The 57671-nt window shown below is 41.5% G+C and carries 56 protein-coding genes (1 of these 56 running past the window's edge); 25 read left to right on the top strand and 31 right to left on the bottom strand.

Annotated elements, in window-relative coordinates:
- Positions 1-254, bottom strand: the 5' portion of a protein-coding gene (locus P8610_RS17095) for a hypothetical protein (RefSeq protein WP_394605497.1). Its footprint begins 61 nt before the window's first position; the window shows 254 of its 315 coding nt (coding positions 1-254); it begins with the start codon at positions 252-254; the stop codon falls past the left edge of the window.
- A gap of 463 nt (positions 255-717) precedes the next feature.
- On the opposite strand from P8610_RS17095, the gene P8610_RS17090 reads away from it, so the two are divergent.
- Positions 718-1455, top strand: coding sequence for a hypothetical protein (locus tag P8610_RS17090; RefSeq protein ID WP_394605495.1), 738 nt, complete (start codon positions 718-720; stop codon positions 1453-1455).
- Between the two features lie 65 nt (positions 1456-1520).
- Positions 1521-2711: a hypothetical protein gene (locus tag P8610_RS17085; protein WP_394605494.1), complete on the top strand. Its 1191-nt coding sequence runs from the start codon at positions 1521-1523 to the stop codon at positions 2709-2711.
- Positions 2712-2737: 26 nt separating this feature from the next.
- Here the strand turns inward: P8610_RS17085 and P8610_RS17080 are convergent, their stop codons facing one another.
- Complete coding sequence (locus tag P8610_RS17080) at positions 2738-4084, bottom strand: MFS transporter (protein WP_394605491.1); 1347 nt, start codon at positions 4082-4084, stop codon at positions 2738-2740.
- Between the two features lie 213 nt (positions 4085-4297).
- On the opposite strand from P8610_RS17080, the gene P8610_RS17075 reads away from it, so the two are divergent.
- Together P8610_RS17075 and P8610_RS17070 are read left to right on the top strand one after the other, a co-directional pair.
- Positions 4298-6697, top strand: a complete 2400-nt coding sequence (locus tag P8610_RS17075; protein ID WP_394605489.1) for a S8 family serine peptidase — start codon at positions 4298-4300, stop codon at positions 6695-6697.
- 247 nt (positions 6698-6944) lie between these two features.
- On the top strand, positions 6945-7568 hold the full coding sequence (locus P8610_RS17070) for an NAD(P)-dependent oxidoreductase (protein WP_394605486.1): 624 nt from the start codon (positions 6945-6947) through the stop codon (positions 7566-7568).
- On the opposite strand, the gene P8610_RS17065 is transcribed toward P8610_RS17070, so the two are convergent.
- The 3 genes from P8610_RS17065 to P8610_RS17055 form a co-directional block, all read right to left on the bottom strand.
- A complete protein-coding gene (locus P8610_RS17065; protein WP_394605484.1) occupies positions 7565-7867 on the bottom strand; it encodes a hypothetical protein in 303 nt (100 codons plus the stop codon). The two genes, P8610_RS17070 and P8610_RS17065, sit on opposite strands and share 4 nt — an antisense overlap.
- Positions 7868-7933: 66 nt before the next feature.
- Entirely contained in the window at positions 7934-8467 is a 534-nt protein-coding gene (locus P8610_RS17060; protein ID WP_066244499.1) for a DUF420 domain-containing protein, read from the bottom strand.
- Between the two features lie 437 nt (positions 8468-8904).
- Positions 8905-10608: a M3 family oligoendopeptidase gene (locus P8610_RS17055; protein WP_394605481.1), complete on the bottom strand. Its 1704-nt coding sequence runs from the start codon at positions 10606-10608 to the stop codon at positions 8905-8907.
- A gap of 130 nt (positions 10609-10738) precedes the next feature.
- Between P8610_RS17055 and P8610_RS17050 the strand changes: the two genes are divergently transcribed.
- From P8610_RS17050 to P8610_RS17035, 4 genes are all read left to right on the top strand, one after another.
- Positions 10739-11986: a PucR family transcriptional regulator gene (locus tag P8610_RS17050; RefSeq protein WP_394605478.1), complete on the top strand. Its 1248-nt coding sequence runs from the start codon at positions 10739-10741 to the stop codon at positions 11984-11986.
- A gap of 125 nt (positions 11987-12111) precedes the next feature.
- Positions 12112-13242 (top strand): alanine dehydrogenase, encoded by a 1131-nt coding sequence (gene ald, locus P8610_RS17045; RefSeq protein ID WP_394605475.1) that lies wholly within the window; start codon positions 12112-12114, stop codon positions 13240-13242.
- Positions 13243-13619: 377 nt separating this feature from the next.
- On the top strand, positions 13620-14981 hold the full coding sequence (locus tag P8610_RS17040; RefSeq protein ID WP_394605474.1) for an alkaline phosphatase: 1362 nt from the start codon (positions 13620-13622) through the stop codon (positions 14979-14981).
- A gap of 79 nt (positions 14982-15060) precedes the next feature.
- The gene (locus P8610_RS17035) at positions 15061-15732 is read left to right on the top strand and encodes a DUF4352 domain-containing protein (RefSeq protein ID WP_394605472.1); all 672 of its coding nucleotides are present in this window, start codon (positions 15061-15063) and stop codon (positions 15730-15732) included.
- Positions 15733-15881: 149 nt separating this feature from the next.
- Here the strand turns inward: P8610_RS17035 and opuFB are convergent, their stop codons facing one another.
- Positions 15882-17396 (bottom strand): osmoprotectant update ABC transporter permease/substrate-binding subunit OpuFB, encoded by a 1515-nt coding sequence (gene opuFB / locus P8610_RS17030; protein WP_394605470.1) that lies wholly within the window; start codon positions 17394-17396, stop codon positions 15882-15884.
- Positions 17389-18360: an ABC transporter ATP-binding protein gene (locus P8610_RS17025; protein ID WP_394605468.1), complete on the bottom strand. Its 972-nt coding sequence runs from the start codon at positions 18358-18360 to the stop codon at positions 17389-17391. The genes opuFB and P8610_RS17025 overlap by 8 nt, the downstream gene beginning before the upstream one ends.
- Positions 18361-18808: 448 nt before the next feature.
- On the opposite strand from P8610_RS17025, the gene P8610_RS17020 reads away from it, so the two are divergent.
- Positions 18809-19507 carry a queuosine precursor transporter gene (locus tag P8610_RS17020; RefSeq protein ID WP_394605467.1) on the top strand — a complete coding sequence of 233 codons (699 nt, stop codon included), beginning with the start codon at positions 18809-18811 and terminating at the stop codon, positions 19505-19507.
- A gap of 128 nt (positions 19508-19635) precedes the next feature.
- Here the strand turns inward: P8610_RS17020 and P8610_RS17015 are convergent, their stop codons facing one another.
- From P8610_RS17015 to P8610_RS17005, 3 genes are all read right to left on the bottom strand, one after another.
- A complete protein-coding gene (locus P8610_RS17015; RefSeq protein WP_394605465.1) occupies positions 19636-20223 on the bottom strand; it encodes a sugar O-acetyltransferase in 588 nt (195 codons plus the stop codon).
- A gap of 83 nt (positions 20224-20306) precedes the next feature.
- The gene (locus P8610_RS17010) at positions 20307-20807 is read right to left on the bottom strand and encodes a hypothetical protein (protein WP_394605464.1); all 501 of its coding nucleotides are present in this window, start codon (positions 20805-20807) and stop codon (positions 20307-20309) included.
- Positions 20808-20894: 87 nt separating this feature from the next.
- Entirely contained in the window at positions 20895-21392 is a 498-nt protein-coding gene (locus P8610_RS17005; RefSeq protein ID WP_394605462.1) for a Crp/Fnr family transcriptional regulator, read from the bottom strand.
- A gap of 284 nt (positions 21393-21676) precedes the next feature.
- Between P8610_RS17005 and P8610_RS17000 the strand changes: the two genes are divergently transcribed.
- Positions 21677-22621, top strand: a complete 945-nt coding sequence (locus P8610_RS17000; RefSeq protein WP_394605460.1) for an AEC family transporter — start codon at positions 21677-21679, stop codon at positions 22619-22621.
- Here P8610_RS17000 and P8610_RS16995 read toward each other — a convergent pair.
- The gene (locus P8610_RS16995) at positions 22598-23563 is read right to left on the bottom strand and encodes a YbgA family protein (protein ID WP_394605457.1); all 966 of its coding nucleotides are present in this window, start codon (positions 23561-23563) and stop codon (positions 22598-22600) included. The two genes, P8610_RS17000 and P8610_RS16995, sit on opposite strands and share 24 nt — an antisense overlap.
- 148 nt (positions 23564-23711) lie before the next feature.
- On the opposite strand from P8610_RS16995, the gene P8610_RS16990 reads away from it, so the two are divergent.
- On the top strand, positions 23712-24122 hold the full coding sequence (locus tag P8610_RS16990) for an NUDIX hydrolase (RefSeq protein ID WP_394605455.1): 411 nt from the start codon (positions 23712-23714) through the stop codon (positions 24120-24122).
- Here the strand turns inward: P8610_RS16990 and P8610_RS16985 are convergent, their stop codons facing one another.
- On the bottom strand, positions 24123-24995 hold the full coding sequence (locus P8610_RS16985) for a GNAT family N-acetyltransferase (RefSeq protein WP_394605453.1): 873 nt from the start codon (positions 24993-24995) through the stop codon (positions 24123-24125).
- Between the two features lie 159 nt (positions 24996-25154).
- Between P8610_RS16985 and trhA the strand changes: the two genes are divergently transcribed.
- A complete protein-coding gene (gene trhA, locus P8610_RS16980) occupies positions 25155-25793 on the top strand; it encodes a PAQR family membrane homeostasis protein TrhA (RefSeq protein ID WP_289493931.1) in 639 nt (212 codons plus the stop codon).
- Positions 25794-25881: 88 nt separating this feature from the next.
- On the top strand, positions 25882-26367 hold the full coding sequence (locus P8610_RS16975) for an 8-oxo-dGTP diphosphatase (RefSeq protein ID WP_394605450.1): 486 nt from the start codon (positions 25882-25884) through the stop codon (positions 26365-26367).
- 228 nt (positions 26368-26595) lie between these two features.
- Here P8610_RS16975 and P8610_RS16970 read toward each other — a convergent pair whose 3' ends face one another.
- The 5 genes from P8610_RS16970 to P8610_RS16950 form a co-directional block, all read right to left on the bottom strand.
- Positions 26596-27699, bottom strand: coding sequence for a M24 family metallopeptidase (locus P8610_RS16970; protein WP_394605447.1), 1104 nt, complete (start codon positions 27697-27699; stop codon positions 26596-26598).
- A 324-nt stretch (positions 27700-28023) separates the two neighbouring features.
- Positions 28024-29406: a glycine--tRNA ligase gene (locus tag P8610_RS16965; RefSeq protein WP_394605446.1), complete on the bottom strand. Its 1383-nt coding sequence runs from the start codon at positions 29404-29406 to the stop codon at positions 28024-28026.
- A gap of 342 nt (positions 29407-29748) precedes the next feature.
- On the bottom strand, positions 29749-30705 hold the full coding sequence (locus P8610_RS16960; protein ID WP_394605444.1) for an aminoimidazole riboside kinase: 957 nt from the start codon (positions 30703-30705) through the stop codon (positions 29749-29751).
- Positions 30706-30765: 60 nt separating this feature from the next.
- Positions 30766-31263 carry a PTS sugar transporter subunit IIA gene (locus P8610_RS16955; protein WP_289493927.1) on the bottom strand — a complete coding sequence of 166 codons (498 nt, stop codon included), beginning with the start codon at positions 31261-31263 and terminating at the stop codon, positions 30766-30768.
- 425 nt (positions 31264-31688) lie between these two features.
- The gene (locus P8610_RS16950) at positions 31689-34061 is read right to left on the bottom strand and encodes a M14 family zinc carboxypeptidase (protein WP_394605441.1); all 2373 of its coding nucleotides are present in this window, start codon (positions 34059-34061) and stop codon (positions 31689-31691) included.
- A gap of 710 nt (positions 34062-34771) precedes the next feature.
- Here P8610_RS16950 and P8610_RS16945 point away from each other — a divergent pair.
- The 3 genes from P8610_RS16945 (at position 34772) to P8610_RS16935 (ending at position 39154) form a co-directional block, all read left to right on the top strand.
- Positions 34772-36433 (top strand): PTS transporter subunit IIBC, encoded by a 1662-nt coding sequence (locus P8610_RS16945; RefSeq protein ID WP_394605439.1) that lies wholly within the window; start codon positions 34772-34774, stop codon positions 36431-36433.
- A gap of 3 nt (positions 36434-36436) precedes the next feature.
- Positions 36437-37228 (top strand): endonuclease/exonuclease/phosphatase family protein, encoded by a 792-nt coding sequence (locus tag P8610_RS16940; RefSeq protein WP_394605437.1) that lies wholly within the window; start codon positions 36437-36439, stop codon positions 37226-37228.
- A 261-nt stretch (positions 37229-37489) separates the two neighbouring features.
- Positions 37490-39154, top strand: coding sequence for a glycoside hydrolase family 13 protein (locus P8610_RS16935; protein ID WP_394605435.1), 1665 nt, complete (start codon positions 37490-37492; stop codon positions 39152-39154).
- 41 nt (positions 39155-39195) lie between these two features.
- Here the strand turns inward: P8610_RS16935 and P8610_RS16930 are convergent, their stop codons facing one another.
- The 5 genes from P8610_RS16930 to proC all read right to left on the bottom strand — a co-directional run bounded on the left by P8610_RS16930 (position 39196) and on the right by proC (position 44013).
- Positions 39196-39510, bottom strand: coding sequence for a hypothetical protein (locus P8610_RS16930; RefSeq protein WP_394605433.1), 315 nt, complete (start codon positions 39508-39510; stop codon positions 39196-39198).
- Positions 39511-39741: 231 nt separating this feature from the next.
- Entirely contained in the window at positions 39742-40827 is a 1086-nt protein-coding gene (locus tag P8610_RS16925) for a fatty acid desaturase family protein (RefSeq protein WP_394605432.1), read from the bottom strand.
- Between the two features lie 176 nt (positions 40828-41003).
- Positions 41004-42017, bottom strand: coding sequence for a hypothetical protein (locus P8610_RS16920; RefSeq protein WP_394605431.1), 1014 nt, complete (start codon positions 42015-42017; stop codon positions 41004-41006).
- A 70-nt stretch (positions 42018-42087) separates the two neighbouring features.
- Positions 42088-43203, bottom strand: a complete 1116-nt coding sequence (locus P8610_RS16915; protein WP_394605428.1) for a DEAD/DEAH box helicase — start codon at positions 43201-43203, stop codon at positions 42088-42090.
- Positions 43204-44013 carry a pyrroline-5-carboxylate reductase gene (proC, locus tag P8610_RS16910; protein ID WP_394605427.1) on the bottom strand — a complete coding sequence of 270 codons (810 nt, stop codon included), beginning with the start codon at positions 44011-44013 and terminating at the stop codon, positions 43204-43206. It lies immediately after the preceding gene.
- 113 nt (positions 44014-44126) lie between these two features.
- Between proC and P8610_RS16905 the strand changes: the two genes are divergently transcribed.
- From P8610_RS16905 to ade, 7 genes are all read left to right on the top strand, one after another.
- Positions 44127-44594, top strand: a complete 468-nt coding sequence (locus tag P8610_RS16905) for a hypothetical protein (RefSeq protein ID WP_394605426.1) — start codon at positions 44127-44129, stop codon at positions 44592-44594.
- A 22-nt stretch (positions 44595-44616) separates the two neighbouring features.
- Positions 44617-46011, top strand: a complete 1395-nt coding sequence (locus tag P8610_RS16900) for a dipeptidase (RefSeq protein ID WP_394605424.1) — start codon at positions 44617-44619, stop codon at positions 46009-46011.
- Between the two features lie 313 nt (positions 46012-46324).
- Positions 46325-46537, top strand: a complete 213-nt coding sequence (locus tag P8610_RS16895; RefSeq protein WP_394605421.1) for a hypothetical protein — start codon at positions 46325-46327, stop codon at positions 46535-46537.
- Between the two features lie 21 nt (positions 46538-46558).
- Positions 46559-47053, top strand: coding sequence for a hypothetical protein (locus P8610_RS16890; protein ID WP_394605419.1), 495 nt, complete (start codon positions 46559-46561; stop codon positions 47051-47053).
- A gap of 15 nt (positions 47054-47068) precedes the next feature.
- Positions 47069-47245, top strand: a complete 177-nt coding sequence (locus tag P8610_RS16885) for a hypothetical protein (protein WP_197468195.1) — start codon at positions 47069-47071, stop codon at positions 47243-47245.
- A complete protein-coding gene (locus P8610_RS16880; protein ID WP_066244407.1) occupies positions 47245-47436 on the top strand; it encodes a YwbE family protein in 192 nt (63 codons plus the stop codon). The genes P8610_RS16885 and P8610_RS16880 overlap by 1 nt, the downstream gene beginning before the upstream one ends.
- A 113-nt stretch (positions 47437-47549) precedes the next feature.
- On the top strand, positions 47550-49286 hold the full coding sequence (gene ade, locus P8610_RS16875) for an adenine deaminase (RefSeq protein ID WP_394605417.1): 1737 nt from the start codon (positions 47550-47552) through the stop codon (positions 49284-49286).
- A gap of 76 nt (positions 49287-49362) precedes the next feature.
- On the opposite strand, the gene P8610_RS16870 is transcribed toward ade, so the two are convergent.
- From P8610_RS16870 to P8610_RS16840, 7 genes are all read right to left on the bottom strand, one after another.
- Entirely contained in the window at positions 49363-49992 is a 630-nt protein-coding gene (locus P8610_RS16870) for a response regulator (protein ID WP_394605415.1), read from the bottom strand.
- A complete protein-coding gene (locus P8610_RS16865) occupies positions 49989-51029 on the bottom strand; it encodes a sensor histidine kinase (RefSeq protein ID WP_394605413.1) in 1041 nt (346 codons plus the stop codon). Before P8610_RS16865 ends, P8610_RS16870 begins: the two co-directional genes overlap by 4 nt.
- The gene (liaF, locus tag P8610_RS16860) at positions 51026-51751 is read right to left on the bottom strand and encodes a cell wall-active antibiotics response protein LiaF (RefSeq protein ID WP_394605411.1); all 726 of its coding nucleotides are present in this window, start codon (positions 51749-51751) and stop codon (positions 51026-51028) included. The genes P8610_RS16865 and liaF overlap by 4 nt, the downstream gene beginning before the upstream one ends.
- 96 nt (positions 51752-51847) lie before the next feature.
- On the bottom strand, positions 51848-52492 hold the full coding sequence (locus tag P8610_RS16855; RefSeq protein WP_394605410.1) for a PspA/IM30 family protein: 645 nt from the start codon (positions 52490-52492) through the stop codon (positions 51848-51850).
- 34 nt (positions 52493-52526) lie between these two features.
- Positions 52527-52874 (bottom strand): flagellar basal body rod protein, encoded by a 348-nt coding sequence (locus P8610_RS16850; RefSeq protein WP_394605409.1) that lies wholly within the window; start codon positions 52872-52874, stop codon positions 52527-52529.
- Between the two features lie 413 nt (positions 52875-53287).
- Complete coding sequence (locus P8610_RS16845; RefSeq protein ID WP_394605407.1) at positions 53288-53737, bottom strand: DUF3052 domain-containing protein; 450 nt, start codon at positions 53735-53737, stop codon at positions 53288-53290.
- 14 nt (positions 53738-53751) lie between these two features.
- Complete coding sequence (locus tag P8610_RS16840) at positions 53752-54234, bottom strand: NUDIX hydrolase (RefSeq protein ID WP_394605406.1); 483 nt, start codon at positions 54232-54234, stop codon at positions 53752-53754.
- Between the two features lie 115 nt (positions 54235-54349).
- On the opposite strand from P8610_RS16840, the gene P8610_RS16835 reads away from it, so the two are divergent.
- Positions 54350-54826, top strand: coding sequence for a glutathione peroxidase (locus tag P8610_RS16835; RefSeq protein WP_394605405.1), 477 nt, complete (start codon positions 54350-54352; stop codon positions 54824-54826).
- A gap of 115 nt (positions 54827-54941) precedes the next feature.
- On the opposite strand, the gene P8610_RS16830 is transcribed toward P8610_RS16835, so the two are convergent.
- Together P8610_RS16830 and P8610_RS16825 are read right to left on the bottom strand one after the other, a co-directional pair.
- Positions 54942-56312 carry a YjiH family protein gene (locus tag P8610_RS16830; RefSeq protein WP_289493902.1) on the bottom strand — a complete coding sequence of 457 codons (1371 nt, stop codon included), beginning with the start codon at positions 56310-56312 and terminating at the stop codon, positions 54942-54944.
- Between the two features lie 135 nt (positions 56313-56447).
- The gene (locus P8610_RS16825) at positions 56448-57143 is read right to left on the bottom strand and encodes a pseudouridine synthase (RefSeq protein WP_394605401.1); all 696 of its coding nucleotides are present in this window, start codon (positions 57141-57143) and stop codon (positions 56448-56450) included.
- A gap of 218 nt (positions 57144-57361) precedes the next feature.
- Here P8610_RS16825 and P8610_RS16820 point away from each other — a divergent pair.
- On the top strand, positions 57362-57671 hold a 310-nt coding region (locus tag P8610_RS16820), incomplete at its 3' end, for a GNAT family N-acetyltransferase (protein WP_394605399.1).

Below are 57671 nucleotides of genomic sequence, written 5' to 3'. Positions count from 1 at the left end.
ATATCGAGATACGTTAACATGACCATCATATCATCTTTGGAATGTCGCTTAAGTATATAGAATAAGTTCGGCTTTCTTCTTTTTATGAGCGTCATAATCTCAATGGTGGGCAATGTTCGGCCTGTTGGTTTAATACGTAAAAAAGAGCGGATGTATTGTGTGAAAGCGGGTATGGCGTCTACTGTATCTGGTTCATTGTCTAATAGCTCCTGAAGTTTCAATAATGAATCAATCAGTTCTTTGTTTCTTTCCACGAATTCGTCCCTCGTCCTTTCCGTTTATTCTCTTCACTCGTTAAAAGTTCTCCTGTTTAGGCATTTCAATTTATGTATCGGCATTTACTTTGAAAGTTTTTAAAAAATTTTTCAAATAAATTGTTTGGGGTCTGACCCCAAACAATTTATTTCCCGCTCTGTTTTCATTTTTTTCACCTGGGGAAATGCTCCATTTCCACTGCAAGAAAGTCAGCATTTTAAATTACTTCCTTCATTTTAACTCCTCACATAAAGCATCCCTTCTTACTATCTTTCTACAGCACCTTATGGCCCGTTTTATCTTTTAATTCTTACCACCTTGACAGTTCTTTTGAAGTATCTTCCATTTCACACATAAGTCATCCATACTGTTTCCTCGTTTTCATATTTACGCTTCTGTATATAAATGGTAAATTAAACCTGTCGACAAAGGGGTCCCGTATTACGGCAGGAGGTTTGGAATATGAAAAAACATCTAGTATCTAGTGTTTTAGCATTCTGTCTCGCAGCTTTTTCGGTACCAAGTGCTTTTGCTCAAATTCACAATTTTTCTTATAAAGATGAAATTCTGCAAATGCAGCCTGATTTAACCTCAAAAGAATTGCTTTCAACCGTTCAATCCATCGCCAAGAACACGGGTGATACAGAAGAAGCCCTGCTCAAACAAATTTACACCGAACTTAAGAACGACGAAACAAAAGGCAAAAATGAAAAACAGCTTAAAGGTGAATTTGGTACGATGGGCGGCAGCGGAGGGACAGTTTCTGTCGGTACCAGTACGAAAGGCAACTTTTATTACACGGCCTCACAGACTGCTTATATGAATCACGGGCATGTCGGCATGTATTACACGAGCAGCACGATTGTTGAATCGGTTCCTGATACAGGTGTTCGCACGATCTCCACTACGTTACGAAAAGTTGATCAAGGAGATGCACAGGTTAAATCTGTCACGACAAGTACAACAAACCGTAATAACGCAGCAAACTGGGCTTTTAGCCGCGTAGGAATCGACGATTATTCGTATAACTTTGTAACCAACCGAACGACTTCACATATTGGAGATAAGAACTGTTCGAAGTTAATTTGGTCAGCTTTTAAATTAAATGGAAATCTTGATCTGGATGTGGATGGCGGTCTAGGGGTTTATCCTAGAGATGTGAGGGATGCTCCCGATACAAAGCTAGTCCGGAATATATAATACTATAAGGCAATAAGGCCGTATCACTGCGACTTATTGCCTTTTTTCTCTGAAAGGTGATCACTTTGAAAAAACTATTAATTACATGCGTACTTATCATTTTAGTCGGCGGTTTCGTCTACAAGTTCTCTTTTGATAAAAGCATTGATGCTTCCTATTCCATCGAAAAAGAGAGCATAGAACAAGGTAACTTTTTAAAAGATAAGCAAGCTGTGATGTATTTTTCAACGACCGCTGACCAAGACATAGATAATAAAGGAGTAAGTTTAGCTGTTTTTATCAATGACAATGGTGAAGCAGATGCTTTTAAGATGAACGGTCTGGAACTTGGCAGTTTAACCATGGCTGATAACGAGGTCCTTTTAGTAGACAAAAACAAAATCCGTTTAATAGGAAACACATTTAAAGAGTTTAATATGGAGAAACCGCAATATACAGGGGAAAGAACGGGTTACCTGGAGAAGAAAAATCTATATTTTACTATTTTCAACACAGGCATAAGTGCTGACGGCGGGTATGATTCTAACGTAGTGTATGGGAACGAAGATGGATTCAATAGAGGAAACATTCCCTATTACATTTCTAGTTCTGGGAATGATCAAAATGATGTAGTTGTATTAACACATGATATCGAGAAGAATGAACACCATTTTAGAAAAGTAGATTTAGCAAATGATGACGTCAAAGTTCAAGATATCGTAAAGTTAAAAAATCCGAAGAACTTACTATTAAGCAGCTTTTCTCCTGTTCTTAGTGATGAGCAATTTTACTATGTTATTCTAAGGGAGATTGTTAACGAAACAAGTGAAGATATCGTCCTTTATCGCATCAATAAAAAGACTCTAATTCAAGACCAATTCACAATATCAACGTACAGAAACAACAAGAATTTAATTGCACACATTCCTTACAATATTAAAAACTCTGCGCACTTATTTAACGGCGTTCTCTATTATGCGAATGGTTTAGGTGAAGTATATGCCTTCAATACGGAAACCTCAAAGGTAAGAAGCTTGTTTTCGGTGAAAGATGCACCACAAGACGGTGTCAGGCATAACGAAGAACTATTCTTTAAAGATAATCTTCTATACGTTGTAAGACATAACGAAAAACTGAAAGAAAAATATTACATTGAGAGTTATTCCTTAACGAAAGCAAAGAAAATAGAAGATATTAAAATAAAAGGATTGAACGATATTTTGCGATCCGTCAGAGGCAAATCCATCTACTCTTATGATTTTAAGATGCTAAAATAACAAAAAAGGGGAGCCTAGGAATTGATTCATGTTCCGAGGCTCACCTTTCTTTTTATCTTCACTTGATAGATGACAATCGACACGACCACTAGAATCGTATAAAAAATAAACACATTTCGGTAGATCACATCTAGCGCAAAAGCTTTTTGTCCTTCAATTAACAGTCCTGCAACTGCTACACCTAGTGCTCCTCCAAAAAATTGAACAAGCTGGAGCATCCCCATACCTGAACCCACTTCATCTTTGCTTAAAATCCTGGAATTCTCATTCGCTAAACTTGATGTTAAGCTTGAAAATCCGATGCTTGTAAACATATAAAAGATTGCCGTCATGTAAAACGCTTTTGTTGCAAAAAGGGAGAACAATATGGCGGATAAAAGCAGCGATAAAAGCCCTGCGCGCATGACAGGAAGGTTTCCAAATCTGTCGATCCAGCGTCCCACATAAATAGCGGCAAACGCTGAGAGCATCGCACCTGGAAAAATAACAAAACCAATTGTAGCAGGCTCTTTTTGAAACAAGTTTGAAAGCATGACCGGCATAACAAACAAAAATGCAAAATGGGTCATAAATGCGATAAGACCGACAAGTAAGATTGAGACATATCTTGTGTTCTTAAATAAACTTACACGAATGAACGGATCTTCTTTTTTGTTTGAATACAGAACGAGTACGACAAAAAAGATTACGCTCAAGCTTAGTAAGTAAAATGAGAACGAAGAGAGATAGAGCAACAGCGAAGTAACTCCGCCACCCGTTAAAAGCGCGCCAACAAAGTCAAACGAGCCTTCGCTTTTCTGCTCAACAGGCAAGTAGATCTTAAACACAGGTAAAAGCAGCAGTACGAGACCTGTAACCACAAATAGAAAATTCCAGCCAAACAGCTGTGTAATTCCGCCTCCAATCACTGGACCTAAACCAAAACCAAGTGATGCGGCAGAGGAGATTAATGACATAGCACGCCCACGCCGTGATATCGGGATATAACGAGTTGCAAGCACCATTCCGAGCCCTGGAACAGCTCCTGCTCCCATCGCTTGAACCATTCGGCTGATCAGTACGAACTCAAAACTGTTGGAAAAATATCCGACGATTGAAGCAATTCCCAAAATGATAAGGCCCGTAATTAACAACCTTCCAATCGGTATAAAATCAGACAGCCTGCTGAATGTAATGGTCGATAAGGCAAACACGATCGAATAGCCTGAAACAATCCAAGAACCCGCGGTAGGGCTTAAATCAAATTGTGAAATTACACTTGGAAGAGCTACGTTAAACATCGTCGTGTTCATTACTACTAGCCACACCGTTAGACTCCAAAGCGGAATAATCCGATTTTCCTGGATCGATCCATAACGTTCTTCTTGAGCCATTTGTTCACCTACTTCCTCTAAAACAATATTCCTATCTTATCATGGGACTAAATCATCAACCTCATGTTTTGCTCAAAGTATTTTTAGGGACTAAATACACGCAACACTTTTCCAGTATAAGGACCAAATATCTGTTTTTACCATTTTATCAAGGTATTTCAAAATGTTAGCAGAAGATTACCTTTACATTAAAATTAAGGGGTGTACGCTTGAATGAAACACTTTTTGCGCAAGACTTCTAGTTTAACTTTAGCTTGTACGTTTATTTTCTCTGCTTTTTCTGGTGCGTCTGCTGCTCCATCTTCTAAGGATGCACAGCCAGAACTTGCACCGCTTTACGGGAAGTATAATTTAAACTCTTCCCATGTTACAAAAGTAATTGTTGAATTAAAAGAACCTTCTGTACTAGAAGCAAAAAAGAAAGGTCAAAAACAAACAAAATCAAACCTGAAATCAAAACGCGACGCTGTGGTAAAAGAGATCTCCACTCGCGCAAAATCATATAAAATCAACAACGAATACGACCATGTCTTTTCAGGTTTTTCATTAGAAATTCCAGCAAATGAAATCCCTGACTTGTTAGCGGTATCAGGCATTAAAGCCGTTTACCCCGATGTTGAATACCACACAACAGGAGAAGATGTGAGTGACGCATCATTTGATGAAGTAACCCCTCAAATGATGAACTCAGCTCCTTTTATTGGTGCAAACAAAGCGTGGGAATCAGGCTACACAGGTGAAGGTGTAACGGTCGCTGTTATTGATACTGGTGTCGACTACACACATCCTGACCTAGACCAGGCGTTCGGTGACTATAAAGGATATGACTTTGTAGACAAAGACAACGATCCTCAAGAAACACCTAAAGGCGACCCAAGAGGTGCTGAAACAACGCACGGCACGCACGTAGCGGGTACAGTTGCGGCGGATGGCGGAATTAAGGGTGTAGCACCTGATGCAACGCTTTTAGCGTATCGAGTGTTAGGGCCTGGAGGAAGCGGGACGACTGAAAACGTTATTGCCGGAGTCGAAAAAGCGGTTGAAGACGGCGCTGACGTTATGAATCTATCACTCGGAAACTCGTTAAACAATCCGGACTGGGCTACAAGCATCGCACTTGATCAAGCCATGTCTGACGGCGTTGTAGCAGTAACCTCCAACGGAAACAGCGGACCAAACAACTGGACAGTCGGTTCACCTGGAACATCTAGAGAAGCGATTTCTGTCGGGGCTACGCAGCTTCCGTTTAACGTTTTTACAGCTACAACTACCTCATCTGATGGTACTTCTTATGCTTCGTCCGCTGTTCAAGGGTTTCCTTCAGATGAAGCATTGCTTGCTTTAAATGGAAAAGACTTCGAATTAATAGATGTAGGATTTGGAGCTCCCGCTGATTTTGCAGGAAAAGATTTAGAAGGTAAAATCGCACTGATCAGCCGCGGTGCAGGAATTCCATTTGTAGATAAAGCGACAGAAGCTAAAAAAGCAGGTGCAGTTGGTGCGGTTCTATATAATAATGCTGCAGGAAGCATGCCTCTGATTCCTGGCATGGCTGTTCCGACAATTATGTTAAGTCAAGCTGACGGACAAGCGCTTCTTGCAAAGTCAGATGACGTAACCGTACGCTTTGGTATTCAATCTGCTGGTGCTGTCGGCGAATTAATGGCAGACTTCTCATCTCGCGGACCTGTTATGGATACATGGATGATTAAGCCTGATGTATCAGCACCTGGGGTAAACATCGTAAGTACAGTTCCGACTCATGATCCAGCGAATCCGCATGGTTACGGAGCAAAGCAAGGGACAAGCATGGCGTCCCCTCACGTGGCAGGTGCGGCAGCCCTCTTACTCGAAGCACATCCAGACTGGGGTGTTGACGATGTGAAAGCTGCGCTCATGAATACAGCCGAAGACCTCTATAACGCAAAAGGAGAGCTCTACCCGCATAATACGCAAGGAGCGGGAAGCATCCGTGTGGTTGAAGCCATTGAAACAGAAACACTTGTAACACCTGGCAGCCATTCTTTTGGTGTATTCTCGAAAACAAAAGGCAAGGAAGTACGTGGTGAACATTTTACAATTAAAAACTTAAGCCCAACAGCGAAACAATACACGTTTGACGTTGATTTAGAAGGCGTAAAAGTAACCACAAGCAAAAACGTAAAAATTAACGGAAAAAGCGCTAAAGACGTTAGATTCAATGTTCAAGTAGATGCATCAAAACTAGCTCCTGGCTATCATGAAGGTACGATCCGCATCAGTGACGGAAGCAAGCTTGTAGAGGTTCCAACCATTTTATTCGTTCAAGAGCCTGACTTCCCGTCAATCACGCATTTTAGCGCGACTGACTTAGGAAACAACAACTTCTCGTTCGCTGCTTACTTGCCTGCTTCTGCAGAAAAAGTAGAGCTTGTCCTATATGACGCCGAGTTTAAAAAATCATTTGGTGTAATCGGTACTTACGAGAATCTTCCTAAAGAGTACAACTACTTTGACTGGGACGGTAAGATTTCAGGACAAAACGCAGCACCTGGAGAGTACCGTGTCGTTGCCTTCTCTTACAGAGGAGCAAAGGAAGATTATAGATTTACAGATATCATCACCATTCGTTAACTTATAGAAATGCCCTTGTCAGCTTTGTTGGCAAGGGTGTTTTTTTATTTGCTGTTTTCTTATGCTTTGTAGCTATTGGTAGTGGTTGATTTCCGCTCGCAAAGCGGCAAGGGGCTTACTGGTCGCCCCGCGGAAAGCGAGCACCTGGAAAGGAAATCAACCACTTTCTCGATCTTCAAAGTCTGCTAAAACAGCTTTTATAAAGAAATGTTATGATAAACAAAAGAAACCGAACGGAGGAAAAGCGATGAAATTATGTATCTTAGGAGCCACAGGGAGAGTCGGAAGTAAAGTGGCGGAGCTGGCAGCTGCAGATCAGTTGGAAATCCATGCATTAGTGCGGAATCCTGCTAAACTGCCTGACAATTTGTTAGAAAAAATTCACGTCGTAGAAGGAAATGCTTTAATTCAGGAGCATATCGAAAAAGCAATGAATGGCTGTGACATCGTAATCAGCACCCTATCAACTGATGGAGAAAGCGTGCTGTCAGAAAGCATGCCTCTCATTATTGAAGCTATGAAAAAGCAAGGAATTAACCATATCATCACGATCGGAACAGCCGGCATTTTGCAAAGCCGAACAGAACCTCACTTGCTTCGATATCAGTCTTCTGAATCAAAACGCAAACTAACACGAGCGGCTGAAGACCATCACAAGGCGTTTCGTCTGTTACAAGAATCCGGACTCCACTGGACGATTGTCTGTCCAACATATCTCCCTGATGGTGAAGCAACTGGAACATACCGAGTGGAAAAAGACTTTTTGCCTCCAGACTGCAGCCAAATCAGTACAGGTGATACCGCTCATTTTACGTACTCTCTTATAAAGAAGCCAAAATTCTTTAAGTCACGTGTTGGCATCGCATACTAAGTTGTCGGCGGCATGTCTGAAAAAATATATACACCAAGCGCAATAAAGCTTATGCCAATAACGAATAAGAAAACTTTGATGAGCCATTTAGGAAAAAATCGGACGAACCTATCGATAACAACAACGAAAATGAACTCGACTAATGCTCCAAAGAACGTATCTGAAACACCACCGCCACTATAGCTCGTACCAAAACGCTTCGTATGTTCATAATCTTCTTTGTTATAGCGGATGCCATAAACGATTAAAGCGATGCCAAATCCGCACAGAACAACCGGTATGATCCAAAATAAACTCATTTTTTTGTTTCCTCTCCATACAGAAAAGACTTTTGCTGTTTTCTCTCAGCAAAAGTCCCCTGTTTGTTATGAATAATATGGCGCAATCATCAAATATACAAGCACGCCTGTTAAGCTTACATACAACCATAACGGCATCGTCCAGCGTGCAATTTTGCGATGCTTGTCCACTTGCATATTGAGTCCTCGTGTAACAGTTATTAACGCGAGCGGCACAATCACAATCGCAAGCAGGATATGTGTAATCAAAATAAAGAAGTAGATGTACTTAAGCGGTCCCTCGCCGCCATAAGACGTTGACTCTGTTAAGTAATGATACGTCACATATGACAGCAAAAAGAATGTTGTACTCGTAAATGCAGCAAAAATAAAGCGTTTATGAAGGGTTATGTTTTTTTGTTTTACAAAATAAAGAGCAGCAAGTAAAAATACGAATGTAAAGCTGTTAAAGATCGCGTTCAATCGCGGCAGCAAGGTTACATCAAAAGCAATTTCTCCCTCATATTCAGGCAAGAAGAACAATACGGCCACAAGCACGTTGATCGCAATGGATAGTCCGATAATTAGCGGTGTATAGTTACGCTGTTTCGTTTCAGCCATTTTTGTATTACTCCTTTTCAACTAAAAGTCTTAAAAACTTCTACGATTTCTTTATCATTTTACCACTCAAGACCCTATTCACAAACTTATGTGCAGCTGAAAACAGCATTCCCTTTACAAGTGTCAATAATTCTTCAAAGTTTGGTCAATAAAACGTCTGCTTTATAGCCGGAATCAGTACCCCAAGGGGTAATACAGCGTTAGTTCCGATTTCAATCCACAAATTTCAAGCTGCAATCCACAAAATCTGGCTGTTAATCCACGAGTTTTGGGCATGAATCCAAAAGTTTTTAGAGTTTATCCACGAGATGTCATTTATCGACAATATTTGCACACAATATACCTCTGCTCCGGCCACAACCAAGCTCACATCCCACTCTAATAAGAAAAAACCGGCACACGGCCGGTTTTCTCCTCATCCAATATGAATTCTATACTCAAGCCTTCGCAAACTGATCTTCATCAACTGTCGCAAGGAACTTCTCTACTTCACCGACAACGGACGCTACACAGCCTTTTTCAAAAGGCGAAATCAGCCCCGCTTCTTCAACCAGCTTTGTAAAAGGCAGACTTCCTCCTTTTTGGCAAAGCGCAAAATAATCTTCCCATGCGCTCTCACGGTTTTCGACAGACCGCTTCCAGAACTGAAGGGCACAAATTTGAGCGAGCGTGTAATCGATATAATAGAACGGAGAACGGAAAATGTGGCCTTGTCTATGCCAGAAACCACCGTTCTCTAGATACTCTAATCCATCATAATCGCGATGTGGCAAGTACACCTTCTCAAGCTCTCTCCACTTCGTACGCCGTTCAGAAGGTGAAGCATCCGGGTTGTCATATACAAAATGCTGAAACTCATCGACTGCAACACCATAAGGAATAAACTCAACCGCACCCGTTAAGTGGGAATATAAGTATTTCTCAGTGTCTGGTCCGAACAGCTTTTCCATCCACGGATACGTCAAAAACTCCATGCTCATCGAGTGGATCTCACATGCCTCAAGTGTTGGGAACTGATATTCAGGAACTTCAAACCCGCGGCTCGTATACATCTGGAACGCATGGCCGATCTCATGCAGCAATACGCGCACATCGTTATCCGATCCGTTAAAGTTCGTAAAGATAAACGGAGCTGTGTAGTCTTGAAGATACGTACAATAACCGCCTGGTGCTTTTCCTTTTTTGCTTTCCAAATCCATGAGCTCGTCCTCGGCCATGTAATTAAAGAACGCGCCTGTTTCTTGTGAAAGACCGCTGAATACTTGTTTCGCCTGATCAACAATCCAGCCTGCATCACCTTGTGGCTTAGGATTTCCAGTTGTAAAGCTGAACGGCTCATCGTAAAACTTGAACTCATCTAAACCGATTCGCTTTTGCTGGCTTTTCTTCAATTTTGTACAAAGCGGAACGATGATCTCTTTGACTTGATCGCGAAACACTTTTACATCTGCCGCATTATAATCCGTTCTGCCCATTCGGTCATAAGCAAGTTCAGTGAAATTATTGTAGCCTAACTTTTTTGCAATCCCTGTACGAAGTTTTACAAGGTCGTCATAGATCGAATCGAACTTCTCTTGATTTGAACTTAAGAAAGCATTCCCTGCCCTGCTTGCCGCTTTTCTCGTTTCGCGATCTGCCGATTGTGCATATGGAGAAAGCTGCGCAAGGTTTAGCTCTTTTCCGTCAAACTCAATCTTAGCTGACGCCATCACCTTTACATATTCCGAGCTTAATTTATTTTCTTGCTTCAGATCTTCTAATACATCATCTGAATACGTCTTCACTTTTAATTCCGCTAAACGGAACAGCTGGCTGCCCCACTTCTTTTCTAATTCATCTTTAAAAGGAGATTGAACAAGCGCTTCATGAAAAGACGTTACCATACCTTGATAGACAGGAAGGTTTTCATCCATAAATGCTTGTTCTTCTTTATAAAACGCATCTTCTGTATTAATCGTGTGTCGAATCTTTGCGAGCCTTGCTTTTGATTCAAAGCTATTGCGCAATGCTACAACCTTTTTCATCGCCTCATTTTGTTTCTCAGCTGACGAAGCATCTTTAAAAACCTGGACTGCTTCCTCAAACTCCATTTTTAGCTTCGCAACATCTGGTCGTTCATATGTAAATTCACTAAACTTCATAATAAAGCCCCCTATCCAATTTAAATCCTTAACCTTATTACCTTTCTACAAAGATTCGTTTTTCTCCTGTAATCACCTTCCCTTTTTCGGTAGAATATAAGCAGAGTAACTAATGGCGGGAGACAAAGTAATGAAGAACTATCAATCTGATCCTTTTAAAGGAACATTCGGCAGCCTTGAAAATTTAGCGGACAAAATTAGCGATATTTTGTCATGCCCTGTAACAATTGAAGATCAGAACCATCGTCTCCTCGCTTACAGTACACATGAAGACGGCACAGATCCAGCGCGCATCGCAACCATTATTGGGCGCCGCGTACCTGAAAAAGTGGTGAACAGCCTTTGGAAAGATGGCGTGATTCCAAGACTGCAAGAAAGTGATGACCCTGTTCGGGTTAGTTCTATTCAAAAGGTCGGACTCGGTGACCGCGTGGCCGTTTCCATTCGAAAAAACAAGGAAGTTCTCGGCTATATTTGGGTACTAGAAGTTGAAAAGCAATTAACACAAGATGATATGCAGCTATTAAAGCTAGCGGCCGCTTCAGCAAAAAGTCAGCTTCTTCAAATGCAGATCGGTACAAAAAAGAAAGAAGAAAACCGGCAAGAGCTTTTTTGGAAGATGCTTACGGGAAACCTTCCTCAAGAAGAGCGTATCCTGGAAAAGCTGCATGAACTCAACATTCTGCCTGTACTTCCTGCGACCGTTTTTATTTTGCAGCTAGAAGATGAAGTTACACCTGCTCTTGAAAAAGACATCCTTTACTTAGCCGCAGTTAACCAAAAGATCAATGTCCTATTGTCTGCCGCTGACGCCAATCAAATGCTTCTTCTCGCCTCATTCGCAGGCAAGGAACCACCGTTAGATTTGGCAAAATCATTTGTTGAGTCCTTTTTTACTCATATGAAAGAACGATTTTCAGTTTCAGAAATAAAAGCGGCATACGGCAGTCTTGTCTCTTCCTTCTCACAAGTAGAAAAAAGCTATAAAGAAGCATCCAGTGTACTAGCTGTCCAGGAAAAGCTAGGCGGTGAAACACTAAACTTAAACGGCTACCATGAACTCGGCATCTACCAGTTCTTAGATGCAATTTATGATAAACAACAAAGACAGAGCTATTATAACGAGATGATTCAATCTCTTCAGGAGTATGACCGCCTGCATAAAACAGAACTCTGTCATACACTAGAGACATATTTAACAATGGATGAAAATCTAAATAAAGCATCAGAAGTCCTTCATATCCATATGAACACGCTGCTTTACCGTTTAAAGCGTATTAGTGAGATTACAAATATAGACATGAAAAGTCCTCATCAAAAGATTATGATCTACCTTGATTTTAAAATGAACAGACTTTTTAAACAGGAGCGTTTGTGAATATTCACAAATGCTTTTTTTCATTTTCTAATTTCCTAACAATGCAAAGCTTTTACCTCCGAACTATACTGAAATCACAATTGAAAACGCACTCAACGAATTTATATATATAGGAGGATTCACAAATGATTATTGGAATTCCAGCAGAAATTAAAAATAATGAAAACCGCGTAGCAATTACGCCATCAGGTGTTATTACATTAACAGCTGCAGGCCACAGCGTTCTTGTAGAGAACAATGCAGGTGTTGGCAGCGGATTTACAAACGAAGATTATGCAGCAGCAGGCGCAGAGATTGTTGCTGAAGCAAAAGACGCATGGTCTGCAGAAATGGTTATGAAGGTTAAAGAACCGCTAGCTTCTGAATACAAGTACTTCCGTTCAGATCTTATTCTGTTTACATACCTTCACTTGGCGGCTGAGCCAGCATTGGCAAAAGCACTAACGGAGAGCGGTGTAACAGCGATCGCTTACGAAACAGTTGAATTTAACCGTACGCTTCCTCTATTAACACCAATGAGTGAAGTTGCAGGACGCATGTCCGCACAAATCGGTGCACAGTTCCTTGAGAAGCCTAAAGGCGGAAAAGGGATCCTTCTTGCAGGCGTACCAGGTGTTCGCCGCGGTAAAGTGACAATCATCGGTGGCGGTGTTGTTGGTACGAACGCAGCTAAAGTTGCAATCGGCCTTGGTGCTGACGTTACAATCATCGACCTTAGCCCAGACCGTCTTCGTCAATTGGACGATATCTTCGGAAACAGCATCCAAACGCTGATGTCTAATCCATTAAACATCGCACAAGCTGTTGCTGAATCTGACCTTGTAATCGGTGCTGTACTCATTCCAGGAGCAAAAGCACCTAAATTGGTAACAGAAGAAATGATCAAATCGATGACTCCAGGATCTGTTGTTGTTGACGTTGCGATCGACCAAGGTGGTATCTTTGAAACGGTTGACCGCATCACAACACATGACAACCCGACATACGACAAGCACGGTGTTGTTCATTATGCAGTAGCAAACATGCCTGGTGCAGTGCCTCGTACTTCTACGATCGCACTAACAAACGTAACCGTTCCTTATGCACTTCAAATCGCTAACAAAGGTGCACAAGCCGCAATCGCTCAAAACGCATCTCTTAAAGCGGGTCTTAACACAGCTGCCGGATATGTAACATACGAAGCTGTTGCGACGGATCTTGGCTACGACTACGTTTCACCAGAAGTAGCTCTTGAAAAAGTGGTTCAAACCGTATAATTGATACAAATAGAAGAGGCTGAATCGAAGTTCTGAGTTACAGCCTCTTTTTTGTGTTTTCCCTTCATACATAAACAGCGAATGTGCTTACCCGATAGACATCGCCATCAATATCCAAGGTAAACCCGATTTATATCCGCGGTAATTCATCATAATTCCGCGTATAAATGAAATATATCCGCACATAAAAATTTTTATTCGATTTTCGCAACAAATGATCAGCACACAGACTCATCTCAAAAGCCCTCTTCAAACAGCTGGACTAAACAACTCTCCCTTTTATTTACATAACCTTTACATTCTCATAACCCAACTGAAATGTTATGCGAGTATAATTTCTTCCTGTAAGACAACTACGAAAACAACAGGAGGCTATTATGGCTATTTCAAAAAAAGTTCTATCCGTTGCAATGGCATCAACACTTGCTATAAGCAGTTTAGCTATAAATCAGGCATCAGCTGATGATAAGAATAAAAATGAAATTCGAAATGTAATCTTCTTGATCGGTGATGGCATGGGGCCAACTTACACGTCTGCTTACCGTGCATATAAAGATGATAAAAAAACTCCTATGATGGAGGACACTGCGTTCGACAAGTATTTAGTAGGGATGCAGTCCACTTATTCTCACGATAAAAAAGAGAGCGTAACAGATTCTGCCGCAGCAGCCACTTCAATGTCTGCAGGGATCAAAACGTACAACGGCGCAATTGCAGTTGATATGGAAAAACAAGATGTAAAAACAGTTTTGGAGCAAGCGAAAGAAAACGGAAAATCAACTGGTTTAGTCGCTACATCTCAAATCAATCACGCTACACCTGCAGCGTTCGGTGCGCATGATGAATCTCGTGAAAATTACAACCAAATTGCAGATGACTATTACGATGATATGGTGAATGGCAAGCATAAGGTTGACGTTCTTTTAGGTGGCGGTACTAGCTACTTCGACCGTAAAGACCGTAACATTACAGAGGAATTCCAAAAAGACGGCTATTCTTATGTTACAAACCGTGACGACATGCTAAAAGATGACAACGAACAAGTTCTAGGCTTATTTGCTCCAAAAGAGTTAGACAAAAAAATTGACCGTCCAAAAGAGCAGCCATCCCTAAAAGAGATGACAAACTCTGCATTGGACCGTCTAAATAAAAATGATGATGGTTTCTTCCTTATGGTTGAAGGCAGCCAGATTGACTGGGCAGGTCATGACAACGATGTTGTTGCAGGAATGAGTGAAATGGAAGACTTTGAACAAGCTTTCCAATCTGCTATCGAATTTGCTAAAAAGGACAAGCACACACTTGTTATTACAACAGCTGACCACTCAACAGGCGGTATGACAATGGGTCGTGACGGTGAATACAAGTGGGATCCTGCTGACATTAAAGCAGCAAAGAAAACACCTGACTATATCGCAAAAGAAATCGCAAAAGGTGCACCTGTAGAAGAAACATTAAAGAAATATATCGACCTTGAATTAACACCTGAAGAAATTCAATCTGTTAAAGAGGCAAAAGAAAAAAGCGGTGATGTTTTAGAAATCGATAACGCCATCGAAAAAATCTTTGACCTTCGTACAGGAACAGGCTGGACAACAGATGGGCATACTGGTGAAGATGTAAACGTCTATGCTTATGGACCTGGAATGGAGAATTTCACTGGAAAAATCGACAACACGGATACAGCAAAAGAAATCTTCGCTATTCTAGAGAAAACCAAGTCTGCCGCAAAGAAATAATCTTCATCACAATAGGATAATCTAACAAAAAAGCATCCCGATTTTTTAGCGGGGTGCTTATCTTTTAGGAGGTACCTTTATGGCTTTCAAACGCTGGATATTGCTTGGATTAACAGCTGTCATTTTTACGGGCTGTTCAACTGATACAGAAAAACAAGAAAATAAAAATGAAACACAGCAGAATGAACCAAAACAAGAAACACCTTCAAAGAATGAGGACGAACTCTCATTTAACGACAGTTCACAGGCTTCTGACGATACAGAGCTTACAGAAATCAACAAAACGGTTGAAGACCAAGATGGAACCGTCACACTAAAAAAGTACGCAAAGCCATATGAAGAACAAAAATCAGATTTGATCTCTCTAACGATCGCTGAAGTAAAAGTACTTGATTATGCACCTTCCGTTGATCTGATTGATTTCTTTCATGGCTATACGGAAAAGGACAAGTTCCCGTATGTTCGAGTCAACGTAAGAATTAAAAATAACGGGAAAGAAAACGCTCATTTTAATCCTGTATCAGAGATCAAAACAGACCAAGGTGAAACAGTAACATGGGAGGATGACTTCTATTTAGAAAAACTGAACGGCGAGATAAAGCCTGGCGAAGAGAAAGTCGGAAGTCTCGGCTTTATCCTGGATGAAACCGATCCAGAAAAACTGAAAAACTTAACAATCACATCCAGTGAAGTCATCAATGATAAGAAAAAGAAGATAGCAGATCCACTTACGTTTAAAGTAGATTTCTAAACAAAAACCATCCATGCAGTTAACAACTGCTTTGGATGGTTTATTTTCCGGGAAATTTTTTGTCGAAATTTAGGCTGGCTACGCTGCTTTGTTGCTCAGGAAAGGAGTTATTTCCTTTCGAGCGTAATTTCTTTCCACATGAGCTTTAATTAAAGCAGCCCTTCCTTCTCTAAGAAATCTTTAGCCACTTCCACAGGTGATATACCTTCAACGTTCACCTTGTAATTCATCTCGCGCATTTCATCGTCTGTAATTTTCCCAGCGAGTTTATTTAAGACTTCCTTTAACTCTGGGTGCTTCTCTACCGTTTCTTTACGTAGCATTGGTGCACCTTGATATGGCGGGAAAAGCTTTTTATCATCCTCTAAAACGACTAGGTTATATTGGCGCAGCTCGCTGTCTGTAGAGTATGCATCCACCACATCGATTTCTCCCTTTTTCACCGCGTTATACCTTAGTTTTGGTTCCATCGTCCTGACATTTGCAAACTGAATATCATATAGCTTTTGGATTCCTTTGTAGCCATCTTCCCGATCGGAAAATTCTAGTGTGAATCCTGCATTCATACTTTGACTAACGCTTTTTAAGTCGGAAATGGTTTTCAAGTTGTATTCCTTTGCTGCTTGCTGTGGAACGGCAAGCGCATACGTATTGTTATATTTCATTGGACTTAGAAGCTGCATATCAAACTTGGCTTCCATTCCTTTTCGAGCTTGTTCATATACTTTTTCGCTATCTGTACTTGTTGCGTTTTCTTTTAAAAATTCGGCGATTGCAGTGCCTGTGAATTCTGGATAGATATCAATACTTCCTGATTTTAAAGCATTAAACACAAAGGAAGTTTTACCAAGCCCAGGCTTTAGTTCAACATTTAAATCCGTTTCTTCCTCAATTAAGAGCTTATACATATTGATCAGGATCTCCGGCTCAGATCCTAGCTTACCGCCTATAACGATATCTTCTTGTCCGCCTTTCATAGCAAAAGGAACGATAATAATCAGTATAGCCGCTGCCATAAATACGCCTACCGTTGTTAGTGCTCGCTTAAAAGATAGAAGCTCAAATCTTCTTAGCAGAAAATCAAATAAAATAGCTAGCAAGGCGGCTGGAACTGCTCCAAGCACGATTAGCATCGTGTTATTACGGTCAATACCAAGCAAGATGATATCGCCTAATCCACCTGCTCCGATTAATGCAGCAAGCGTTGCTGTACCAATAATCAGGACCATCGACGTTCGAATTCCTGCCATAATAACAGGCATAGCTAAAGGAAGCTCGACCTTCATCAGCCTCTTCCTGCTGTTCATTCCCATCGCTCGCGCCGCTTCAATTAATGAGGCATCAACTTCTTTGATCCCTGTATAGGTATTTCTTAAAATAGGCAGTAATGCGTAAACGACAAGTGCAATAATCGCAGGAACCTTACCAATCCCGAACAGTGGTATCAAGAGCCCTAGAAGAGCAAGTGAAGGTATTGTCTGCAGCACTGCAGTGACTCCAATGATCGGTTCAGCTACTTTTGGTTTTTTCGTTAAATAGATTCCAAGAGGTATCGAAATAACAACGGCAAATAGAAGAGCGATAAACGAAATTTGTATATGCTCTACTAGCGCACTTGCGAGTTCCCCTTTTCGATCTTGAAAGACTTGCATAAAACTATTCATCTCTGCTACCCCTTTCCTGCAAATGTTCTGCAAGATATTGAATAACAGCCTGTCTGTTAAGTGTTCCTATGATCGCACCATGATCTTCAACAGTCACTTCTTCTTCACGTGTTAAGATATCGAGCGCATCTTTAATACTCGTTTTTACTGAGATGCAATGTAATTGATAATCTAAACCAATTTCTTCAGCGTTCAATGGTCTTACGAGCTTTGTCAAATCCATTTTTTCAACAGAACTCACAAGATCTGTCCCTACAAAATTTCTTACAAAATCATCGACAGGGTTTTCGAGCAGCTCTTCCGGTGTACCGACTTGTACGATAGAGCCTTCATTCATCACACAGAGCCGATCTCCAAGCTTCATAGCTTCTTTCATATCATGAGTCACGAAAACAATGGTCTTTTTAATATTTCTTTGTAAGTTAAAAAGATCTTCCTGAAGCTTTTCTCTGTTTATTGGATCGAGTGCACTAAACGGCTCATCCATGAGAATAATGTTAGGATCCGCCGCTAATGCACGCACGACACCCACTCGCTGCTGCTGTCCGCCGGAAAGTTCTTTAGGTTTCCGATTTCGATATGTTTTAGGATCTAAGCCGACCATTTCTAGAAGCTCGTCCACTCTTTTACGAATTCTCTCTTTGTCCCATCCTTTTAACTCAGGAACGATACTAATGTTTTCTAAGATCGTCATATGAGGAAATAGAGCGATCTGCTGAAGAACATATCCAATGTTCCAGCGCAGCTCATCAATATTGTAATCACTGATTCTCTTATTATCGATTGTAATCGTGCCTTTAGTTAGACTAATAAGCCGATTGATCATCTTAAGCATCGTCGTTTTCCCGCATCCGCTCGGACCAATAACTACAAAAAATTCCCCTGGTTGTATCGTAAGGTTCAAATCACGAACGGCAGCCGTTCCATCTGGATATTCTTTAGAAACATTATCAAAAGTAATCATTCACCTGCTCCTTAGTGTGCTGTATCTTATACAAGCAGTATTTCCGTTTTTTCTTTAATTAAGGCTGTTTTCGCAAACTTTGTTGCTTTTGGAAGTGGTTGATTTCCGTTTCAGGTGCTCGCTTTCCGCGGGGCAGACGGTGAGCCACATTCGTAACGTTTCACTTTAAGTGTCTCACCTGCCCGCCTGTCCCGCAGGAGTCTCGCACCTTCCACTCCAATCAACTGTCATAGAAGAAAATAAGAGTGAGCTTTGATAGCAAACATCTTTTAAAAATTAATCTACACTATGTATTTCACAAAGAATGAGAAAGTAAACTATACAGAGATCATATATTTATAAGGATTATTGATTAATTACAAAAACTGACTTATAATTGGGAACTGTTGTGTTAAAAGTGTTTCGCGGTTCGAAAACTCCCGCGTTATCAAAACTAGGAGGAATTTTTATGTTTAATTTTTATTTTGGTGTAGCTTTTGCACTTGTTAATTTTATATTGTTTCTTACGTGCTATAAGTGGTTTGGAAAAGCCGGTTTATTTGCTTGGATCGCTGCAGCTTCGATTCTAGCGAACTTACAAGTCGTTAAAACGATTGAGATGTTTGGTCTCGTTATGACTCTTGGTAACGTCATATACGGCACCATCTATTTAGCGACAGACTTAATCAACGAAAAGTACGGAGAAAAAGAAGCGAAAAAAGCGGTATGGTTTGGGTTCTTCACACTTATCATGACGACAATCATCATGCAGATGGTGCTCGTATTTCAACCCCATGAAAGTGATATCTTCCAGCCGCATCTTGAAGCAATCTTTGGTTTTATGCCTCGACTAGTAATCGGCAGTCTAGCTGCATACCTAATCAGTCAATATCTTGACGTAAAACTGTTTGCAAAGTTGAAGGAAAAGTTTTCACGACCTGATCAGCTTTGGATTCGTAATAACGGAAGTACGATGGTAAGTCAGCTGATCGATACGCTCATCTTTTGTACAATTGCTTTTGCTGGCGTGTTTTCATGGGACGTTTGGATGCAAATCTTCTTCACGACATATGTGATTAAATTTGTTGTGTCGGCTGCTTCTACACCATTTATCTATATTGCAAGAGGCTTCAAACATCCAGAAGAAACTCAAAAACCAGGCGTTTAATCATGCCTGGTTTTTTTATATTTTTTACAGTATTGATTTATCCCGATTACCTACCATTGCATAATGCTAAATAAATCCTAAAAAAGTGTTGAGGTATATCATATTGTTGCTTCAACACTTTTATTTTTCTAATTGATATCACGCTTAATCACTTTGCAGGGATTTCCTGCAGCGACACAATTATCAGGAATCGATTTTGTAACAACGCTTCCCGCGCCAATCACTGTATGATTACCGATAGAAACACCTGGCAAGATTACAGAATTGCCCCCTATCCAAACATTGTTTCCAATTTTAACAGGCTTTGTATACGTCCGGTAAGGCGCTTCATTCTGTTGAGGATTCGTATTGATTCTTTCTGACACTTTTATAGGATGACTAGCGGTATAAATCTGGACATTAGGAGCGATAAGTACATTTTCGCCTATCGTAATTTTGTTATTGTCTAAGAAAACACAATTATAATTAATGAATGTATTTCGCCCTATGGAAATATTCTTTCCAAAGTCGCAAAAAAAGGGCTTTTCTATCCATACTCCTTCTCCCATGTTTCCGATTAATTTCTTTAATATCCGCTCTTTCTCTTCTGTTTCATCAACACTCGTATTGTTAAATGTTTCTATAAGCTTTTTGGCTCTGAATGCTAATTCCATCAGTTCAGGATCTCGTGTGTTATAAATATCCCCTGATAGCATTTTATCGATCTCCTTCATCATCCAATCCCTCCAAAAATCAATCTCAGCATACTCCAATCTAACTACAAAAAAGCATTGAAGTCCAAAGCTTCAATGCTTTTACCTTAATTATATTTTGCTAATACCTCATCCAGCTTTGCTGATTTTTCACTCAGCTTGCTGTTGATTTTTTCATTGACGTTTAGCCATTGATTCATCTTCTCTAAAGCAAGCTTTTCGTTATCTGCTTTCATCGCTTCATGCATGGCTTTTTTCGTTTCGTGCGCTTGCTTTTGTAATGCTCTTAAGTCTTGATGAATTTTTTTCATGTCCTGCCAATTTACTTTGTTGCCTGTTCTTTTCTCTTGCGTTCCCTTTTCTTCAGCTTTTATATGCTGTGTAAAAAGTTTATCTTTCTTCTGAAGAATTTCCTTCTGAATCTCTAATCGCTCAATTTTTAGAGCATTTGCTTTATGAACCTGCTCTTCAAAATTTTTCATATGTCTAAAATGGTGACCTTTATGCTGAGCTTCGACTTGTACCTTTTCTTGGTTTGCAGCAGAAACCGTAACAACACCACTCGTTAAAACAGAAAATGCTAGGGCCAACGGGATAAATTTTTTCATGCCTTTCACTCCTTTAGTTTTATACATGTATCTTTTGTTAAAGGAGCAAAAATCTTACGTTCATATGTATGTAAATTCTTTGACATTTCATTTCAGCTTTTTTAAAGCCCGGTTGACAGTCTCTCTTCTCAAACCGACAAACTGTCCGATTTCCTCTTGAGTCAGTATTTTTTCGATCTGAACTTCGGGAAAATAATGGCTGAACCAACTTTTAAGTTTTAGCACTTTTCCTTCTGGAGTCAACGTGGACATTTGATTGATTCGCTGCTGCATCATCCTTAATTTCGTTTCTAACAAAAGAGCAACTTCTTTGTATTTAAAAGGATCTTCCTCTAACGACTGATACCATTGTTTAGGATTAATCACTGCAATCTCGGAAGGTAATAACGCAATGGCCGTGCCGTTATACTCTTTTTGACTTGTTAGAGAATGGTGCGGAATGATTTCTCCTGGAACGATTAAGTTCAACAAAACCTGGCTGCCATCTTCATGAACGCGAACAATCTTTAACAATCCCTTTTCAAGCTTAAATAAAGGTCCCTCTTCACCTTGTCTAAATAAAGTTTCTCCTTTTGCAATCAACATGTAAATCACCTCTTTCTTTGAAAAAGCTCTTTTCTAAAAAATTGTTGCTATCTCATCATTTGCAAGTTGATTGTAGTGCAAGGTGCGAGACTCCTGGGGGACGAGCGGGGCAGGTGAGACTCCTCGGCGCAAAGCGCAGAGGAGGCTCACCGCACGCCCCCCGGAAAGCGAGCATCTGGAACGGAAGTCAACCTCTTTCAAAAACAACGAAGCTTAGCACCAAAAATCACTTTCACCCAATTCACTATTAAACCATACCCTTTTAAGTAAGGAGGGGATGATAGATGAACCATTTTGGTCCCTTTATTCAAGAGTTAACCCTATTGTACAGCATCGCGTTATTAGGTTATATCCTTCGCAAAAAAGAGATCTTACCGCCTGGCAGTGAAAAAACAATAATCGCTATCATCTTGAATGTCACGCTGCCTGCTCTTATTTTATTTGGCATGGACGTTCCTTTTTCCTTTGAAAATATTAAACAGTTCGTATGGCTTTCAATGATGTCGGCTTTTGTTTTAATCGTATCGTCAATCGTCTCGTGGTGGACGGTAAAGAAATTGAACACTGAAAAAAAGCAAAAAAATGCCTTAGAAGGCATCATGATCTTCGGTAATCAAGGCTTTCTAGGCATTGCTGTCAGTTTTTTATTGTTTGGAAAAGAAGGTGTGTTCATTGCGACTCTTTTTAACTTTGTCTATTTATTAGTCATCTGGACGTACGCAATCTATCTCTTTGCCAGGAACTCGGAAACCGTTCAGTGGCGAAAAGTGTTCTTAAACGCTGGCGTAACGTCCACATTAGTCGGCTTTGTTCTCATGCTTCTGCCAGGAACACTACCCGCGGTATTATCGAGCACACTTGAAATGACAGGAAAACCTACTGTTCCTCTATCCATGCTGCTGATTGGTGTTCTTTTAGGCGGCATGCCGATCCAAAAACTGAGAAGCTATTGCAGCAACATACATATATGGCTAGCTAGCTTCTATAAGTTGGTTTTCTTTCCGGTTCTGTTATTGCCCTTTGCTCTGTTTTCACTGCCTTTTCAACTATTCGCTGTTGCTGTTTTGACTGCAGGTATGCCTTCAGCTCCAACCATCTCGATGTATGCAGAGAGATATGGTGAAGATGCGTCGTTTGCGGCTGCAGGTGTTGCATTAAGTACGATTCTTTCCTTTCTTACCATTCCAGCACTCTATTGGCTTGTTCTAGTAATCTCTTCCCTTACCTGAATCTGAAATCTCTAGCAGAATCTCGGGATACGGCGCAAAAAAGGTTTGTCCAAGAATTTCGCTGTCTTCAAATCGGATCGCGTGCGACTTCAAGATTGTTGCGACACTCGAGAACGGCTCTTTTTTGTCTGCGTACTTTTGAAGAAGCTGTTCAAAAAATGCGACTTCTCCTTGAGATAGCCTGTCTTCAAACCGCTTAAAGATTTCATACGCGACTTTTCGGTTTGAATCGCTTCTTGCCGCACGGTTAAAAAGTTTATTCATCGCTTTTGCATACAATTGAATCGTTCGTTCTTCCCCATTCTCTTGCTCGTTTTTCAAGATGCGGTTCATCACTTTTAATGTAGGATTGCTATACGCCATAAAGAGGAACTGATTTTTTTTATGAAATGCTTTAATCGCGTCTAGTCCCTGTGGAAGTATGTTTCGAAACGCGGCTAGCGTAAATAGCTTTGTATAAAAACGGTCTCGAATCGTAAAATTATTTAACCGTCCTTCTTCTTCAATCGCTAAGTGCGAAAAGAGCTCAGCCACTTTTCCGCCGAATAAGCCGCTCGAATGACCGATCGCCGGCCCTTTTTCTGTTGAAGCATACACTTTCACTTCTTTTAAACCGCAAGAAGGTGAACGCGTTTTTAAAATAAATCCATCAGTATCAATGATTCCAGATAAATAGCCTTCTGAGAACATTTTCATCTCGTTCGTTACATCTCGTTGAGTGGAAGGCTGAAGAAGGAAGTGATCCTCCCCTTTTTTCACGATACGGATGGTTTCTCGCGGTGTTCCGAGTCCGATCTCAACCTCTGGACAAACAGGAACAAAATCAACATAGTCCATTAACTTTTTGATCACATCATTATAAATCACATCACCGTTATATCGGCATGCGTCGAATTCGAGACATTTACTCACAACTACACGAGGTCTAGCAAAGGCTTCCATTCCAAAACTCCCCTCAATCATTCTGTTATCATTGTTCCACTTTTAGATGAATTATTAACATATGTTCTGTAAAATGTTGGTTAGGAAGGAGCGATTTGATGGCTTATTATGAAGATCTCCGCAAATATGTAGGAAGTCACCGCTCATCTTGCCAGGGTCTGTTGTCATTATTGAAAACGATAGTGAAGAAATTCTGCTGCAGCACCGGAAAGATGGTGGCTGGGGGCTGCCCGGCGGTTTGATGGAACTTGGAGAAAGCTTTGAAGAAACGGCTGTTCGTGAAGTGAAAGAAGAAACTGGGCTCGATATAGACGGTTTAACCCAGCTTCACGTTTATTCTGGTAAAGATCACTATCTGCAAACGCCGAATGGTGATGAATTATATGCAGTGACTGCCGTTTATACGGCAAGTTCTGTTTCGGGTGAACTGTGCATCGATGAGGATGAATCGTTCGACTTTCGGTACTTTGCAGCAGATCAGCTGCCCGAAGGCACTTTAGCAGGAGCTAAAAGATACATAAGAGATTATCTTTATCAAAGAGACAGAGTCTGCCGGTAATCAAGCCGGAGATTCTGTTCTTTTTTGATCAAACTTCAGCTCAATATAATCACATACAGGCTGGTATCCGATATTTTGATAGATTTTATTAGAAGTTGGGTTGGCGAGATCTGTATACAGCGTGCAAAATTCAAAACCTTCTTGCAGCAGGAAATCGCTTAATGATGCGACAAGAGCACTCGCATATCCTCTGCCCCTCAAGTCACGTGGTGTATAAACGAGATTAACAGAAACCCCTTTAATAATTGGACGTGTCTTTGCTGCCATGGAGACAGGGCGGCCATCTTCTTCCCAAATAAAAAGAAATTCATTTTCTAATCGAGCTCTCGCATACTCTTCTGCTTCAGCAAATGTCATGAGCTGGTTCGTTTCTTCTGTCATCTCCAAAATCCATTGTGGCAAGAACGTTAAGTCCGCTTGTGTTGCTTTTCGCAACTTCCCGGGACGTGCCGCTTGCTGTATGACGGACTGCAGCGTATACAATCTGAGATCCATCAGCACTTTTTCTTCTAATGAATGTGCTTTCGTCCACTCTTCACTGAATGCTTTTCCTACCGCTTTAGGTGACATAATTTTATGAATGGCAAAGTCTTCTCTTATTAAGTATTGAACTAAATATGGGACAGCTGCCACTCCTTCTGCTTCCTCTTTTTCGAGAAGCAGCAAGGCATACGGCGGAATGAGCATCGCTGCGAGCATGATTTCCCCGCCTTTTTTTACCGTTGCCAAAAAAGGCTTTTCCTCTTCCCACACTTTGTCTTTAAACCGCAAACTGTTGCCAAGCATGATTCCCGCTCGGTCTTCCTGATTCAATAAGAATGACTCCACATCAGCGTAAAAAGCAGGAATAGACGAGTAGCGCGTTACCTCCATGATCATGACCCTCTCTTTATCTATAAAGTCTATAATTTTACCTATTTCAATTCTGCAGAAAAATATTCCTTCTTTTTTAACAAAATCTTAAAGTCTTTAATTGGTTAAAGGATACCTTTTTCTGATATACTTACTGTAACGTAAAGGAAGGTGAACGGAATGAGTACACATGTATTTTCAAAACGCGAAGAGATAGCAAATGCGATCACACACGGACTCGGTGTCCTTCTGAGTGTTGCGGTTACTTCTATTCTGCTCGTATTTGCAGTATGGAAAGGAACAGCTGTTCATATTGTTAGCTTCGCGGTATTCGGAGGAACGATGCTGGCTCTTTATACAGCTTCTACCCTCGTGCACGCTTTTCCTAAAGGACGGGTTAAAGATTTATTTGAGATTATGGACCACGCAGCCATCTATCTTTTTATCGCAGGAACCTACACGCCGATCGTACTGATTGTCGTGGGCGGCGCACTCGGCTGGACACTGTTCGGCGTCGTTTGGGGACTTGCGATCTCTGGCGTTGTATTTAAAGTTTTTTTTACGAAAAAATTTGTAGTGTTATCAACATTAGGTTATGTAGCGATGGGCTGGCTGATTACGTTTGCTTTTCAAGACATCTCAGCAAACATGCCGCCAGAAGGGATTCAGCTGCTTGTAGCCGGCGGAATCATCTACACGCTCGGCAGTATCTTTTATGTATGGCGCAGCTTTCCATTTCACCACGCAGTTTGGCATCTCTTTGTGTTAGCCGGCAGTGTGATGCATTTTCTTATGATGTTTTATGTGCTGCCACTATAATAAAAAACTTTGAAGAGCAGAAATGATGTCTGCTCTTTTTTTGTTGCCTCAATGTTAAAATTATTAAAAACGATATTGAGAGGATTTTATGTCAATTCAACTAAAAAAAATAGAGCATCGACTCTATACAATGTGCATGGTTCAACACGAAGATAAAGTGCTAATGATAAAGCGGCCTGACAGCCGTGGTTTCCCTGGCTTTTTGGCACCTGGCGGTAAGGTCGATTTCCCTGAAAGCTTAGTAGAGTGCGCTATTAGAGAAGTAAAGGAAGAAACGGGATTAACCGTTTCTAACCTTATATATAAAGGGATCGATGAGTATGTGAATCCGCAAGAGAATGTTAGGTACATGGTGTTTAACTATTGGACAGCTACTTTTTCGGGAGAGTTATTGGACAACCCTCCAGAAGGAGAGCTTTTATGGGCATCCATAAGTGAAGTACTGGATCTCCCCATGCAAGATTGGTTTAAAGAAAGATTTCCGTTGTTCTTTGAAGAAGGTACATTTGAGATTCAACGAGTGTGGGATGCGAAAAGAGAGCAACAAGAAGTAGTAAAGATCAGGAACACTTGAACCATGCATATGGCGATGTCGTATTATGTCTGAATTTGTAGACTCGCTGATATATAGGTAAAACTCGCCGTATTTTGGGTGGATTGCGCCGTATTATATAAGAATCTCGCCGTATTATCTTAATTTTCCGCCGGATTATCGACTTAGTTTAAGAAATTATTATTACGAAACTGCAAATACAAAGCAAAAGGATGGCCCAAAAATGTGGACCATCCTTTTTTAACGTTATTATTTAATAATCTGCAGCTCTTTTGGATATTTCGTCAATGTTTCATGTCCATCAGCCGTTACGTACACATCATCTTCAATACGTACGCCACCAACATCATCAATATAGATGCCTGGTTCGATCGTATATGTCATGCCTTCACGCAACACGCCGTCATTGTTATCGCTCATGGACGGGAACTCGTGAACATCGATTCCAAGACCGTGTCCGATACGATGCGGGAAGTGATCTCCGTAACCCGCTTCCGTAATGTGGTTGCGCGCGATCACATCAAGGTCACCAATGCGCGTTCCCGGCTTAGATGCTTCTAAAGCTTTCAACTGAGCCTGCAGCACAGTATCGTAGATTTCACGGCGCTTTTCATCTAGATCGCCAAACGCTACAGTACGCGTGATGTCTGAGCAATAGCCATCAAGGACAACACCTAGATCAAACAATACGAAGTCGCCATGCTGAAGCTTTCTTAATCCAGGCTTACCATGAGGCTGTCCCGCTTTTTCACCGAATAACACCATTGTAGAAAACGACATCGCACTGATGCCTTTTTGCTTCAGTTCGTATTCGATCTTCGCGAGTACCTCCATCTCTGTTACACCCTCACGAAGTGCTGCAACTCCTACCTCAACCCCATAGTCTGCAAGTCTCGCTGCTTCACGCAACGTCTTTAACTCGCTCTCTTCTTTTATGAGACGAAGCTCATTCAACAATTCTTCTGCACCTACCAAGCTCGCACTCTCAAACATGCCTAAAAGCTTCTCACCACGTGCATAAGGAAGTGTTTCTTTCTCAACCGCAACGGATGAAGCAGACGTAACACCGCGGCTCGCCAAAGCTTCTTGAACCTTCGCCCAAGGATCTTCAGAATCACTGTACCCAACGATCTCGTACGTCCAGCCAGCGCCTTTCGCTTGTGAACGCTCCATTCCTGGACAAACCATGAATGGCTCACCATCTGCTAACACCACAACACCTAACACGCGCTCATGCGGATCTGTGTAAAGTCCGGATAAGTAGAATACGTTCGCTGTTGTATGAATGAACGCGAAAGTATGTCCTTCTTGCTTTAACCAGTTTTGTACCTTTTGAATACGTCCTTCGTTCATGTATATACCTCCAATAAAAGCCCGGGGGCTATGAATTAATCTCTCACTGTCTATTGTAAAATAAACGCCACAGAAAAAACAGAAGCACACATCGCAAGTAGCAAATGTGTGCTTTAAGATTAAAATCTTGAAAGAGGTTGATCTCCGTTTCAGGATGCTCGCTTTCCGGGGGGCGTGCGGTGAGCCACCTCGACACTTTGTGCCCATAGGTGTCTCACCTGTCCCGCTGATCCCCCAGGAGTCTCGCACCTTACACTCCAATCAACTTTTCAATGATGCCTTTTACGAGTATATTCCGAAAGCAACATTGCTTCTTTCAAAGAATTAAAACTGAACCTTAGACTCAATAAAGCTCTTAAGATCTGCAATCTTCACACGCGTTTGTTCCATCGTGTCACGGTCACGTACTGTCACCATGCCATCTTCTTTAGAATCAAAATCGTATGTGATACAGAACGGCGTACCTACTTCATCTTGACGGCGGTAACGTTTACCGATTGATCCCGTTTCGTCGTAATCTACATTGAAGTCTTTAGCAAGTGAGCTAAACACTTCTGTTGCTTCTTCAGAAAGCTTCTTAGATAACGGCAAAATCGCTGCTTTATAAGGCGCAAGTGCAGGATGCAAGTGCATAACTGTTCTTGATGTACCATCTTCAAGCTGCTCATCTTCATACGCATCAATCAAGAACGCAAGTGTTACGCGGTCAGCACCTAGAGAAGGCTCGATGCAATACGGAATGTAGCGCTCGTTTGTTTCTTGGTCGATGTAGTTGAAGTCTTCACCTGAGAATTCCATGTGACGCTTCAAATCGAAGTCTGTACGGGATGCAACACCCCAAAGCTCGCCCCAGCCGAACGGGAATTTGTACTCAAAGTCAGTCGTCGCATTTGAGTAGTGAGAAAGCTCATCTTCGTTATGGTCGCGCAGACGAAGATTTTCTGACGTCATACCTAGTGACTTCAGCCAGTTTTCAGCTGTATCTTTCCAATAGTTAAACCACTCGATCTCGCTTCCTGGCTTACAGAAGAACTCGAGCTCCATCTGTTCGAACTCACGTGTACGGAACGTGAAGTTACCAGGCGTGATCTCGTTACGGAAGCTCTTCCCGATCTGTGCGATACCGAACGGCAGCTTCTTACGCATTGTACGCTGAACATTTTTGAAGTTAACGAAAATACCTTGAGCCGTTTCGGGACGCATGTAGATCTCGTTTGAGCTGGATTCAGTTACACCTTGGTGCGTTTTGAACATCAAGTTGAACTGACGGATGCTTGTGAAGTCATGGCTTCCACACTCAGGGCAAGCGATGTTGTACTCTTTTACGAGTTCTTCCATCTTTTCAAAAGGAAGACCGTCAACGATAATCTCTTTTCCTGCTTGATCAGCTGCGTCTTCAATTAATTTATCAGCACGGTGACGCGCTTTACAGTTCTTACAATCCATCATCGGATCGTTGAAGTTGCCGATGTGTCCAGATGCTTCCCACGTACGAGGGTTCATGAGGATCGCTGCATCAAGACCTACGTTGTAAGGAGATTCTTGAACGAATTTTTTCCACCAAGCTTTTTTTACGTTGTTCTTCAGTTCAACACCAAGCGGACCGTAATCCCACGTGTTTGCAAGACCTCCGTATATTTCAGATCCCGGAAAGACAAAACCGCGATGTTTCGCATGATTTGTGATGGTTTCCATGTTTTTTGACATTTTTATTCCTCCCATTCGGATTTTGCCTTTTGGATCAGGTTGGTTTTTTATGAAAAATAAAAAACTCCCGTCCCAAGGCGCTATGCCCAGGGACGAGAGTTGTATCTCCCGCGGTTCCACCCTAGTTGATCCGTATGTAATAACGAATCCTCTTTTCAAAAAGCAACTCCGGATTGCCGTTTCACTAATGTCTTCTACTGGGCTTACACCGTCCCCAGCTCGCTTTAAGAAGTGTTTCACTAGCTACTATTCTTCCTTCACCGTTGCGTATCATCTTTTATAATAAAATAATATTACCAAAAAACGAAAACATTAGTCAAAATATTTTCCTATTATATGCGCTTATTGCTTGTTTTGTGCAAGCTCTTCTTCTACCTGCTCCAAGGTAGGCAGTGCTGTCATCGCACCTTTTACTGAAACAGCAAGAGCTCCAGAGACACTTCCGAACAGCGCCATGTCACTTGCTTCATCAAGTGTAAGTTCTTCAAGCGTGCCATTAAATTCATTCAAGCAATGAAGAATGCCTGATACAAAAGCGTCACCTGCTCCCGTTGTATCAACAGCGGAAACACGTTTAGCCGGAATGTACTCTCCGCCTTCTTTCGTTACCACGTAACTGCCGTCATCTCCGAGTGTAATAAACAGCAGCGGAATCTCATACTGCTGAAGCACCTTAATGCCTTCCTCGACCTTTTTTAATCCTGTAATAAATTCGAGCTCCTCTTCTGAGATCTTCACAATGTCCGCGTGCTGCAGCATCGATAGAATCGTCTCTCGTGCCTGCGCCGGCGTCTTCCATAGTGAGAGTCTGAGGTTCGGATCGTATGAAACCCACATTCCGTTTTCCTTAGCGAGTCTGACCGCCTTTTCAGTAGCACTCTTAGATGGCTCACTGATTAAAGAGATGGACCCAAAATGAAGGATCTTGTGATCTTTAAACAGGCTAGGCTGAACATCTTTTTCTTCTAAAAAACGGTCTGCGCTAGGATTGATATAAAAGTCAAAAGAACGCTCTCCGTTTTTTCCTAATGTCACAAAAACAGCACCCGTTCTTACCTCTTCTGTTTTGTACACATGAAACGCGTTCACACCATAACTCTTTAATGTATCAATCATGAATGATCCTAGAACATCATCTCCTACTTTTCCTAAGAACGTTGATGCTGAGCCTAATCGTGCTACGCCTACAGCCACATTGGCAGGCGCACCGCCAGGACTTTTTTGGTAGGTTGTGTTGGTTTCATCAGTTGGAATAAAATCAACAAGTGCTTCTCCTAAAGAAATAACTCCTTTTTTCATCATAGCCTCCCCCTTTTCAATATGGAAAAAAATCAGGCATGGGTAGCCTGATTTCATCTATTATTTCATTTTAATCTGCAATAATGAAGTTTCACCTTTTGTAGCATCAGATGCTGCACGTTTGTCTAAAGATTCTACCGCATCACCATTTGTGATAACGATTGGCGTTACAGTGCTAGCCGCTTTTTCTTTAATTAAGTCCAGGTCAAAGCTTAGTAGCTTGTCTCCTGCTTTTACCTTATCTCCTACATTCACATGACCTTCAAAGCCTTCTCCGTTCATGCTTACCGTTTCAAGACCAACGTGAATAAGGATTTCTGCTCCAGCTTCAGATTGAATTCCGATGGCATGCTTTGTGTGGAAGAACTGAACGATTTCTCCATCTACAGGTGAAACAACGACGCCTTCAGTTGGCTCTATCGCAATACCGTCGCCCATCATCTTTTGAGCGAAAGTCGGGTCTGGCACCTCTTCAATGTTTACAATTTTTCCTGTTAACGGAGCAATAACCGTCTCTTCTTTTTTCACTTCTTTTTTTCCAAATAATTTATTGAACATATCTTTTCACTCACCTTTCAGTTTGCTTTACTTTTATAATTTACACCTGTCAGACCGCTTTAAAACATTTGAGCTTTAATATAGGTAATTTTCGTGTAGTTTCTTGAAAGCTGTTGATTTTCGTTTCAGGCTGCTCGCTTTCCGCGGGGCAGGCGGTGAGCCACATTTGGACGTTTCACTTTTAAGTGTCTCACCTGCCCGCCTGTCCCGCAGGAGTCTCGCACCTTGGACTACAATCAACTTGGCAGGGAAGCAAAAAATGAACCAAAAAGCTATTTAGACACGTACTTTCTGATACAAAGAAAGACCAAAGAGCTAGAAATGAATTCATTTCAATGCTCTTCAGGTCTTTTTTAATTGAACAGGGCAAACTTTCCCTATAAAAGTAATGCAGTGCTTATCTTATTGTCAATCAGAAAGGCTCTTTATTGATAAAGCGCATTGGATAATAAACGGAATAAATAATCCGTGTGATCACGGAACCCTGCTTCGAGTCCAATCAGCGTCACATCTTTGCCTGTTTCTTCTACGATCACCGCTTGTCCTGCAGCTTGTTCGTTACCTTTCCAATGGCCCGCAACAAAGAAGTCGCCAGAACCTAAAGCCGCTACAGATTTCGCATTGCCTATATCCGTAAACCATACCGGTCTGTAAACAAAGCCAAGGTCAGCTGCGCTGTAACCCGCTGTTACTTCATCTTTTTCGTAATTCACCTTTACGATTCCGTTGCTGTTCGCATTGCCTGTGTTGACTTTCACAGACGTTAATCCGAGCTGACTTGAAGCTTTAGCCCCGCCAGCACCTACAGCAATGTATTTTCCACCGTTATTGATGAATGTTTGTACATTTGTCTTAAAGCTTTCATATGCTGGTTTGCTGCCGACCACGAACGGCTTATTTGCCTCTCTTACATTTTCGTATTGCAGCAATGCATCCGTTCCTGAATAAAGAAACGCATCGAACTGAGATAGTCCTTTCTCCGCAACTTCTGTTGGTGTTACTTCTGTTACAGAAAAGCCTAGACGGTCAAGCGCCAGTTTCGTACCAGCGTGGCTTTGTGCTTTATTCATGCCGCCATCTTTTAAAATGGCAACTTTAAGTGATGATAGTTTTTCTTTTTGAGCCGGCATTTTAGCAGTTTCTAACGAGATGCCAGATTTCTTTACAAGTGTTTTAGTCGATGCTGATAAAGTCTCTACATAGAACTGTCCATCATTGCCTTTAAAAACACTTTCACCCGCTTTTACTAAATCATTCACCAATTTCACAGCCTGCACAGAGCTGTTTGAAATAACATACGGCCCTTTACCGTTTATAGAACCTGCATAGTCTGCTTCTTTTACAGGAGCTGTTTTCGCTTTTAGTTCTTCCTTTACCTCAATCGCTTCAAAGCCCCAAAGCTCTGGCAGACTCCATGCTGAAATGTCGTACATCGCAGGTGTATCGTTCGTGATATCTTCTCCGTCCCATAACATCGTGTTAGCAAGACCCGCTTTCGCTTGGCTCATATCAACGATGTATGTCCCTGCCGGATAGGTTTGCCCATTTGCTGAAAAAGCTTTCGTTGCTTTTTCTACAGAAATATCGTTTTCAAGAAGGTGGTTCACTGCTTTTTCAGTAACAGTCGGATCCTTTTCATTAACCGGAAGCACATAGGCATTCGGGAAAAATCCTTCTTCATGGTACGGATGGTCAAAGTTGATACCACGTTCGAAAATCTCAATCTGATCCGTCAGCATACCTTGTTTATTATCTGTTGCAAATTTTAACGCACCCATAACCGCGTCATTTGCCCATCTCACACCGTCCCAGCTGTTTGTCGGTGCTTCAAGTGTATATCCGTATGCTCCGTGATACATCGCATACATCGGTGTAAAGATCGGCGGATAGTCGTCCCAACCAGCACTGTCATCTCGCTGAGGGATATACGTTCCTGTCATATTCTTATAATGATCAGATTCATAGTTTGCTTTATTTCCAACAATCTCGCTTTCCATCGCCTCAGCCTGATCTAGAGCCCATTTGGAGAACAAGTCGTATTCATAGTTCGGATTATGAGGCGGTGTACATGGCTCGATAAGGCCAGGTTTGCCGTCAGAGCTGTTCACGTATCCGTGCAAATCAAGAAAAACCATCGGATTCCATTCGGTAATAAGGTCAACGGTCTGCTTCGTTTCTTCTTGAGACTGTGTAATGAAATCACGGTTCAAGTCGATGCCGTTCCCGTTAAAGCGTGTCCCGTCCACACGGCCATCTGGGTTTGCTACTACATTAAAGATAAGAATGTTACTTTTAAGAATTTCTTTTGTCTCTGCATCATTATCGTTCGCGAAACGATCCATCAGTTGAAGAACTGCATCAGATCCTATGTATTCCGTACCATGAATTGATCCGTTAATCATAACTGGCACCTTAAAGTCAGGGTTCTCAGCAATCCAATCTTGAGCCTTTTGAGGATTTTTGAACATCTGCTTGCGAAGCTTTTTGTAATGTCCGTATTTCCCCTTGTCTTCTGGGTTAGAGATCGTTACGACATACATCGGATAACCATCAGAAGATGTACCCGTTTGCTCCAAGGTCACACGCTTACTTTCTTTATTAAGCTTTTGAAGAATCTCACCAATCTTAGAGTATTTTACAAAATCATAATGCTCTGAGTTAAACGGACTGCCATCAGCCTCTTCATAAGAATTAACATTCGTCCATTGTTTTTGAGGTGCTTCCGCTGTTACCGCGTAAGGCATCGATGCGAGCAAACTTACACTCAACGCACCAGCTATCCAATTTTTCTTTTTCATTTGTTTCTCCCCTTCCTCATTCCGAAAATAATTATACTTAGTTATGAATATTTATTCAATCACTTTTCTTGTTTTTCTACCATTCTTCATATTCAACAACCCTTATGTAATGCCTTTATATATTTTAGATCTGCATAAAAATAAGTAAATACTCATAGTTCTTTACTCACATGAAGCGTTTTAAAATATTTACAAGTAGGAGGATGTTCCACCCGGATTTGCCTCTCGTTCCACCTGAGAACCGCTTTTAGGAGATATAAATGCACTTGAAATCATCAAGGTCAGAGAACCTGCTCCGAGAAATGAGTGGTATCTACTATTCGAGCTTTTTTTACGGTACGTGTTCTTATATTTGTTACACGTTCGCCGCTAAAGTGGGGTTAACCACCTGAGATGTGCTCCGTTCCACCTGAGAACTTCACCGCACCGCCTCTACCTTATAAAACTCATTCAATGCGAAGCCATTTCCCAAACTAGCACCATGAATCCTCCTATTAATCCCTCTCACGAAAACACACTGGAAAAACTTTTATATATTTTTTAATCAATATTACTTGTAAATGAAACCGTTTTATTTTACAATCACTAATGCAAACGATTGCACCGACATGCATATACAAATATGTAAGCGATTCATAATTTTTTTGCAATCTATTGAATGCGATTTCAAAAAATCAACAAAAGATATATACTTAAAGGAGGAAATCGTTTTGAAACAACGTGGAAAACTCATTTCATTTGATTTCTGGCAAAAGCTAGGTAAAGCGCTTCTTGTAGTAGTAGCGGTTATGCCAGCTGCCGGTTTGATGATATCACTAGGTAAAGTTATTGCTATGTTTGGTGGCGACATGACTTTAGTGCAAACGATTGCCCGTGTTATGGAAGACATCGGGTGGGCGATCATTACAAATCTGCACATTTTATTCGCCGTAGCAATTGGGGGATCTTGGGCTAAAGAACGTGCTGGTGGTGCTTTTGCGGCTGTCATCGCATTTATCCTGATCAATCGCATCACTGGTGCGATCTTCGGTGTTAATAGCGCTATGATGCTTGAAGAAGGGGCGAAAGTTAAATCCCTTTTTGGCTCTGAACTGATTGTTGGTGACTATTTCACATCAATTCTTGGAGCACCTGCTCTTAATATGGGTGTTTTCGTCGGTATCATTTCCGGTTTCCTAGGTGCGATACTATTCAACAAATATTACAACTACAATAAGCTTCCAAATGCATTAGCATTCTTTAACGGAAAACGTTTTGTACCATTTGCTGTTATCTTATGGTCAGTGGTTACAGCACTCGTTCTTGCATTGGTTTGGCCATTTATTCAAGGACTGTTGAATGACTTTGGTAAATGGATTGCAACATCTCGCAACACGGCTCCAGTTATCGCGCCATTCGTGTTCGGTACACTAGAGCGTCTATTATTGCCATTCGGTCTTCACCATATGTTAACGGTGCCGATCAACTATACAGAGCTTGGCGGAACGTATCAAATCATGACTGGTTCAGGCGCAGGTTCTTCTGTAGCTGGCCAAGATCCACTGTGGCTTGCTTGGATCAATGATTTGAACAACTTCTTAGCTGCTGGAGATACAAAAGCGTATCAAGCCCTTCTTAATGATGTTGTACCTGCTCGTTTTAAAATGGGACAAGTTGTTCTTTCAACGGCTTCACTTGTAGCGATCGCACTTGCGATGTACATGAACGTTGATAAAGACAAGCGTAAAAAATACAAGTCTATGTTCTTATCTGCAGCACTAGCTGTATTCTTAACAGGTGTTACAGAGCCGATCGAATTCATGTTCATGTTTGCTGCACCACTTCTTTATGTTGTGTATGCGATCACGACTGGTCTTGCGTTCGCTGTAGCGGATCTTATCCACGTTCGTGTTCACGCATTCGGTTTTATCGAGCTTCTTACTCGTACACCATTGCTTGTAAAAGCAGGATTAACGCGTGACTTAATCAACTTTGCACTAACATGTATCGTATTCTTTGGATTAAACTTCTCGATTTTCTATGTATTGATCAAAAAGTTCAACCTGCCTACTCCAGGTCGTGCGGGTAACTATATCGAAACAACTGAAAACGATGCTGCACCAGCTAAACGTGAAGCAGCAACAGGCTCAGACAACTCTCAAGCTTCAGCGATTATCGGTCTTTTAGGTGGAGCTGACAACATTGAAGACGTTGACGCATGTATGACTCGCCTTCGTGTAACCGTTAAAGACACAACGGGCGTTGGTACGGAAAAAGAATGGAAAGAAAACGGAGCACTTGGTCTGATCATCAAAGATAAAGGTGTTCAAGCGATTTATGGACCAAAAGCTGACGTATTAAAATCTGATATTCAAGATCGTTTGGGGATGTAATTCATGAAGCTATTAACGTTAAACGTTCATGCTTGGCAGGAAGAGAACCAGATGGAAAAATTAGAGATGCTTGCTCGCGATATCGCGAGTGAGCGTTATGATGTTATCGCGCTACAAGAGGTTATGCAGTCGATTGACGCTCCTCTTGTAAAAGACAACATCAAAAAAGATAATTATGCCCTTGTTCTTTTAGAGCTAGTGAGAAAACTTGGCGTTGAAGATTATGACTTTGTATGGGACATGGCGCACTATGGCTATGTAACGTACGAAGAAGGTTTGGCGGTCATAAGCCGTCATCCGATTACATCTCATGAAAGCTTTTTTGTTTCTGATTTGCAGGATATGAACAATTGGAAAACACGAAAGATTGTAAAAGCTACAATTTCCTTTGAGGGACAAGACATTCAATTCTTCTCCGGTCACTTTGGCTGGTGGGAAGATGATCTTGAACCTTTTAAAGGTCAGTTCGATCGTTTGATGCAGTATATCCCAGAAGAAGGTCTTTCTTTTATCATGGGCGACTTAAACAACGATGCTAACGTTTCAGGTGAAGGCTTTCATTATGTAAAAGAAAAAGGTCTTTACGACACGTATGAACTTGCTTCAAAAAAAGATGATGGCTTAACAATCATCGGTTCCATTGCAGGCTGGGATGATAACGAAGCTGGCCGCAGGATTGATTATATTCTAAGCAGCAAGCCCGTTGACGTTCAGCAATCATCCGTGCGTTTTAACGGAAAAGAAACACCGGTGGTTTCCGATCATGCAGGTGTGGCAGTGACGATTAATCTTTAGGGTTCTTCATTGACTAGTTGATTGGAGTGGAAGGTGCGAGACTCCTGCGGGACAAGCGGTCAGGTGAGACACTTAAAAGTGAAACGTACGAATGTGGCTCACCGCCTGCCCCGCGGAAAGCGAAACATCTGAAATGGAAATCAACTCCCACAAAAAGCAACAAAGGATAAGGAAACATATTTAAAAAAACAAACAGACAATGGGGAGCCGTTTAACGGTATCCCCTGCCCTGTTGTTAAGAGAAAACATGGAGGTAACATTATGGAAAAAGTTTGGTGGAAAGAAGCCGTTGGCTATCAAATTTACCCTCGCAGCTTCCAAGACTCAAATGGAGATGGAATCGGGGATTTAAAAGGAATCATTCAGCGTCTGGATTACATTAAAGACCTTGGCATCGACGTCATCTGGATCTGCCCGATGTACAAATCTCCAAACGATGATAACGGATATGACATCTCTGATTACCAGGACATCATGGATGACTTTGGAACGATGGAAGACTTTGATCTCCTTATGGAAGAAGTTCATAAGCGTGGTATGAAGCTGATCATCGACCTTGTTCTTAACCATACAAGTGACGAGCACCAGTGGTTCATCGAGTCTCGTTCTTCAAAAGACAATCCAAAACGTGATTGGTACATTTGGAGAGACGGTAAAGACGGCAAAGAACCGAACAACTGGGAAAGCATCTTCTCAGGATCTGCATGGCAATATGACGAAAAGACAGATCAATATTACCTGCATGTTTTCTCAACAAAACAACCAGACGTAAACTGGGAAAACCCAGAAGTTCGCGAAGCTCTTTATGACACTGTTAACTGGTGGCTTGATAAAGGAATTGACGGTTTCCGTATTGATGCGATCAGCCATATAAAGAAGCGCGCAGGTTTCCCTGACATGCCGAACCCGAAAAACGAAAAGTATGTTTCTTCATTCGACATGCATATGAACCAAAAAGGCATCCACACGTTTTTACAAGAGTTCAAAGACCGCACATATGCGAACTATGATGTAATGACGGTTGGTGAAGCAAACGGAGTTAAGATTGATGAAGCAGACCTTTGGGTAGGTAAAGAAAACGGAAAGATGGACATGATCTTCCAATTCGAACACCTTGGCCTTTGGGATGCAGAAACGAATCCAGAGGTGGATATCGTTGAATTAAAAAAAGTATTATCTCGCTGGCAGAAAGGCCTTGAAAAAGAAGGCTGGAATGCACTTTTCATCGAAAACCATGACAAACCACGTGTTGTTTCTACTTGGGGCAATGACGCGGAATTTTGGTTTGAAAGTGCAACAAGCTTTGGTGCGATGTACTTCTTGATGCAAGGAACTCCTTTCATCTATCAAGGTCAGGAAATCGGTATGACGAACGTTCAGTTTGATTCGATTGAGGACTATGATGATGTGGCTGATAAAAACCGCTATCGCATCAAGCGTGAAGAAGGCATTTCACACGAAGACATCATGTCTGTTATATGGTCATCATCTCGTGACAACAGCCGTACTCCGATGCAGTGGAACAGCGATGCAAACGCAGGTTTCACTACTGGCACACCGTGGATGAAAGTTAATCCAAACTACACAGAGATTAACGTTGAGAAGCAGGAACAAGACGAAAAATCTGTTCTAAGCTTTTACAAAAAGATGATCTCTTTAAAGAAGAAAAACGAAGTCTTCACGTATGGAACGTATGATTTGATTCTTGAAGAAGACAAGAAAATCTATGCCTATACTCGTACTTTAGGAGAAGAAAAAGTAGTTGTGATTACGAATCTTTCTAAGCAAGCTGCAACTTTTGAGTCCACACTTACGTTAAACGCTAATGAATTGTTGTTAGCAAACAAAGTAGTAGCGGCTCATGGAGATGTAACTAGCTTCACGTTGCAGCCTTACGAAGCTCGCGTTTATCGCGTTCAAGCATAAATAGTAAAAACGTGCTTTCCAAAGATGGAGAGCACGTTTTTTTATTGTGACAGTTGTTTTTCAAAACGAATAAAGGAATACAGTCTCAGAAGTACAATTAACGTCCCGACGATCGTTATAGCGGGCGATATATTCGTGAATAGAGGCAACCACGCTAAAACAAACGCAAAAAGCGCTGTAAAATTCCCCGAAAATCCGTTGATGGGCTGATTACCTACAAGACCTGCCCCTTTTAAGGAGTTTTCATAACACGATCTATGATATGGTCGTATCTTAAAATATGCCCACACCGTACGCAGCTCTTCTCTTTCTGTTATCGGCATCAAACAGCTATCACAGTTCAATTCTTTACTCATTTATCATTCTCCTTAGCTAGCAATTAAGTCCAATACATACATTCTATCAAGTTTTATTATCATCTAATAATAAATTCTTTTTTAATCGAAAAACCCATCATATTTTAATTGAAAACAACTTTTTCCCTGCCCAGTTTCTGCAATATTTTGTCCCCTTGCGTCTCCACATCTAAATACATCTTCAAGAACAAAAAAGTGTAATCCCCCCTAACCAAACAAAAAACACCCAAATTAATGGATGCTTTTCGGTGTTTGATTTGATGATTTCCGTTCTTGCTTCTTCTCTTCCACGGTTTCATTCATCCCATGCCCAAGTGAAGGATACAAGTTCCCCGGTGCTGGATCTACAAACTGAGTCTGATTAAAGTACACATGCGGTGTCTTCCATAACGCGACGAGCGCTTTCCAGTGCGGCATTTCGTGATAGCGTTCTGGCCACATTTCTTTAATGTGCTTTTTTACGAGCGGATAATATTTCGGACTCATACCAGGGAACAAATGATGCTCTGTGTGGTAAGAGAAGTTAAAGTGAATCACATCAATCCATTTTGGAACAGTTACCGATAAGCTGTTTGCTAACGGATCGTTCACGTCTGTCATTGGGTTCAAGCGGTGATTGGTTGAAATATAGCTCATTACGATCGCGTTGGCGATTAGCAGTGGCATCAATACCGCAAAGAACCATTTAACGGGTCCGAGCCACGCCAGTAATCCTAGCCACATCGCCCACGGCAATAACAGCTGAATCCAAACAGAAGGTCGTTTACTCGGTTTGAACTCAGTAATAAATCGTTTGAACATGAAAAGTCCGTGCAGCGTAAACGAAACAGACAAGAAAGCAAAGCTTACGATTGAACGCATCCACATTGGGAGCTTGTACACTTTTTGTAACAATGGTTTGTGTGACAAGTTTTCTAGAGTTGGCCACGCATCTGGATCTTTCCCATCATGCTGTGTATGAACGTGATGTGTTGTGTTGTGCCACTTACGCCATAGCTTCGGTCCAACACTTAACGGCCAAAAAGCTACTGCTCCTAAAAAGTCACGCAGCCATGGCTTGCGGATTACCGTACCGTGAAGAATCTCATGTCCTAAAAAGCCCATTCCTGCAAAACAAGTTCCTAGGATTACAGCGATTCCAATTCCGAGCCAAGGGTGTAAATTATTTAATAACCCGATAACTAAAATACCGGCGATTGCGATCAGTAGATAGACTAGTCCTCCCCATAACCGGGATGGTACTGGTTTAAAGGCCTCTTTCGGCAGCTTTGGAGCGATTTTTGCTGCATACCAGCCAAACGATTGTAAATCTTTCATTTGCTCAACTCCTTTAAATCTGACTCTTTCGAATTCTCCTACTTTACCATCGTAACAAGGTTTGTTTTATGAAGCAACTATTTTTATTACCTGGTAATAATAGTTGGTATTATATACCCACAAAAAAAAACAGGTCACCTTGAAGGATTACCCGTTTTTGTAAAAATTATTACTCGTTAAATTACATTTTTTTCATTAAAATTTATGGATTGCTGTTCCGATTCTCTTTCCGAAACGCTAATCATATAGTGCAGAATAAATGACCAGATGGTGCTCAATACAATTGCACCCGTCCAAAGTTCAGGATCCCAGCCCATACCTTCAAAAATAGCGATTCCGACATAATAAACAACCCAGATAAATAAAGGAAGAACAACTGCTAAGGCAGTAAATTTCTTTTGTTGAATGAAAAAATCCGCAAGCAATCCTGCAACTACCCCAATACCTATTACTTCAGCATTCTCAAAACCTCTTATAATTGTCATCAGGACAAAATTCACCGTATACATGAGTGTGATAGAGCCAAACGGCAATGTCCATCTTTTCAGCAAGAAATAAACAGGAACCATTAAAAAAGTTGTCGTAATAATCGTGTTGCTTATTCCTATTCTTATGATGTTTTGAAAGACTGCTTCATCTGTTATAAAAAGTGCCGTTGCTTTTGCCGCGACCCAGCCATGGTTAAACGCCCACGTGTACATCATAAAAAAACATAAAACAGCAACTGAAAGCGTGTAAGAGAGCAGCGTTGGAAAGAACTCTTTAAAACTTGGGCTCTTCTTTAATTCTTTTTCACCCATCCTATAAGGACTTGTAATGATTAATAGAACCCCAACTAGTAATAAAAGGTGTGAAGGACTAAGAAGTGCAGCAATATCTTCCTCAATTCCAAAAATGATGTGCCATGTCATATCGCAAACACCGCCAATAAAGAACAGCACAACACCTAAAATACCAAGGCCATAACCAGTTGGAATCCCATTCTTAAAAGGCACACCTAACTTATTGGCATTCTGATATGTAATCCAGATCATCCACAGCGCTGTTACAAGGAAACCTGAATACAAAATAGCGTGCCAAGGTGAAAAGAACGTCTCCGGCTTATTATGTGTATGAGCAAACCCATCCACGAATATACCGACAATCAGCCAAGCCCCAAGTAAAATCGTCACCAGATTCTTTGCTGTCATACTATCACCCCATTCTTATAGAACATACAGTCACCTATTCCATAATATGGGTTTGTATTCTTTTTATGATCTACAAATATTCGAGTTTCAGAGCCTTCAAACTCTGGTTTGTCTCTCGTTCTATCAACTGAAGCAGTCTGCGATCCTTTTGTGCCACAAACGTTACAGCTAATCCTTTTCCACCCGCACGCCCTGTTCTGCCGATTCTATGAATGTAGCTCTCCGTATCAAGGGCGATATCATAGTTAAAGACATGCGTAACACCTTCTACATCAAGTCCGCGGGCTGCCACGTCTGTCGCCACAAGAAACTGAATCTCTCCTTCACGAAAACGCCTCATCACATCTTCCCTTTTCGCTTGCGAAAGATCGCCGTGAAGTTCATCGGAATTGTACCCCATCGTTTGCAGCGCCTCATTTAACTTGCTGGCTCTTCTTTTCGTCCGGCAGAAAATGATAGCTAAATAAGGCCGCAGCAAGCGGATTGTTTGAACGAGATCATTCTGCTTCCCGCGGTCCGTTGTTTCCACAATACGCTGGCGGATTTCTTTTAGTGTGATCTGTTTCGTTTTCACGTGAATATCTTGAGGATCGTTTGTATACGTTTCAGCCAGCTTCTTCACTTCATCTGGCATCGTCGCTGAAAAAAGCAGCGTTTGTTGATTCTTCGGCACCTCGTCCATGATGTCTTCAATATCATCTAAAAATCCGATATGCAGCATCTGATCCGCTTCATCTAAAACGAACGTTGAAACATGAGATAAGTCAATCGTTTCGCGGCGAATGTGATCGAGCAGTCTTCCAGGTGTTGCTACAACAACATGAACCTTGCTCTCTAGCTTGTGCATTTGTGCGATTACGTCCTGCCCACCGTAAACAGCGAGCACATTAATCTCACCGAGAGCTTCTGTAAGTTTACGTACTTCAGCTGTGATCTGAATGGCAAGTTCACGCGTCGGTGCGACGATTAATCCTTGTACCGCATCACGTTCAGCATCAACTTTTTGCAGAAGAGGAAGCACGAAAGCAAGTGTCTTTCCCGTACCGGTTTGAGCTTGTCCCACAACATCTTTACCTTCTAAGATGACAGGAATCGTTTCCTTTTGAATAGGAGTAGGTTCACCGATTCCGTTTTGAAGCAAAATATCTATAAATTCATCATGAATACCTAATTCCTTAAAGCCCATCTACTTTTTCCCCAATTTCTTTACTTTTTCTGTGCAGCTTTCCATCGCCGCTAACACTGCACCACGAAAGCGTTCTTGCTCGAGCGTTGCGACGGCTGCAATCGTTGCTCCTCCAGGAGACGTTACTTGATCTTTTAACTCACCTGGATGTTTTCCTGTTTCAAGCACCATTTGCGCTGCTCCTAAAACAGCTTGTGCGGCAAAACGGTATGATTGATCGCGTGACAAACCTTGTACGACCCCACCATCTGCCATCGCTTCAATCAGCATGTACACATAAGCAGGTGATGAGCCGCTGATCGCAGGAATCGCATCCATCTGAGACTCCATGATGATCTCCACTTTTCCAAAACTGCTTAACAGCTCTTCCACGATTTCCAACTCGTGATCTGTGATTTCATCGTTTACTGAAACAGCTGTCATACCAACTCCGACGAGTGAAGGTGTGTTCGGCATCGTTCGAACGACCTTTACCTTTTTCCCAAAAGCTTGTTCAACGTCTTTCGTTGTAATGCCTGCTGCAATTGTAATGATAACAACATCCTGCTTTACAGCGTCTTTTACTTCTTCTATCACTTCAAAATACTTATAAGGAGCAACCGCAAGAAACAGCACGTCAGCCGCTTTTGCAACGTCACTATTTGAAGAGAATGTGTGAATACCATATTGTTTCTCTACATACAGGCGTGTTTTCTCCGTTCGCATGCTCGCTATGATCTGATCTGGGCTGATCAAACCTGAATTGATCATACCTCCTGCCATAGCCTGCGCCATCTTACCAAAGCCGATAAAACCTATTTTCTTCTCCATACTATATGCACTTCTTTCTATCTTTTATAAAGGGAAACGGTCATTCATACAGAATACTCATACCGATAGCTTTACCTTTAGTAAACCACAAATACATAAGGTGTGTGAAATGGATGGACAAGTTTACATTGACAGAATGGCACAGAAAACAGGCAGTCGAAAATTTCAACAAAACGTGGGACTTCATGGAAAAGAAAGAGCGCACACATGAAGAAGACCTGGAAATGATTCACACCGCGCATGCTTCCCGTTTCCATTGGGGTATAGCTGGTGAACCTCTAAACTTCGCTCGCGGAGAGTGGCAGATCTCAAGAGTATATTCACTTTTAAAGATGAGCGATTCTGCACTTCTTCACGGAAATCAATCTCTGACTCTTTGCCAAGAAAACCATATAGGAGATTTTGATTTAGCATTCGCCTATGAAGCTGTTGCTCGCGGGTATCTAGTAAAAGGCGATGAAAACAAGATGGAGGAGTACTACTCGCTCGCATTGGAAGCAGCTCAACTCATCACGAAAAAAGAAGATAAAGATTATTTCATTTCCGAGCTGAACTCCATTAAACTAGGAAGTAGAGCATAGCGTACATAAGGAGGATTTTTAGATGACAGACAAAATTGTGAATTATTTAAAAGAAAATCGCGACACACATTTAAAAGAGTTAACCGACTGGCTTGCAGTCCCAAGTGTCAGCGCACTGCCTGAACACAAGGAAGACGTACGAAAAGGTGCTGAATGGATTGCAGATAACCTTAAAAAAGCCGGCATGGACAACGTGGAAATCTATGAAACAGATGGACATCCGGTTGTTTATGGCGACTGGTTAAAAGCTGAAGGCAAGCCGACAGTTCTTATTTATGGTCACTATGACGTTCAGCCAGTTGACCCTGTTGAGCTTTGGGAATCCCCGCCGTACGAAGCTACTATTCGTGATAACAAATTATACGCTCGCGGCGCATCCGATGATAAAGGCCAAACATTCATGCACGTAAAAGTTTTACAAGCGATTCTAGAATCTGAAGGAACGCTTCCTCTCAATTTCAAATTCTGTATTGAAGGAGAAGAAGAAATCGGTAGTCCAAGCCTTCCAAAGTTCATTGAAGAAAACAAAGACTTGCTTGCAGCCGACGTAATCGTAATTTCGGATACAGGCATGCTGGACCGCGGAAAACCGGCGATCTGCTATGGACTGCGCGGCATGTGTGCGATGCAGGTGGATGTAACCGGACCAAACAGTGACCTTCATTCTGGTCTATATGGTGGAGCGGTACAAAACCCGCTGCATGCCATCACAGAGCTTCTTCAATCGTTCCGTGATGAGAACGGCCGTATTTTAGTAGATGGCTTTTATGATAATGTACAAGAATTAACGGAAGAAGAAAGAGCAGCGTTCCGTGCCCTGCCGCTAACTGAAGACGCACTAAAGCAACAGCTTGGTGTAACAGAGCTTACTGGTGAAGAAGGCTATTCTCACATCGAACGCACATGGGCTCGTCCAACGCTAGAATTAAACGGTGTATGGGGCGGCTTCCAAGGTGAAGGCATCAAGACCGTTATCCCTGCAAAAGCTCATGCGAAGATCAGCTGCCGACTGGTACCAAATCAGGAGCCAGATGAAATCATCGAAAAAGTAAAGGCACATATTGAAAAGCACAAGCCTGCAGGCATCGATGTGAAGGTCACTCTTTTTGATAAAGGAGCACCTTATGTCACACCGTTTGATCACCCTGCTATTCAAGCAGCTGCACGTTCCTATGAAAAAGTTTACGGCGTGCCAACAGCGTTCACCCGAGGCGGCGGATCCATTCCAATTGTCGCAACGTTCGATCAAATGCTAAAGATTCCTGTTGTCTTGATGGGCTTCGGTCTTTCAACAGAAAACTTCCACGCGCCGAACGAACATTTCCACCTCGAAAATTTCGACAAAGGGATGGAAACTCTCGCTGACTACTGGTTTGAACTAGAAAAGTCGATAAAAAAAGAAGCATCCGCACTATAGTTAAAAAGAAGCTGGCACAAAAGGTCTTAAACTGACCTAAAGTGCCAGCTTTTCGCTATTTTAACGATGTTTTAATACATGTAATTGAACGCGCGGGGGTAGTACAAGCAGTGACTGCGAGTAACTAGGGTGAACCTGCGCGCAAAGGAAGTCAGCCCGCGCGCAATCCCAGTAATCCTGCGCGTAAAACAGATTCGAACGCGCGTAATCTTTCTCCAACTGCGCGAACGTGAAAGGTATTCATTCTGTATTCTTAAAGAATGATTCTCATGTCATGATTTTTGCTCCATTGCCAAGTTGATTGTAGTGTAAGGTGCGAGACTCCTGCGGGACAAGCGGTCAGGTGAGACCCTTAACGGCGCAAAGCGGCAAGGGGCTCACCGCCTGCCCCGCGGAAAGCGAAGCACCTGAAACGGAGATCAACCACTTTCAAAATCCCTCTAAAACTAGCTACATCCCCATCTTTTCCCTTCGAAGCATTTTCGTTTTCTTCGTCCAATGTGATATAATCAACCAATCACAATAAAAGAAACGGAGAGTATAAAATATGCTTTCATTTGAAGATAAAATTGCTTTAATTCAAGAAAATTTCCCGGAGCTCGACATGCATGAGGTTTCCTTAGGCCGCTTGAACTTCCACTTTGAAGAAAGTGTACAAGACAAGAAAATTGTCGTGTATCACCTTCACCCGAACGGAAACGGCTTCGTCTATGGCGGACACCTGCCGCAAAGCGTAAAAAACGATAAAGGCTATGTTAATATTCGGGACTATGAAGCAGACGAATTGATTGCTCTTATTCAAGAATCGATGGAGTTCCTTTCTAAAAAACACGGCTGGCAGCAGCCTAAGAAAGATCGTTCAGACGAAGACGAGCGTAAAGAAGAACAGTGGTACAGCTACGGTCACGAAAAAATTCGTCTTGTAGGTGAAGACGGCATGTGGTTCATTTTTGATGAAGATGATGCACTAGAAGCAGCATTCGAAACGTATGCAGAAGCAGAAGGCTATTTAAAAGAAGCAGGATTCAAAAAGCAAAAATAAATAGAGGTGATAAAGATGGCTGAGGAGAAAAAGAAATTAAGCTTTCAAGAGATCGCTAAACAGCGCTTAGCTGAAAAGAAAGCACAGCAATCAGGCGGTAAATTCAGCAAAGGCCCTGTAAAAGTAGCAAACCAGCTTAAAAATCAGCAGACAAAAAAGGCGAACAATCAAGCACGGAGAACAGGCGTTTAATGCATCGCAAGCGTTCCAACATCACCCCTGGCCTCCCTGTGAACGTGATCTTAAAAGCTGATCAGCGTTCTGGCAAGAAAACAAAAGGTATCGTAAAAGATATTTTAACGAACTCACCTACCCATCCACATGGTATTAAGGTGCGCTTAGAAGATGGTCAAGTTGGCCGAGTAATCGACATTCTGAATTAACGACACAAAACGGTCTCCCGCTTGGGACCGTTTTTCTTTTTATTCATATGAAATAAGATATTAAAGTTGTTCGTATACTAGGTGGTAGATTTTTCTCTAAAGGAGATCAGCTGATGAACCAAGATCAATTAAAGAAACGAATTGATGTCAGTACAAAAAGAATCCCTGCAGATGTCGTTGTTAAGAATGGAAAAATTATTGATGTGTTTAACCTTGAAATTTTAGAAGCTGACATTGCGATTGTGGATGGCTATATTGCAGGCATTGGTGAGTACGAAGGACATGAGACGGTCGATGCCGCCGGTAAATATGTGTCTCCTGCGTTCATAGACGGCCATGTGCATATCGAGTCCTCTATGGTGACACCTGCTGAGTTCAGCAAAGTTCTGCTCGCTCATGGGGTCACAACCGTCATCACAGACCCGCACGAGATCGGCAACGTATCGGGAGCTACAGGCATCTCCTTCATGCTGGATCAATCGGAAGGACTTCCACTGGACGTTCGTGTGATGCTGCCGTCCTCTGTTCCAGCAACGCCTTTTGAAAATGCAGGAGCCACTTTAAAAGCGGCAGATCTTGAACCGTTCTATAAACACCCTCGTGTACTTGGGCTTGCGGAAGTGATGGACTTTCCTGCTGTTTTTAAAGGAGATAAAGACATGCTCAGTAAAATTGTTTCAGCCGCGAACAACAAAGGCAGAATCGACGGGCATGCTGCTGGTCTCGACGCGAACGGAATCAATGTGTATCGCTCATCCCTGATTACGACAGATCATGAATGTACCACAGCTGAGGAAGCACTGGATCGGATTCGCCGGGGCATGTACGTTTTAATTCGGGAAGGATCTGTTGCAAAGAATCTAAAAGCCCTTATTAAAGCTGTAACGCCTAACAATGCACGTCGCTTTTTATTTTGTACCGACGATAAGCACCTCGATGACCTCGTTGATGAAGGAAGTGTTGATCATAACGTAAGGCTTGCGATTAAAGAAGGACTCTCCCCTTTTCAAGCCATTCAACTAGCCACTCTAAATGCAGCTGAATGTTACGGTCTGGATGAAAAAGGCGCCATTTCGCCAGGATGCATAGCAGATTTTATTTTGCTGGATGAGTTAGAAGCGGTATCTATTTCTGAAGTGTTTGTTGGAGGAAAATCAGTTGCTAAGGACGGTGCGTTTACAGGTGAAGAGGTTAACACAGAAAAACCTCCAGCTCCTTTAATGCAATCGGTGAATCTTCCGGAGATAAGATCTGAAAAGCTCACTATCCCCATTAGTGACGGAGATTCCATTCACGTCATTGAGGTCATTCCGAACCAGCTTGTAACAAAAAAGAAGGTGTTGCGCGTAAAAGCAGAAAACCGCGTTTTTACACCTTCAATTCCTGATGATTTATTAAAAATGGCTGTTATCGAACGACATAAACAAACTGGAAACATCGGTCTTGGCGTTGTTAAGGGACTTTTAATTAAAAACGGTGCGATCGCGTCGACTGTAGCTCATGATTCTCATAACCTTGTCGTTGCAGGCACGAATGATGAAGATATGCTTTTGGCTATCGATACCATCCAAAAGATGCAGGGTGGCTATGTAATCGTTAAAGATGGAAAAGTTCTTGCAACTGTTCCTCTGCCAATCTCAGGATTAATGTCAGATCAACCTTTTAAAAAAGTAAATGAGGAGATTATCTACTTAAAAGCTAAGCTAAAAGAGATCGGTTTTACCGGTGACTTTGATCCGTTCTTAACGCTATCTTTCTTAACCCTGCCTGTTATTCCAGAGATTAAGCTGACAGATTTAGGGCTTTTCGACTTTAAAACGTTTCAGCATATCTCTGTAAAAGCTGAATAAAGAAGGACTGACAACAAGCTCACCGCACGCCCCGCGGAAAGCTAGCAGCCTGGAGCGGATATCAGAACAACAATGACTAAACCAACGAATGGTTAAAGGCATAAATAACAGCCTGTGTTCGATCTTGCACATCCAGTTTGCTCAAGATATTGCTCACGTGTACTTTCACTGTTTTTAAAGCGATAAACAGCTCATCCGCGATTTCTTGGTTTGTCTTTCCTTTTGTCATCAGCAATAAGATTTCCATCTCGCGCGCAGTCAGCTCTTCATGTGGCTCGCGCGTTTGCTTTTGTCTCATTTTGCTCATCATCTTCCCCGTTACTTCGGGTTCAAGAACGGACTTTCCGTGGAATGTATCGCGAACGGCTTGTGCAATATCGCTCGCTTTTGATGTTTTTAACATATAGCTGGAAGCTCCTGCCTCTAATGCAGGATACACTTTTTCATCATCAAGAAAGCTTGTAACGACGATGATTTTCGCTTCCGGCCAAGCGTTTGTTATTTCGCGTGTCGCTTCAATACCGTCCATCTCGTCCATCACAAGGTCCATCAAGATAATGTCCGGTTTGAGTGCCAATGCCTTCTCTACAGCTACTCTTCCGTTTTCCGCTTCTGCTGTTACTTCAATATCAGCCTGCGCAGAAAGATAAGCAGAAACGCCGATTCGCACCATCTCGTGATCATCCACTAATAACACTTTAATCATACTTTTTCCTCTCCCGCTGATAAAATTGGAACTTTTACTTCAAGTCGTGTTCCTTCACCTGGCAGACTCACAATCTTAAGCGTACCGCCGATTTCAGCCGCACGTTCATGCATATTCTGAAGTCCGTATGAACCTGTTTTTTCCTGATCCATCTTAAAGCCGACTCCATCATCCTCAATACGAAGGATAATAAGATCGTCACGCTGAACAAGCAGAATTTGAGCTTTGTTTGCCTGTGCATGCCGCAATATATTAGACACCGATTCTTGTAAAATACGAAACAGATGATCCTCTACCCCTTTATCAAGAGGGATCGTTTCAATTTTCCACTTCAGCTCGATCGGTACTTTTTGCAGCAGCTCTTGTAAAAGTTCTTCCATCCCTTTTTGCAGCGACTTGCCATTTAATGCTGCTGGACGAAGATGCAAGAGAAGTGCCCTCATCTCAAGCTGTGTTTGGTGGATCGTTTCTTCGACAAGTCTTAGCTGCTTCGATTCACGTGTGTCTTCTTCTGACCGCGTTTCGTTGACAGCAGACATGATCATACTTGCTGCAAACAGCTGCTGAGAAACAGAATCATGAAGCTCTCTCGCTAAGCGATTTCTTTCTTGGGAAATAATTTCTTGAATTCGCTTTTCTTGATCGACGGCTTTCTCAGTCGCCATTTTTTGTGACTGGCGAATCTTCTCGCCTAACTGCTTCTGAATGCCTTCCATTCGTTTTGTGATGGCCCTTAACTCAAGACTAGAAACTTCTTTCATGTTTACTTGTCTGCCATCCTCAATCGAAGCTAGCGTACGATTGATGAGATTAAGCTGTTTACGAGACGTAATGCCAGAATTCAAACCAAAGAAAGCTCCCATGATAAACACAAGAAAAGGCAGTACGAATGCCATTGGAATATCAAGTAACCGCTTCTCTAATAAAAAGTTCCAGTCATCGATCGGAAATAAAGAATATACGATTGCCCCCAAGACGATGGATACGGAAAAAGCTGACGCAATACCGGAAAACATGTGGCGCAAAACGGTACTCATACCCGCTTCACCTCCAAACTTCCAGCGATTAAACTTGTCACGATCTTCACTTTTTTCTCAGCTTCACCGTAACCTTTTGTTCTAAAAAATAGCGTCTGGTTAAACATTTTAGGCTCTGGCTGATCAAAGATGCTTGTATTCCCTACAAACACAGAATGACTGACTGCCGTTTCCACCTCGTAAGGAATCTGTATCGTGATATTACCGATAAAGCCGCGTATCATAATAACCGCTTCCCCTTTAGGGAGAATCGTCTGACTCAAATCGATAATAGAGTCTCCAGGTCCGCATTGAATGTTGATGTCACTCCATTCATACACATGATCTGGGGTTTGTTGAGTGCCAATAATGATATTTTTTAAAAGCGGCTCTTTTCTGTATATATCTTCATGCGGTGAGGAAGCATGTTGTTCTTCAACGTGCGGCATGATCACAACCGGATTTTGTTTGGTTTGATAAAATTCATAGATCACATAAATAACGATAGCGACTAACAAAAGCTTAAATGTGTACATGCTTAAAATGTTCATGACCGTAATAAATACACCGACCCAGAACATGATCTTACCCGAACGTCTCGGTAATCGTTTACGTCCAAAAAACATGAGTGCAGCACCCAGTAAAAGAGAGAACAAGATCCCCTCGCCGTTCAGAGTGGCTTCTAACAGCACGAATACACAGGCGATTAATAGCCCCCAACTGATCAAATCACTTTTTTTCATGTTCAGCATCTGCACTCACTCACTTTCTGTCATAAACGACATAAAAGGCGCAGCACTTTGCGCCTGTTGTCTTTTTTTATCGTATCACATACTGAATTAAACGGTAGTATGTGAGTCTTCTTTTTTCCATTCTTTTTCTAATTTAGCGAGCTTCGCTTCCATCGAACTCGCATGATAATCTGCGTTTACTTTTTGTTCAAGACGATCCATATAGTTTTCAAGCTCATCAAAGCGGAACGTTGATTTTTTCATTGAGCTTGATGGGTCGATAACGCGGTCCATCTTCTGGTGCGCACGTGCTACATTTTCACGTCCCATCAGTTCCATACGCTTGATCTGCATATCTTTCAGCTTATGTTTCATGAGCTCATACTTTTGTTCTAACTCTGACAGGTCTTTTTCTGCCTGCTGTGTGGATTCCTTTAGCTTATCAGCTCGTGTTTCATGCTGCTCTTTTTCTTGGATCGCGAACTGATACAACTCTGATTCATTTGCTTGCTGTGCCAGATCAGCTTGATGTGCACGTTTAGCTGCTTTTGACTCTGCTTCTTCTGTTTCTCGAGCAAATTGGTCTCTTAAAAGCTGCTGGCGCTCAACTAGCTTTCTTGCCTTATTCACTTCTAATTCACATTGTCGTAAATATTGATTCAGAAGAGAAAGAGGGTTCTTTTCTTCTTTTTGATCTAAAAGTTCATGAACATCCGCTGAGATCGAGTTTTTAATGCGTTCAAATAAATTCATAGTAATTCGCTCCTTTAATGTGTTTATCATTTTTTTAGTTGTTTTTAAGTTTTGCCCATTCTCTTTCAAAGTTAGTGAACGGATCGTTATCAACGTTGTCTTCCACTATCGCTGATTGATTCCACTTCTTATACACGATGTACAGTACATAGATTGCAACTGCTCCTAAGATAGCCGGCAGGTTTGCTACGGATACACAAAGACCTGCCACCGATAGGGCGCCCCACCAGAACTTCTTTCCTCCTGTTTCTGCAGCCGTCGCTTTCTTAAATGCGTAATACATGACGGCAAGACCAATCGCAAGACCGACCATCGGACCTAGGTTAGCGATCAGCACGATCGCAGCAATACCTCCAACTACAAGTAAGCCTAATTTTTTCATATTGGCTTCCTCCTTTCGTATCTTTAGCTTACCTTCCTGCGCATTTTCTCAAAACTGGCCGAGGCTGTATTTTGTAATAAGCCTTGAGGCGTAGTGCGGCGTCAGCCTTGGGGTCTGACCCCACACAATTACAAACAACCCCATTTTGTACAAATGGGGTGGACACTTCTTTTGAGTTAGTCGAAAATCGGATAAATAAATTTATACACGGAATTATGGACCTTATAAGCGGATATATTACGCATTACCGCGGAATTAAAATGAATTACCTTGGAATTATTTAATGTGTTCTCTTGAAGTAGACATCTTTCTTGTAATGCACATCCCACATATACAAACAAGTTTCGTCTCTATAACTTTTTCAAAAAAAGTGGAAGACACCAAGATTTTTAACCTCTTGAGCCTTCCACTTTCTAATTCTTTATTCTTTTTTGTCCTTCTTTAGTTACTGCACTTTTACGAGTCATCGACTTGATGTGTTCTGGCTTTCTGAATCTTAACGCAGACCAGTCTTCATCGATAGCTATCTGCCTAACCGGTTCAAATCCTTCGTCTGATAATAGCGCAGCGACCGATTCCCGCGAGCAATCAGATCCCTTATACGTTTTTGAACTCTTTTTTGGGTAGCATAGCCAAAGAAGACCATCGTTCTCTACCTTCTCTGATCCCAATTTCGCATCTTTTTGCAGCTGCTCATTTGTTGTACCGAATACCTGAACAAATGGATAAAATTCTTCTTTTGGTTCTTGATGAACTTCTGCTGCTAACGAATTCACCACTTCACTATATTCAGAAGGGTGATTGATAATCAATACAGGACGATCTAACGTTTTAACATTTAATTTTTTTATAGTTGGATGCATGATAATCCTCTTTCTTATACATTTTGCAAGTCGCTGTTTACCAGAAAATAATCCGGCTCGAAGGAACCAGATATCAGCTTGTTCTTCACCACTTCAGGGTACAGCACATACTGGTTCAAATCTTGTAGGGGAACCCATTTGAAGACTAGCCTTTCAGCTTCTAAAACCGTAAATTCTTCACCCTTATGAAACGGCAATGGGTTTTCTGCTGTTAGTCTAAAGTATAAGCCAACCTCATGAATTTCTTTCGCCGCATAGGTAAAAAAGTTCTCAACCGTCCATAAAAAGCGATCAACCGTTACCTGTAAATCTAATTCTTCCTTCATTTCACGCTGCAAACTCGCCTTAGCATCTTCACCAAGTTTTACCCTTCCCCCAGGCAAAGACCAATTTGTTTCTTGTTTGGCCCTATGTAGTAAAATACGTCCATCTTCAATCATCACGGCTGCCACACGGTAGTTAAAAACTTGATGTTCCACATGAAACACTGCGTCCATTTTATTCGTCCCCCTTATGCCTTCCTCCTTATTTTACTACTGCGAGCATTTTCAGTGAAAGCCGTTTCATTTACCGTTAAACTAATAAAAAATGCTAATAGAGGAGCTTGAGAATATGTCAGTTTATGATTTTCCAGTTGAAACCATTAAAGGTGAAAAAACGAGTCTGGACTCTTACAAAGGAGACGTGCTCTTGATTGTAAACACAGCAAGCAAATGCGGGTTTACACCTCAATATCAAGGGCTTCAATCACTCTATGAAAGCCATAAAGAACAAGGAGTAACAGTGCTCGGTTTTCCATGTAACCAATTCGGTGCACAAGAGCCTGGCACGAGTGACGAGATCATGGAGTTTTGCGAGTTGAATTACGGCGTTAACTTTCCGTTGTTTGCAAAAGTGAACGTTAACGGAGATGATGCACATCCACTTTTTAAATACTTGGCTGCTGAGGCACCAGGAATCTTAGGATCTAAGGCGATTAAGTGGAACTTCACAAAGTTCTTGGTCGACCGTGACGGAAAAGTCGTTAAACGTTTTGCGCCTACAGACAAACCAGAAACGATTGAAAAACACATAAAAGAGCTGTTATAAATAATTGTAAGGGGTCTGTCCCGGGGACAGACCCCTTACAATTTACAAACAATTTATGCCATGAAATAAAAAAGCTGTTCAGAAGGGTAATAAACCCTCTGAACAGCTTTCTTTGTTAAAACATTAGATGCGCCATTCCCACAACAATTGGGAGTGAAATAAAGGTACGCAGGAAAAAGATAATAACTAGATCTTTAAAGTTAACCGGCACTTTTGATGCTAAAAGCAGTCCGCCAACTTCAGACATATAGATTAATTGAATAACAGACATCGCTGCTATTACAAATCGCGTCAGTTCACTTTCAATGCCCGCTCCGATAATGGATGGCAGGAACATGTCTGCAAACCCGATAACGATCGTCTCTGCTGCATCTGATGCAAATGGAACTTGCAGCAGCTCTAGAATCGGTACGAACGGTGCACCAAGGTACGTGAAGAAAGGTGTGAACTCTGCGACCATCAATGCAGATGTTCCAATCGCCATAACGATCGGCACAACACCCATCCACATATCAAGTACGTTTTGAATACCCTCTTTAACTAAAAGTCCTGGTTTTTTGTTTTGATCAGCGCGGTCAACCGCTTTTTTAAGCCCGAAGCTGAAAGGTGTTTCTCCTTGAGGAATTACTTCATCCGCTACGTTTTCTTTTGCACCTTCATAATACGTATCCGGCTTTCTGGATAACGGCGGAATGCGCGGGATAATAATCGCACATACTAGCCCTGCCAAAACAACCGTTAAATAATAAGGAACAATCATGTGGGCCAAATCTACTTGAGCAAGTACTACAATTGCGAAAGTTATAGATACAACAGAGAAAGTTGTACCGATTACAGCCGCCTCACGTTTCGTATAATACCCTTCTTCATACTGCTTGTTCGTTAAAAGAACCCCAATCGTCCCATCACCTAGCCAAGAAGCTAGACAGTCAATCGATGAACGTCCTGGCAGTTTGAACACTGGACGCATGATTTTAACGAGCAACGCTCCACAAAACTCTAATAATCCGAAGTTGAACAATAAAGGTAAAAACAAACCTGCAAACAAGAACACGGAGAACAATACTGGAATTAGATCGTAAAGCAGAAGCTGTCCTGTATTCTCAGACCATACGGCTTCAGGTCCTAGTTTAAACAAAGTCATCACTGCAAAAATGAGTCCAAGTAAACGAATCAATTGCCATGCGATATTAACGTTGAACAGCGTGTTCAAAAACGGCTGGTTAACAATGGCTTTAGGCTTGAAAAAATAGGTTCCCAACGATCCAATAACCGTAATTGCAATGATCGCTGTCATAATTTGAGGAATATAATCCCCGATTAAGTCTTGCAGAATCCCTGCTAAAATGGCTACAGGAATCGTTATTTCTCCATTATATGAGATGGGAATCATAAATAAGAAAATACCAATTAATGATGGAATTAAAAATTTAGTAAGACTTTTTTGTCTCATCTGGTTGTCAACATTTTGCTTCGGTAATCCCATGATGTATGCCTCTCTTTCTGTAATGTAAAGCGCTTTCATATACTTTTCATTACCAAGTATATGGCTTTTCTACAATTTTCGCAATATTGTAAGAAATGCTAGTTTTTTATAAAAACCTAGTGTTTCTTTCCTTTTTTATAGAAGTTCTAAACCCTTCTTTAGTTCACTGAGCTCTTCATCCCTTAAGTACCGCCACTTCCCGATCTCTAATGCATGAAGATGTATATTCATAATGCGTATACGCTCTAATTTCTGTACTTCATACCCTAAAGTTTTGCACATTCGTCGGATTTGCCGGTTTAACCCTTGGGTGAGCGTAATTCTGAAAACATACTTACTGACAAACTCTGTTTTTGCTGGTTTTGTTACCGTGTTTAATATCGAAACCCCTTGAGCCATTTTTTGAAGAAACAAGTCTGTTACAGGCTGATCCACTGTAACTTCATATTCTTTTTCATGGCCAAAATCAGCTTGAGAAATCCGGTTTGCAAGTTCACCGTCATTCGTTAGAAGAATTAATCCTTGTGAAGCTTTATCTAAGCGCCCGACAGCAAAAACACGCTCTGGCAGATCTACTAGTTCCAGAATGTTTCCTTCAATCTCGGGATTAGATGTACTCGTGATTCCAACTGGTTTGTTAAAAGCCAGATAAGTAGTTGAAGACTTGTTAGGAATACGCTGTCCATCAATTAGAACGATATCCCCTTCATCTACAAACGTATCCTTATTAGCAGTCTCGCCATTTATTGTAATCCGGCCACCCTCAAGAAGCCGTTTCGTCTCTCTTCTCGAACAATAACCCGTTAAACTGATATATTTATGAATTCTCATTCTAATCCTCACTTCAAAGTTGTGGTTATGCACAACAGTTAATAATTATAACTGCAAATGAATATAATTTCGATAGTTTTTATAAATATCCAATATTTTTCACTTTATATGACTATATTATCATTTTTAAAAATACCCATTATCAGAAAATTAGTAAATCACTTTTCAATTAACATTCCAAACTTGTAGAATGAAGTTGAAAAGGGAGGTCGTTTGTAATGGAGATAAGAAGACTGTCAGAAATGGAATACGAAAAATCACTGCAGCTTTCACAATATGCGTTTCAATACGTAGTGAAAGAGGAAGATCTGCCGAAACGTTATGAAATGATGAAGAAGCATGAGATTTGGGGAGAATTCGAAAAGGATGATTTAATCTCTAAACTTCATATACTTTCTTTAGAGATCAGTATTGATAACAAACGTTTTCCTATGGGAGGAATAGCAGGAGTAGCTACATGGCCAGAGCATAGACGGAAAGGATCTGTTACGCGCCTCTTACAAAAAGCACTTCAGTCAATGAAAAAAA

It is taken from the genome of Fictibacillus sp. UD (genome assembly GCF_043558025.1).
GTDB lineage: Bacteria > Bacillota > Bacilli > Bacillales > Fictibacillaceae > Fictibacillus.
Note: the sequence above shows the minus strand (reverse complement) of the source record. Positions and strands in the feature narration are given on the sequence as shown.

Excerpts from the sequence above, each read along its gene's own strand:
- P8610_RS17090 (WP_394605495.1), top strand. The coding sequence starts at position 718 with ATGAAAAAACATCTAGTATCTAGTGTTTTAGCATTCTGTCTCGCAGCT.
- P8610_RS17080 (WP_394605491.1), bottom strand. The coding sequence starts at position 4,084 with ATGGCTCAAGAAGAACGTTATGGATCGATCCAGGAAAATCGGATTATT.
- P8610_RS17075 (WP_394605489.1), top strand. The coding sequence starts at position 4,298 with ATGAAACACTTTTTGCGCAAGACTTCTAGTTTAACTTTAGCTTGTACG.
- P8610_RS17070 (WP_394605486.1), top strand. The coding sequence starts at position 6,945 with ATGAAATTATGTATCTTAGGAGCCACAGGGAGAGTCGGAAGTAAAGTG.
- P8610_RS17065 (WP_394605484.1), bottom strand. The coding sequence starts at position 7,867 with ATGAGTTTATTTTGGATCATACCGGTTGTTCTGTGCGGATTTGGCATC.
- P8610_RS17060 (WP_066244499.1), bottom strand. The coding sequence starts at position 8,467 with ATGGCTGAAACGAAACAGCGTAACTATACACCGCTAATTATCGGACTA.
- P8610_RS17055 (WP_394605481.1), bottom strand. The coding sequence starts at position 10,608 with ATGAAGTTTAGTGAATTTACATATGAACGACCAGATGTTGCGAAGCTA.
- P8610_RS17050 (WP_394605478.1), top strand. The coding sequence starts at position 10,739 with ATGAAGAACTATCAATCTGATCCTTTTAAAGGAACATTCGGCAGCCTT.
- ald (WP_394605475.1), top strand. The coding sequence starts at position 12,112 with ATGATTATTGGAATTCCAGCAGAAATTAAAAATAATGAAAACCGCGTA.
- P8610_RS17040 (WP_394605474.1), top strand. The coding sequence starts at position 13,620 with ATGGCTATTTCAAAAAAAGTTCTATCCGTTGCAATGGCATCAACACTT.
- P8610_RS17035 (WP_394605472.1), top strand. The coding sequence starts at position 15,061 with ATGGCTTTCAAACGCTGGATATTGCTTGGATTAACAGCTGTCATTTTT.
- opuFB (WP_394605470.1), bottom strand. The coding sequence starts at position 17,396 with ATGAATAGTTTTATGCAAGTCTTTCAAGATCGAAAAGGGGAACTCGCA.
- P8610_RS17025 (WP_394605468.1), bottom strand. The coding sequence starts at position 18,360 with ATGATTACTTTTGATAATGTTTCTAAAGAATATCCAGATGGAACGGCT.
- P8610_RS17020 (WP_394605467.1), top strand. The coding sequence starts at position 18,809 with ATGTTTAATTTTTATTTTGGTGTAGCTTTTGCACTTGTTAATTTTATA.
- P8610_RS17015 (WP_394605465.1), bottom strand. The coding sequence starts at position 20,223 with ATGATGAAGGAGATCGATAAAATGCTATCAGGGGATATTTATAACACA.
- P8610_RS17010 (WP_394605464.1), bottom strand. The coding sequence starts at position 20,807 with ATGAAAAAATTTATCCCGTTGGCCCTAGCATTTTCTGTTTTAACGAGT.
- P8610_RS17005 (WP_394605462.1), bottom strand. The coding sequence starts at position 21,392 with ATGTTGATTGCAAAAGGAGAAACTTTATTTAGACAAGGTGAAGAGGGA.
- P8610_RS17000 (WP_394605460.1), top strand. The coding sequence starts at position 21,677 with ATGAACCATTTTGGTCCCTTTATTCAAGAGTTAACCCTATTGTACAGC.
- P8610_RS16995 (WP_394605457.1), bottom strand. The coding sequence starts at position 23,563 with ATGGAAGCCTTTGCTAGACCTCGTGTAGTTGTGAGTAAATGTCTCGAA.
- P8610_RS16985 (WP_394605453.1), bottom strand. The coding sequence starts at position 24,995 with ATGGAGGTAACGCGCTACTCGTCTATTCCTGCTTTTTACGCTGATGTG.
- trhA (WP_289493931.1), top strand. The coding sequence starts at position 25,155 with ATGAGTACACATGTATTTTCAAAACGCGAAGAGATAGCAAATGCGATC.
- P8610_RS16975 (WP_394605450.1), top strand. The coding sequence starts at position 25,882 with ATGTCAATTCAACTAAAAAAAATAGAGCATCGACTCTATACAATGTGC.
- P8610_RS16970 (WP_394605447.1), bottom strand. The coding sequence starts at position 27,699 with ATGAACGAAGGACGTATTCAAAAGGTACAAAACTGGTTAAAGCAAGAA.
- P8610_RS16965 (WP_394605446.1), bottom strand. The coding sequence starts at position 29,406 with ATGTCAAAAAACATGGAAACCATCACAAATCATGCGAAACATCGCGGT.
- P8610_RS16960 (WP_394605444.1), bottom strand. The coding sequence starts at position 30,705 with ATGAAAAAAGGAGTTATTTCTTTAGGAGAAGCACTTGTTGATTTTATT.
- P8610_RS16955 (WP_289493927.1), bottom strand. The coding sequence starts at position 31,263 with ATGTTCAATAAATTATTTGGAAAAAAAGAAGTGAAAAAAGAAGAGACG.
- P8610_RS16950 (WP_394605441.1), bottom strand. The coding sequence starts at position 34,061 with ATGAAAAAGAAAAATTGGATAGCTGGTGCGTTGAGTGTAAGTTTGCTC.
- P8610_RS16940 (WP_394605437.1), top strand. The coding sequence starts at position 36,437 with ATGAAGCTATTAACGTTAAACGTTCATGCTTGGCAGGAAGAGAACCAG.
- P8610_RS16935 (WP_394605435.1), top strand. The coding sequence starts at position 37,490 with ATGGAAAAAGTTTGGTGGAAAGAAGCCGTTGGCTATCAAATTTACCCT.
- P8610_RS16930 (WP_394605433.1), bottom strand. The coding sequence starts at position 39,510 with ATGAGTAAAGAATTGAACTGTGATAGCTGTTTGATGCCGATAACAGAA.
- P8610_RS16925 (WP_394605432.1), bottom strand. The coding sequence starts at position 40,827 with ATGAAAGATTTACAATCGTTTGGCTGGTATGCAGCAAAAATCGCTCCA.
- P8610_RS16920 (WP_394605431.1), bottom strand. The coding sequence starts at position 42,017 with ATGACAGCAAAGAATCTGGTGACGATTTTACTTGGGGCTTGGCTGATT.
- P8610_RS16915 (WP_394605428.1), bottom strand. The coding sequence starts at position 43,203 with ATGGGCTTTAAGGAATTAGGTATTCATGATGAATTTATAGATATTTTG.
- proC (WP_394605427.1), bottom strand. The coding sequence starts at position 44,013 with ATGGAGAAGAAAATAGGTTTTATCGGCTTTGGTAAGATGGCGCAGGCT.
- P8610_RS16905 (WP_394605426.1), top strand. The coding sequence starts at position 44,127 with ATGGACAAGTTTACATTGACAGAATGGCACAGAAAACAGGCAGTCGAA.
- P8610_RS16900 (WP_394605424.1), top strand. The coding sequence starts at position 44,617 with ATGACAGACAAAATTGTGAATTATTTAAAAGAAAATCGCGACACACAT.
- P8610_RS16890 (WP_394605419.1), top strand. The coding sequence starts at position 46,559 with ATGCTTTCATTTGAAGATAAAATTGCTTTAATTCAAGAAAATTTCCCG.
- P8610_RS16885 (WP_197468195.1), top strand. The coding sequence starts at position 47,069 with ATGGCTGAGGAGAAAAAGAAATTAAGCTTTCAAGAGATCGCTAAACAG.
- P8610_RS16880 (WP_066244407.1), top strand. The coding sequence starts at position 47,245 with ATGCATCGCAAGCGTTCCAACATCACCCCTGGCCTCCCTGTGAACGTG.
- ade (WP_394605417.1), top strand. The coding sequence starts at position 47,550 with ATGAACCAAGATCAATTAAAGAAACGAATTGATGTCAGTACAAAAAGA.
- P8610_RS16870 (WP_394605415.1), bottom strand. The coding sequence starts at position 49,992 with ATGATTAAAGTGTTATTAGTGGATGATCACGAGATGGTGCGAATCGGC.
- P8610_RS16865 (WP_394605413.1), bottom strand. The coding sequence starts at position 51,029 with ATGAGTACCGTTTTGCGCCACATGTTTTCCGGTATTGCGTCAGCTTTT.
- liaF (WP_394605411.1), bottom strand. The coding sequence starts at position 51,751 with ATGAAAAAAAGTGATTTGATCAGTTGGGGGCTATTAATCGCCTGTGTA.
- P8610_RS16855 (WP_394605410.1), bottom strand. The coding sequence starts at position 52,492 with ATGAATTTATTTGAACGCATTAAAAACTCGATCTCAGCGGATGTTCAT.
- P8610_RS16850 (WP_394605409.1), bottom strand. The coding sequence starts at position 52,874 with ATGAAAAAATTAGGCTTACTTGTAGTTGGAGGTATTGCTGCGATCGTG.
- P8610_RS16845 (WP_394605407.1), bottom strand. The coding sequence starts at position 53,737 with ATGCATCCAACTATAAAAAAATTAAATGTTAAAACGTTAGATCGTCCT.
- P8610_RS16840 (WP_394605406.1), bottom strand. The coding sequence starts at position 54,234 with ATGGACGCAGTGTTTCATGTGGAACATCAAGTTTTTAACTACCGTGTG.
- P8610_RS16835 (WP_394605405.1), top strand. The coding sequence starts at position 54,350 with ATGTCAGTTTATGATTTTCCAGTTGAAACCATTAAAGGTGAAAAAACG.
- P8610_RS16830 (WP_289493902.1), bottom strand. The coding sequence starts at position 56,312 with ATGGGATTACCGAAGCAAAATGTTGACAACCAGATGAGACAAAAAAGT.
- P8610_RS16825 (WP_394605401.1), bottom strand. The coding sequence starts at position 57,143 with ATGAGAATTCATAAATATATCAGTTTAACGGGTTATTGTTCGAGAAGA.